At 72.2% G+C, this 51,478-nt stretch carries 45 protein-coding genes and 1 pseudogene; 19 read left to right on the forward strand and 27 right to left on the reverse strand.

The genetic code is table 11. The features are described 5' to 3' along the window. The coding region (locus DV20_RS34760) for a DUF222 domain-containing protein (protein ID WP_043787541.1) at positions 1–491 on the reverse strand (491 nt) is incomplete at its 3' end. 161 nt (positions 492–652) lie between these two features. On the opposite strand from DV20_RS34760, the gene DV20_RS34765 reads away from it, so the two are divergent. Genes DV20_RS34765 through DV20_RS34775 form a run of 3 tightly spaced genes read left to right on the forward strand, consistent with a single transcriptional unit; the run spans position 653 to position 3,151 of the window. After that, a complete protein-coding gene (locus DV20_RS34765; RefSeq protein WP_043787481.1) occupies positions 653–2,104 on the forward strand; it encodes a serine hydrolase domain-containing protein in 1,452 nt (483 codons plus the stop codon). Further along, positions 2,071–2,499, forward strand: coding sequence for a PGPGW domain-containing protein (locus tag DV20_RS34770; protein WP_043787482.1), 429 nt, complete (start codon positions 2,071–2,073; stop codon positions 2,497–2,499). Before DV20_RS34765 ends, DV20_RS34770 begins: the two co-directional genes overlap by 34 nt. Before the next feature lie 10 nt (positions 2,500–2,509). Continuing rightward, a complete protein-coding gene (locus DV20_RS34775; protein ID WP_043787483.1) occupies positions 2,510–3,151 on the forward strand; it encodes a TetR family transcriptional regulator in 642 nt (213 codons plus the stop codon). Positions 3,152–3,194: 43 nt separating this feature from the next. Here the strand turns inward: DV20_RS34775 and DV20_RS34780 are convergent, their stop codons facing one another. The 6 genes from DV20_RS34780 to DV20_RS34805 form a co-directional block, all read right to left on the reverse strand. Beyond that, a complete protein-coding gene (locus DV20_RS34780; protein WP_043787484.1) occupies positions 3,195–5,564 on the reverse strand; it encodes a DNRLRE domain-containing protein in 2,370 nt (789 codons plus the stop codon). A gap of 85 nt (positions 5,565–5,649) precedes the next feature. Further along, positions 5,650–8,124: a glycoside hydrolase family 2 gene (locus DV20_RS34785; RefSeq protein WP_043787486.1), complete on the reverse strand. Its 2,475-nt coding sequence runs from the start codon at positions 8,122–8,124 to the stop codon at positions 5,650–5,652. 29 nt (positions 8,125–8,153) lie between these two features. Continuing rightward, positions 8,154–9,128 carry an ABC transporter permease gene (locus DV20_RS34790; RefSeq protein ID WP_043787487.1) on the reverse strand — a complete coding sequence of 325 codons (975 nt, stop codon included), beginning with the start codon at positions 9,126–9,128 and terminating at the stop codon, positions 8,154–8,156. Further along, positions 9,125–10,075: an ABC transporter permease gene (locus DV20_RS34795; RefSeq protein ID WP_043787488.1), complete on the reverse strand. Its 951-nt coding sequence runs from the start codon at positions 10,073–10,075 to the stop codon at positions 9,125–9,127. The genes DV20_RS34790 and DV20_RS34795 overlap by 4 nt, the downstream gene beginning before the upstream one ends. Further along, the gene (locus DV20_RS34800; RefSeq protein ID WP_043787491.1) at positions 10,056–11,621 is read right to left on the reverse strand and encodes a sugar ABC transporter ATP-binding protein; all 1,566 of its coding nucleotides are present in this window, start codon (positions 11,619–11,621) and stop codon (positions 10,056–10,058) included. Before DV20_RS34800 ends, DV20_RS34795 begins: the two co-directional genes overlap by 20 nt. Further along, entirely contained in the window at positions 11,618–12,697 is a 1,080-nt protein-coding gene (locus DV20_RS34805) for an ABC transporter substrate-binding protein (protein WP_043787494.1), read from the reverse strand. The genes DV20_RS34800 and DV20_RS34805 overlap by 4 nt, the downstream gene beginning before the upstream one ends. A gap of 153 nt (positions 12,698–12,850) precedes the next feature. On the opposite strand from DV20_RS34805, the gene DV20_RS34810 reads away from it, so the two are divergent. Then, the gene (locus DV20_RS34810; protein WP_043787495.1) at positions 12,851–13,855 is read left to right on the forward strand and encodes a LacI family DNA-binding transcriptional regulator; all 1,005 of its coding nucleotides are present in this window, start codon (positions 12,851–12,853) and stop codon (positions 13,853–13,855) included. A 122-nt stretch (positions 13,856–13,977) separates the two neighbouring features. On the opposite strand, the gene DV20_RS34815 is transcribed toward DV20_RS34810, so the two are convergent. Together DV20_RS34815 and DV20_RS34820 are read right to left on the reverse strand one after the other, a co-directional pair. Continuing rightward, positions 13,978–15,132: an AAA family ATPase gene (locus DV20_RS34815; RefSeq protein WP_043787497.1), complete on the reverse strand. Its 1,155-nt coding sequence runs from the start codon at positions 15,130–15,132 to the stop codon at positions 13,978–13,980. A gap of 76 nt (positions 15,133–15,208) precedes the next feature. After that, positions 15,209–15,700: a winged helix-turn-helix transcriptional regulator gene (locus DV20_RS34820; RefSeq protein WP_043787499.1), complete on the reverse strand. Its 492-nt coding sequence runs from the start codon at positions 15,698–15,700 to the stop codon at positions 15,209–15,211. 101 nt (positions 15,701–15,801) lie between these two features. Here DV20_RS34820 and DV20_RS34825 point away from each other — a divergent pair, with 101 nt between their 5' ends. Together DV20_RS34825 and DV20_RS34830 are read left to right on the forward strand one after the other, a co-directional pair. Then, positions 15,802–16,506, forward strand: coding sequence for an SDR family oxidoreductase (locus DV20_RS34825; RefSeq protein WP_043787501.1), 705 nt, complete (start codon positions 15,802–15,804; stop codon positions 16,504–16,506). A 120-nt stretch (positions 16,507–16,626) separates the two neighbouring features. Continuing rightward, entirely contained in the window at positions 16,627–17,190 is a 564-nt protein-coding gene (locus DV20_RS34830) for a TetR/AcrR family transcriptional regulator (protein ID WP_043787503.1), read from the forward strand. Here the strand turns inward: DV20_RS34830 and DV20_RS34835 are convergent. Genes DV20_RS34835 through DV20_RS34850 form a run of 4 tightly spaced genes read right to left on the reverse strand, consistent with a single transcriptional unit; the run spans position 17,123 to position 21,676 of the window. Further along, positions 17,123–17,668 (reverse strand): GNAT family N-acetyltransferase, encoded by a 546-nt coding sequence (locus tag DV20_RS34835; RefSeq protein WP_063607840.1) that lies wholly within the window; start codon positions 17,666–17,668, stop codon positions 17,123–17,125. The two genes, DV20_RS34830 and DV20_RS34835, sit on opposite strands and share 68 nt — an antisense overlap. 51 nt (positions 17,669–17,719) lie before the next feature. Beyond that, positions 17,720–18,592, reverse strand: a complete 873-nt coding sequence (locus tag DV20_RS34840; protein ID WP_043787504.1) for an aminoglycoside phosphotransferase family protein — start codon at positions 18,590–18,592, stop codon at positions 17,720–17,722. Between the two features lie 16 nt (positions 18,593–18,608). After that, on the reverse strand, positions 18,609–19,406 hold the full coding sequence (locus tag DV20_RS34845; protein ID WP_043787505.1) for a siderophore-interacting protein: 798 nt from the start codon (positions 19,404–19,406) through the stop codon (positions 18,609–18,611). Further along, positions 19,403–21,676, reverse strand: coding sequence for an ATP-binding cassette domain-containing protein (locus DV20_RS34850; protein WP_043787506.1), 2,274 nt, complete (start codon positions 21,674–21,676; stop codon positions 19,403–19,405). The genes DV20_RS34845 and DV20_RS34850 overlap by 4 nt, the downstream gene beginning before the upstream one ends. Positions 21,677–21,752: 76 nt before the next feature. Here DV20_RS34850 and DV20_RS34855 point away from each other — a divergent pair, with 76 nt between their 5' ends. Then, positions 21,753–22,553 (forward strand): TetR/AcrR family transcriptional regulator, encoded by an 801-nt coding sequence (locus DV20_RS34855; RefSeq protein ID WP_043787507.1) that lies wholly within the window; start codon positions 21,753–21,755, stop codon positions 22,551–22,553. Between the two features lie 366 nt (positions 22,554–22,919). On the opposite strand, the gene DV20_RS34865 is transcribed toward DV20_RS34855, so the two are convergent. The 6 genes from DV20_RS34865 to DV20_RS34890 are packed head-to-tail and all read right to left on the reverse strand — an operon-like array spanning position 22,920 to position 29,119. Then, complete coding sequence (locus tag DV20_RS34865; RefSeq protein ID WP_043787509.1) at positions 22,920–23,150, reverse strand: putative acetyltransferase; 231 nt, start codon at positions 23,148–23,150, stop codon at positions 22,920–22,922. After that, positions 23,147–23,377: a glutaredoxin family protein gene (locus tag DV20_RS34870; RefSeq protein ID WP_043787510.1), complete on the reverse strand. Its 231-nt coding sequence runs from the start codon at positions 23,375–23,377 to the stop codon at positions 23,147–23,149. Before DV20_RS34870 ends, DV20_RS34865 begins: the two co-directional genes overlap by 4 nt. Then, complete coding sequence (locus DV20_RS34875) at positions 23,374–25,488, reverse strand: phage holin family protein (RefSeq protein WP_043787511.1); 2,115 nt, start codon at positions 25,486–25,488, stop codon at positions 23,374–23,376. The genes DV20_RS34870 and DV20_RS34875 overlap by 4 nt, the downstream gene beginning before the upstream one ends. Continuing rightward, positions 25,485–26,066, reverse strand: coding sequence for a DedA family protein (locus DV20_RS34880; RefSeq protein ID WP_043787512.1), 582 nt, complete (start codon positions 26,064–26,066; stop codon positions 25,485–25,487). Before DV20_RS34880 ends, DV20_RS34875 begins: the two co-directional genes overlap by 4 nt. Further along, on the reverse strand, positions 26,063–26,854 hold the full coding sequence (locus DV20_RS34885; protein WP_043787513.1) for an MBL fold metallo-hydrolase: 792 nt from the start codon (positions 26,852–26,854) through the stop codon (positions 26,063–26,065). The genes DV20_RS34880 and DV20_RS34885 overlap by 4 nt, the downstream gene beginning before the upstream one ends. Before the next feature lie 60 nt (positions 26,855–26,914). After that, positions 26,915–29,119, reverse strand: a complete 2,205-nt coding sequence (locus DV20_RS34890) for a terpene synthase family protein (RefSeq protein WP_235191065.1) — start codon at positions 29,117–29,119, stop codon at positions 26,915–26,917. A gap of 164 nt (positions 29,120–29,283) precedes the next feature. Here DV20_RS34890 and DV20_RS34895 point away from each other — a divergent pair, with 164 nt between their 5' ends. Further along, positions 29,284–29,580: a GNAT family N-acetyltransferase gene (locus DV20_RS34895; protein WP_043787514.1), complete on the forward strand. Its 297-nt coding sequence runs from the start codon at positions 29,284–29,286 to the stop codon at positions 29,578–29,580. A gap of 151 nt (positions 29,581–29,731) precedes the next feature. After that, a complete protein-coding gene (locus DV20_RS34900) occupies positions 29,732–30,748 on the forward strand; it encodes a S1 family peptidase (protein ID WP_043787515.1) in 1,017 nt (338 codons plus the stop codon). Positions 30,749–30,798: 50 nt separating this feature from the next. Here the strand turns inward: DV20_RS34900 and DV20_RS34905 are convergent, their stop codons facing one another. Next, the gene (locus DV20_RS34905) at positions 30,799–31,422 is read right to left on the reverse strand and encodes an SAM-dependent methyltransferase (protein ID WP_043787516.1); all 624 of its coding nucleotides are present in this window, start codon (positions 31,420–31,422) and stop codon (positions 30,799–30,801) included. A 156-nt stretch (positions 31,423–31,578) separates the two neighbouring features. Between DV20_RS34905 and DV20_RS34910 the strand changes: the two genes are divergently transcribed. The 5 genes from DV20_RS34910 (at position 31,579) to DV20_RS34930 (ending at position 36,800) form a co-directional block, all read left to right on the forward strand. Further along, positions 31,579–32,307, forward strand: a complete 729-nt coding sequence (locus tag DV20_RS34910) for an SDR family oxidoreductase (protein ID WP_043787517.1) — start codon at positions 31,579–31,581, stop codon at positions 32,305–32,307. A gap of 96 nt (positions 32,308–32,403) precedes the next feature. Beyond that, positions 32,404–33,606, forward strand: coding sequence for a cytochrome P450 (locus tag DV20_RS34915; RefSeq protein ID WP_043787518.1), 1,203 nt, complete (start codon positions 32,404–32,406; stop codon positions 33,604–33,606). A gap of 295 nt (positions 33,607–33,901) precedes the next feature. Next, a complete protein-coding gene (aspS, locus tag DV20_RS34920) occupies positions 33,902–35,119 on the forward strand; it encodes an aspartate--tRNA(Asn) ligase (protein ID WP_043787520.1) in 1,218 nt (405 codons plus the stop codon). 41 nt (positions 35,120–35,160) lie between these two features. Then, positions 35,161–35,988, forward strand: a complete 828-nt coding sequence (locus tag DV20_RS34925; protein WP_043787521.1) for an SCO6745 family protein — start codon at positions 35,161–35,163, stop codon at positions 35,986–35,988. 62 nt (positions 35,989–36,050) lie between these two features. Then, complete coding sequence (locus tag DV20_RS34930) at positions 36,051–36,800, forward strand: SDR family NAD(P)-dependent oxidoreductase (protein ID WP_043787522.1); 750 nt, start codon at positions 36,051–36,053, stop codon at positions 36,798–36,800. 15 nt (positions 36,801–36,815) lie between these two features. On the opposite strand, the pseudogene DV20_RS44415 reads toward DV20_RS34930, so the two are convergent. Then, positions 36,816–37,685: pseudogene (locus DV20_RS44415) on the reverse strand (IS5 family transposase). A gap of 333 nt (positions 37,686–38,018) precedes the next feature. Continuing rightward, positions 38,019–38,573: a CGNR zinc finger domain-containing protein gene (locus tag DV20_RS34945; RefSeq protein ID WP_043787527.1), complete on the reverse strand. Its 555-nt coding sequence runs from the start codon at positions 38,571–38,573 to the stop codon at positions 38,019–38,021. A gap of 80 nt (positions 38,574–38,653) precedes the next feature. Between DV20_RS34945 and DV20_RS34950 the strand changes: the two genes are divergently transcribed. Next, a complete protein-coding gene (locus tag DV20_RS34950; protein ID WP_043787528.1) occupies positions 38,654–39,517 on the forward strand; it encodes an alpha/beta fold hydrolase in 864 nt (287 codons plus the stop codon). A gap of 155 nt (positions 39,518–39,672) precedes the next feature. After that, positions 39,673–41,712 carry a PQQ-dependent sugar dehydrogenase gene (locus DV20_RS34955; RefSeq protein WP_043787529.1) on the forward strand — a complete coding sequence of 680 codons (2,040 nt, stop codon included), beginning with the start codon at positions 39,673–39,675 and terminating at the stop codon, positions 41,710–41,712. A gap of 32 nt (positions 41,713–41,744) precedes the next feature. On the opposite strand, the gene DV20_RS34960 is transcribed toward DV20_RS34955, so the two are convergent. Further along, entirely contained in the window at positions 41,745–42,770 is a 1,026-nt protein-coding gene (locus tag DV20_RS34960; RefSeq protein ID WP_043787547.1) for a carbohydrate kinase family protein, read from the reverse strand. A 159-nt stretch (positions 42,771–42,929) separates the two neighbouring features. Here DV20_RS34960 and DV20_RS34965 point away from each other — a divergent pair, with 159 nt between their 5' ends. After that, entirely contained in the window at positions 42,930–44,210 is a 1,281-nt protein-coding gene (locus DV20_RS34965; RefSeq protein WP_043787530.1) for a 6-phospho-beta-glucosidase, read from the forward strand. Here DV20_RS34965 and DV20_RS34970 read toward each other — a convergent pair. Next, positions 44,207–44,908, reverse strand: a complete 702-nt coding sequence (locus DV20_RS34970; RefSeq protein WP_235191067.1) for an SDR family NAD(P)-dependent oxidoreductase — start codon at positions 44,906–44,908, stop codon at positions 44,207–44,209. The two genes, DV20_RS34965 and DV20_RS34970, sit on opposite strands and share 4 nt — an antisense overlap. A 202-nt stretch (positions 44,909–45,110) precedes the next feature. Between DV20_RS34970 and DV20_RS34975 the strand changes: the two genes are divergently transcribed. Further along, positions 45,111–46,301 carry a cytochrome P450 gene (locus DV20_RS34975; RefSeq protein ID WP_043787533.1) on the forward strand — a complete coding sequence of 397 codons (1,191 nt, stop codon included), beginning with the start codon at positions 45,111–45,113 and terminating at the stop codon, positions 46,299–46,301. 164 nt (positions 46,302–46,465) lie between these two features. Next, positions 46,466–48,211, forward strand: a complete 1,746-nt coding sequence (gene kstD, locus DV20_RS34980) for a 3-oxosteroid 1-dehydrogenase (RefSeq protein WP_043787535.1) — start codon at positions 46,466–46,468, stop codon at positions 48,209–48,211. Here kstD and DV20_RS34985 read toward each other — a convergent pair. The 3 genes from DV20_RS34985 to DV20_RS34995 are packed head-to-tail and all read right to left on the reverse strand — an operon-like array spanning position 48,208 to position 51,039. Beyond that, a complete protein-coding gene (locus DV20_RS34985; RefSeq protein WP_043787537.1) occupies positions 48,208–49,236 on the reverse strand; it encodes an LLM class flavin-dependent oxidoreductase in 1,029 nt (342 codons plus the stop codon). The two genes, kstD and DV20_RS34985, sit on opposite strands and share 4 nt — an antisense overlap. A 49-nt stretch (positions 49,237–49,285) precedes the next feature. Beyond that, positions 49,286–50,458: a Glu/Leu/Phe/Val dehydrogenase dimerization domain-containing protein gene (locus DV20_RS34990; RefSeq protein ID WP_043787538.1), complete on the reverse strand. Its 1,173-nt coding sequence runs from the start codon at positions 50,456–50,458 to the stop codon at positions 49,286–49,288. Then, complete coding sequence (locus tag DV20_RS34995; protein WP_235191066.1) at positions 50,455–51,039, reverse strand: TetR/AcrR family transcriptional regulator; 585 nt, start codon at positions 51,037–51,039, stop codon at positions 50,455–50,457. Before DV20_RS34995 ends, DV20_RS34990 begins: the two co-directional genes overlap by 4 nt. Positions 51,040–51,478: the final 439 nt, after the last annotated feature.

The following is a 51,478-nucleotide window of genomic DNA, read 5'->3' on the forward strand; positions in this document are numbered from 1 at the left end:
GGTTCTGCGCCGTCGGGTGCGAGGTGGGCGAGGATGCGGGCGCCGAGGGCGGCGACCTGCTTGTGTCCGGCTTTGGCGGCGAAGGTGAGCAGGTGGGTTTCGGCGCTGTCGCGGTGTTCGCAGGGCACCTCGGCCAGGACTCCGGTGATCACGTCGATCATCGGAGTGCTCAGGCGACCGGTGCGGGCGGCGGCGCCGGTGGCGGGAGCCAGGGCGGGAATCGGGGTGCCGTCGAGGTTGCGTCCGGGGTTGAGCAAGCGGGCACGTCGCACGAGCCGTTCGGCAGCGGGCTTGGGGACATCGCCGAGGTGTTCCAGCAACCGGGCGGCAGAGCGGTACCCGAACAGCTCCATCACTCCGCGCTGTTCGATTTCCACCAGCAGGGCACCAAGTTCCGCTTCAGCAGACCGCATGCAGGCAAGCAACTCCCCGATGCGGTCGGCGAAAGCGACCGCATCCGAAGAGGAGGCGTGGGCTGCGTTGCTGGTCATACCTCCAAGCTACCGACGACCGAACACCAGTTCACCACTCGATCAGGTGGTGTCCAAAGAGAAGGCGCTGTGGTGCATCGAAGCCAGGTGCCGAAAGTAGGGGGTCGGACCCACCGTCCGACAGCAGCCCCAGCTACCCCGCGCTGCCTACGTTCACAGCCATGACAAGGCTTCTCCTCGTCCTGGCCGCCGTCCTGCTGGCCACGGCAACCCCGACGGCAACCCCGACGGCAACCCCGGCCGAAGCAGCTCCGCCGGACGACATCGACAGCTACGTCCGCGCCTACCTCGACCACACCGATCTGCCCGGCGCGACGATCGCCGTCACCCATGACGACGACGTCGTCCGCGTTGCCGGGTACGGGCACGATGCCGCCGGGGAGCCGCTGACCGCCGCGAGCCGGATGCCGATCGCGTCGGTGAGCAAGTCCATGACCGCCTTCGCGGTCCTGCAACTGGCCGAAGCGGGGCGGCTCGGGCTGGACCAGCCCGTCACGCGGTACCTGCCCGCCTTCCGGCTCGCCGACCCCCGTGGCGCCAGGATCACCGTGCGGATGCTGCTCGACCAGACCTCCGGGATGGCCGACCAGGTCTTCCCCGACCTCAAACGGGCGCAGCCGCACACCCTCGCCGAAGCCGTCAGCCGATTGTCGGAGGCCGGACTCGCCGGCGAGCCGGGCACGACGTTCCACTACCACAACCCGAACTACCAGGTCGCCGCCCGGATCGTGGAGGTCGTGGCCGGGCAGCCGTTCGCGGACTACCTGGCCGGGCACCTCTTCCGGCCGCTGGGCATGACCGCCAGCTCCGCCGTGGACGGGCCGCCGGCCGGGACCGAGGGGTACGTCCGGGCCTTCGGGGCCGAGGTCCCGGTGTCCGAACCGGACTGGTTCACCGGCGGCAGCCACGGCGTGCTCAGCACCGCGGAGGACCTGGCGAAGTGGCTGCGAGCGCAGCGGGACGGTGACGGCGTGCTGTCGCCGGCGTCGGTCCGGCTGGCGCACACGCCCGCGCCCGGACGCGGCTACGCGCTGGGCTGGCGCGTCCAGGACGGACGGACGACCCACACCGGCGACTGGTTCTCCCACACCGCGGCGCAGGTGCTACTGCCCGGCGGGTACGGCATCGCCGTCGTGGCGAACACCGGGATGGCGCTGGACAACGAGGCCGAGCTGCTGGCCCAGGGCCTCGCGAGCCTGCTGGAGGGCGGCGCGCCGGAGCCCGCGTCGCCCGCGGGAGTGATCGCCGATCGGGTGCTCGGCGCGCTGGCCCTGGTCGCGGTGGGCCTCGCGGCCCTGGGTGTCCGGCGAGCCGGGCGGAGGCCCCGGTGGTGGCGGCTCGGGCCGCCGTTGCTGCCGCTGGTGCCCCTCGCGTTCCTGCCGCAGCTGCTCGGGTGGGTATTCGCCGGGCGGCAGGGTACCTACGTCCAGGTGCTCTACGTCTGGCCGGGACTGGTGGTTTCGCTCGGCGTGGTCGCGCTGGCGGGCCTGACCGTGGCCGTGGCCAGGGCGCGAGCCCTCGTGAGTGGCACGCGGAGCCGGGACCGGGAACAATCGGACGGGACGAGGGGAGACGCCCAGTGGGCATCGGCAAACAGACGAAGCGGATCCTGATCACGGTGGCGGGAGGCATCCTGCTGGTGGTCGGGGTGCTGCTGCTCGTGCTGCCCGGCCCCGGGCTGCTGCTGGTGCTCGCCGGCCTGCTGCTGCTGGCGTCGGAGTTCCCGGCGCTCGAGCGGTACGTCGACCCGGTGCGCGACCGCGCCATGAAGGCGGCCGAGGACAGCGTGGCGTCGCCGCTGCGGATCGCCGGTTCGGTGCTGGCCGGGCTGGCGCTGCTGGCCGCGGGGATCGTGTGGGGCACGGTGAAGTCGCTGCCGTTCAGCGGCTGGAGCACCGGGTCGAGCCTGATCCTGTCGTCGGTGATCCTGTTCGCGCTGCTCATCTGGAGCTACCGCCGGGTCAAGTCCCGCCACGAGGCCGGGACGAGGGCTTCGTCCGACCGGTAGCCTCGGCGCCATGAGCGCCGGATTCCAGCGCGCCCGCCGTCCCGAGCAGGTCGAGGTGCGCCGGCGGGCCATCCTCGCCGCGGCGAGGGAGCTGCTCGCCGAGCGCCCGGTCGCCGACATCAGCCTGCGGGAGCTCAGCTGCCGGGTCGGGCTGGCGAAGTCGAACGTGATCCGGTACTTCGACAGCCGCGAGGCGATCTTCCTCGAGGTCCTCGACAGCACCTGGACGGCGTGGCTCGACGACCTGGACGAGGCGCTCGGCGAGCCCGGTCCGGCGGAGCCCGGCTTCGCGCGCGAGGCGCGGGTCGCCGGCACGATCGCGGCGACGCTGACCGGCCGCCGGGTGCTGTGCGAGCTGCTGAGTTCGATGGCGCCGGTGCTGGAGCGCAACATCCCGGCGGAGTTCGCCCGCAGCTTCAGACGCCGGGCCGGCGCGAACACCGAGCGGCTGGGCGAGCTGGTGCGCGTCCGGGTGCCGGAGCTGCCGCCCGAAGCGGCCCGGCACTTCGCCGGCGGGGTCGTCGTCCTGCTGTCCGGCTCGTGGCCCGCCGCCCACCCGACGGCGGCCGTGGCGGCCGTCGAGCAGAGGCAGGCGTTCACGCTGGCGGAGGGGCTGACGAACCTGCTGGCGGGCCTGGTCGCACGGCAGTGACGGCGGTGACGGCCACCGTGGCCGTCACCGCCGTCACGAGCCGTCAGACCGCGCGCACCCCCGGTCGCGCCGCGCGGGCGTCCGGGTCGACGGAGAAGCTGGTGTACGACGTGTCCGTGCGTTGCCCGGCCGCGTTGGCGCTCCACGCGTACAGGGACAACCGCATCCTGGTCTCCGTCGCCGGTGCCGTGAACTCGAACGTCCCCGTGCCGTCCGTGCCCGGCCGGACCGCCACATCCGGCCCGGTTTCGCCGTTCGCGGTGAGCCGGTAGCCGTACGAAGCCAGACCCGGCTGGACCGGCGTGAGCGTGCAGTGGACCACCTGGCCGGGCCGGGCGCCGCCGGTCAGGTCACAGGCGAGCGGCGGGGCGGCCGACTTCGGGGAGAAGGAGTAGTACCCCGGCCGCGACACCGAGCCGTCGGCGAACGTGCTCGTCACGGTGAGGTACTGGGTGCTGGTGGTGAGCGGCGTCAAGGCGACGCTCGCCGTGCCGTCCGGCCCGGCGGGCACCGTGCCCGACTCGCCCCCGTAGAGCGAGTACGCGTAGCTGACGACACCCGGCAGCGGGGACGAGAACGTGAACGTCCCCGGTGTGGTGACGTAGCCGCCCTGGCAACACGAGGGGAAGTCGGTGCTCGTCACCACCGGGCCGTTCGTGGCCACCGACACGTAGGTTTCCTCCGTCGCCGAGACCAGCCCGGCCGCGGTTGTGGTGTGCGCGTTGAGCCAGTGGCTGTACGGCGTTTCCGGCACGATCGTGACCTGCGCGGTGCCGTCCGGTCCCACCGGGATCGTCACCGGTTCGCCGCCGTCCCAGTCGTAGGTGAACGACACCGAGCCCGGCAGCGTGGCGTGCAGCGTGAAGACGGCGGGCTTGCCGACCATCGTGCCGGCGGGCACGTCGATCACCGGCAGTCCCCGGTCGACGTCGAGCCGGCCGCCACCGGGACCGGACAGGTTCCCGTTGGTCATCCGTGCGCGCACGCTGACGTCGTAGGACTTCGTGACGTCGGTCGGCGTGACGGTGATCGTGGCGGTGCCCTCCGGGCCCGCGGGCAGCGTGGTTTCGGCCCCGTCGTCGATCTTGTAGACGTACTCGGTGGCGCCGTCGGTGCCGTGCGGGCCGAACGTGCACTGCCGGGTTTCGCCCAGGAAGGCCCGGGCCGGGGTGCAGGTCATCGAGGGGCCGTTGCGGGCCACGAAGAACCGGTAGTCACCGGACGGCCCGCTGTTCCCGGCCGCGTCCACGCCGCGTGCGGACATGCTCATCGGCCCGTCGCTGCGCGGGGTGTACCGGACCGTCGCCGTGCCGCCGGGCCGGTCGGCCGCGACGTAGCCGCTGTCGGTGTAGCCGGCCTGCCACTGGAAGCCGACGATCTGGGTGTCCCCGCCCGCGTCGAGGGTGAAGTCGCCCGGGATGCCGATGCCGCCCTTGCCGGGAACTTCGTACACGTAGTCGGTCGAGGTGACCGCCGGTGCCGTGGCCGGTGCCGAGAAGTCGGTGGTGAACCGGCAGGTCTCGCTCCACGCGCTGGTGGCGAGCGAGTCCTTCGCGCGGACCTGCCAGGCGTAGGTGACGCCGTCGGCGAGCTGCGCGTCGGGGTCGTAGTACGCCTCGGTGCCGTTGACGTAGCTGTCGATGCCGGTCGCGCGCCGGTCCGGGTGGTCGACCGGCCACCAGGCGAACTCGGCGGAGAAGCTGTAGTCGTCCGGATCGCTGGTCCGCGCCGTCATCGCCGCGCCCCCGCGCTGGACCAGCGGGGCGTCCGCGCAGGCGTGCTGACCCGTCTTGAGGTTCGCCGGCGTCGTCGGCGGCTGGTTCTTCTGCATGCTCACCGACAGCACCGGACGGTACGTGCGGCCGAACCGCGGGTCGTACTGCTGTTCGTCGGGCAGGCGCAGCACCAGCGTCAGGGCCGTGCGGCCGGCGTCGATCGCCTGCTGCAGCTGCGGTTCCGCGTCCCAGCCGACGTACTCGGCCGGGCACCCGGCGGGGTCGCTCCGGCCGGACAGCGCGCCCAGCTCGCGCGGCTGGTCGGCCCACGTCGGCGCCTTCTTCGCCGGCGCGGTCACGCGCAGCTCGGTGCCGCGCGGTGCCGTGCAGTCGGCTACCGCGGTCTCCCCGGTGGTCAGCCGCGCGTCGAGCACCGTGGCGCCGCGCAGGTTGGACAGGTCGAAGGTGAAGTAGGACTTCGTGACGTGCTTCTTGTGGTCGGCCGTGACTTTCGCGCCGATCGGCGCGTCACCGGCCGGGTTGACGAACGCCGTCTTCGGCGCGGCCGAGTCGACATAGGACCAGGACGACGAGCGGAGCGTCAGGTACTCCGAGGCCGACGCCGGGATCGCCGTGCCGGCCAAGAGCAGTGCCGCCGTGGCGGCGATGGTGGTCGCTTTCGATCTTCCGGAGCCCAAAAGGCTCACCCCCTGAGACGCGATGACCCGGGGACCGCGATCGCGGTCCCCGGGCCGAACACGCACCGGAAGTGCCGGAGGTTGCCTACTTCCCGCTGGAGTACAGCGCGCTCACGTCCGCGTCGGACAGCGCCCGGTCGTAGACGTGGACCTGGTCGACGGCCCCGTTGAGGTAGTCGACCGGGCCGCCGCCGTACTTGCCGCGGCCGATCACCGTGTGGCCCGTGGACGCTTCGCCGAGGCAGACGCTCTTCGTGGCGGCCAGCTGACCGTCGACGTACAGCTTGAGCGTGCCCGACGCCGCGTCGCGGACGCCGACGACGTGGTACCAGCGGTTCGCTTCCGGAGCCGTGGGTGCCAGGGCCCGCGTGCCCACGAAGCTCATCGCCAGCCGGTGGTCCGCGCCCGAGTACTGCAGGAAGAACGCGCTGTTGCTGTCGCCGTCCTGGCTCACCACGGTCTGGAAGCCGTCACCCACGGCGTTGAACTTCACCCACGCCGCCGCGCTGTAGCTGCCTTCGGTGTTCACCAGCGCCGCGCCGGTGTCGGCGTACTGGCCGGAACCGTTGGTGGCCAACGCCGAACCGCTCTTCCCGGCCGTCCAGGACGCGCCGCCGGCGAGCGTCGCGTCGTGGCTGCCGACTACGTCTTCCGCGACCGTGCCCGCGTTCTCGTCGAACGGGTACGCGGCGATGCCGTCGATCCCGGGTGTGCCGGCGGGCACCGACGGCCCGGAAACGGGAGCGCCGGTGGCGCCCTTGATCACCGCGAGGTTCGCCGCGCGGACCGCCGCGAAGTCCATCTTCTTCACCTGCCGGTCGTAGGTGAAGAAGCCGTTGACCTCCTTCTCGACGTCGGTGGTCTGCGTGTAGACGCCCGCGGACACCCCGCACCGCTGGGCGACCAGCAGCAGGCGCTGCTGGAGCTCGCCGTAGCGCCGGGTGAGCGTCGCGCTGTCGGGCTCCATCTCGTAGGCGAAGCTGCCCGCCGCGTCGAACTCGTGCCCGGCGACCTTGAGGCCGAGGCCGCCGTACTCGCCGTCGACCGCCGCGCGCGTGCCGGTCTGCATCGGCGTGCCCGGGCCGGTGTAGCTGTGGTCGTCGTAGATGTCACCGCGTCCGCTGTCCGGTTCGGACCGGCAGCAGTTGACGCCGGACTCCGCGTTCACCAGGCGCGAGGGGTCCCAGGACTTGACCAGGTCGGCGATGCGGCCGACCTCGTAGTCGCCCCAGCCTTCGTTGAACGGCACCCACGTGACGATCGACGGGAAGCTGCGGTGCTGGTCGATCATCCGCTTCATCTCGGACTCGTAGTTGACGCGCGCGGCCGCGGACGGCTCGACGTCGTCCTTCATCGCCGGCATGTCCTGCCACACCAGCAACCCGAGCTTGTCGGCGTAGTAGTACCAGCGGTCCGGCTCGACCTTGATGTGCTTGCGCACCATGTTGAAGCCGAGCGCCTTCTCCTGCTCCAGGTCGAACTTGAGCGCCGCGTCGGTCGGCGCGGTGTAGATGCCGTCCGGCCAGAAGCCCTGGTCGAGCGGGCCGACCTGCATGACGAACTTGCCGTTGAGCAGCATCCGCTGCTTGCCGTCGGCGGTCTTGCCGAGGCCGATCGACCGGATGCCGAAGTACGAGCCGACCTCGTCGCCCGACGGGACGAGCTTCACCCGCAGGTCGTAGAGGAACGGGTCGTCCGGCGACCACAGGTGCGGCCGGTCCACCTTGAGCTTCAGCGGCTTGTTCGCGTCCCCGGACACGCGCCCCACGGGACGGCCGTGGTCGTAGGCGACGGCTTCGACGCGCTGCTTGACCGGCCCGCCGACCACGGCGTTCACCGTGACCGAACCGGACGCGACGTCCGGCGTGAGGTCGAGGCGGTCGATGCGCGCGGGCGCCACCGGCTCCATCCAGACGGTCTGCCAGATGCCCGACGACGGCGTGTAGAAGATGCCGTCCCCGGGGGTGCGCTGCTTGCCGATCGGCTGCCCGCCCTGGTCGTTCGGGTCGGCGACGCCGACCACGATCTCCTGCGCCTTCTTGGTGGTCAGCGCGTCGGTGACGTCCACCGACCAGGCGTCGTACCCGCCGGTGTGGCGGCCGACGGTCCGGCCGTTGACGATGACCGTGGCGTCGTAGTCGACGGCCTGGAAGTGCAGCAGCAGCCGCTGTCCCTTGCCGACCTGCCAGGTCTTCGGCACCTCGAAGGTGCGGCGGTACCACATGTTCGTCTCGTGGCGCATGATCCCGGACAGCGCGGACTCGACCGGGTACGGCACGAGGATGCGCTCGCCGAGCGTCCTGCCCACGGGCGCGGCCTCACCCGGGGCCGCCTTGGCGAATTCCCAGACGCCGTTGAGGTTCTGCCACCTGTCGCGGGTCAGCTGCGGTCTCGGGTAGTCGGGCAGGGCGTTGGCGGGGGAGACGTCGTTCGTCCACGGCGTGGACAGCGGCGGGGTGAGCCGTTGCCACTGGGGTGGGGACTCGGCGTGCGCGGCGGGGACCGCGAGCCCCGTGAGGGCCAGTGCCAGCACGGCGGCCAGTCGGGCAGGGCGGAACATCGGTGAACCTCCTGGTGGGGGACGAGGGTTCAGCGGGTGCGGGAGCGCGCGAGCAGGCGCTGGATCACCACGACGACGAGCAGGAAGGCCCCGCTCACCACCGTCTGGTAGTTGGAGTCGAGGGTGCCGATCTGGTTGATGACGTTCTGGATGAGCGTGCGCAGCAGCACGCCGACGAGCGTGCCGATGATGGTTCCGGCGCCGCCGGTGAGCAGCGTGCCGCCGATGACGACGACGGAGATCGCGTCGAGTTCGGTGCCGACGCCGATCACCGTGACGCCGGACTGCAGGTACGCGGCGGTGAGGATGCCCGCCACGCCGGCGAGCGCGCCGCTGAGCGTGTAGAGGCTGATCTTGGTGCGGGCCACCGGGAGGCCCATCAGCACCGCCGACTGCTCGGCGCCGCCGATGGCGAACACGGACTGGCCGAACCGGGTGCGGCGCAACAGCAAACCGCCGAGCGCGAACAGGACCAGCGTCAGGTACACCGGGACGCCGATGCCGAAGATCGTGCCCTGCCCGAGCCAGAGGAACGCCGAGCCGGGGTCCACTTTGTACGTCGTCGCGCCCTCGGCGGTCAGGGCCAGCAGGAGTCCCCTGGCGAACAGCAGGGACGCCAGCGTGACGATGAACGGCGCCATCCCGGTGCGGGCGATGAGCAGGCCGTTGACGAACCCGATCAGCGAACACACCGCCAGGGGCAGCAGGATCGCCACGACGAGCCCGTACTGGGCGCCGTAGGCGGCGAGGACGCCGCCGAGCGCGTAGTTCGAGCCGACCGAGAGGTCGATGCCGCCGGAGATGATCACGAACGTCATGCCGAGCGCGATCACCGCGAGGAACGACCCCTGCAGCACCAGGTTGCGCAGGTTGTCCGCGCTGCCGAAGTGCGGGAACGCGAACCACGCCGCGGCGATGCCGAGGACGAGCACGACGGCCGCGCCCTGGCGTTGCAGGACTCCGGCGAACGCCGCGCCCGAGGCAGTGGTGGTCTGGGCGGTCATCGGCTGCTCCGCTCGCGGGCGACGTAGACCGCGACGACGATGATGGCCGCCTGGACCATCTGCGCGGTCGAGTCCGGCAGGTTGTGCTTGATCAGGGTGGCCTGGACGAGCTGCATGAGCAGCGCGCCGAACACGGTGCCGAGCACGCGGACCCGGCCGCCGGTCAGCGGGGTGCCGCCGACGACGACCGCGGTGATCGCGGACAGCTCCATGAGCAGGCCGACGTCGCTCGGGTCGCTCGCGCCCAGCCGCGACGTCGCCAGCACACCGGCGATCGCCGCCAGTGCCCCGGAGATCACGTAGACGCTGACGAGCACGCGCTTCACCGGCAGCCCGGCCAGCGTGCTGGCCGGGCGGTTGCCGCCGATCGCGACCAGGTGCCGTCCGAACGTCGTGCGCTGCACGACCAGCCCGGCCAGGACGGCGAGCACGCCCGCGACGATCACCATGATCGGGACGCCGAGCACGTCGCCCGTGCCGAGCTGCAGGAAGTCGTGGTTGTGCAGCTGGACGAGCTGGCCGTGGGCGATGACCAGGGCGAGCCCGCGGCCGCCGACCAGCAGCGCCAGTGTCGCGATGATCGGCTGGATGCCCAGGTAGGCCACCAGGTAGCCGCTGAACAGGCCCGACACGACCCCGGCGATGACGGCCACGACGATCGCCGTCAGCGGCCCCGCGCCCAGGTAGAGCGGGATGAGCGCGGCGGCGATCGCCATCACCGAGCCGACCGAGAGGTCGATGCCCTCGGTGCCGATCACCAGCGCCATGCCGAGCGCGACGATGCAGACCGGCGCCGCCTGCACCAGCTGGGTGCGGAAGTTGGCCGCGGACAGGAAGTTCTCGGTGAAGGCCACGTTGAACAGCAGCAGCACGACGACGGCCAGGTAGACGCCGTAGTTCTGCAGCCACGCGGTGACCTTCGCGCGCTCAAGGGTGGCGGTGGACATCGTTGTCACCCCCGGTGCTCTCCGCCGCGATGGCCGTCAGGACGTTCTCCTCGGTGATGCGGTCGCCGGTCAGCTCGCCGGCGACCGAGCCGTCGCGCAGGACGACCACGCGGTCGGAGCCGTCGATCAGTTCCTCCAGTTCGGACGAGATGAGCAGCACGCCGAGGCCTTCCTGCGCGAGCTCGTCGATCAGCGCCTGGACCTCGGCCTTCGCGCCGACGTCGATGCCGCGGGTGGGCTCGTCGAGCAGCAGGATCTTCGGGCCGGTGGCGAGCCAGCGGGCCAGCAGCACCTTCTGCTGGTTGCCGCCGGACAGCTCCGACACCTTCTGCTCGGGACTCGCGGCCTTGATCCGCAGGCGCTCCATGAAGATCTTGACGATCCGGTCCTGTTTGGCCTTGCTGACCAGGCCGAACGGCGAGAGCGAAGGCAGCGCGGCGAGCACGATGTTCTCCCGGACCGAAAGGTTCGGGATGATGCCGTCGGTCTTGCGGTCCTCGGCCAGCAGCGCGATCCCGGCCCGCATGGCGGCCTTGATCCGGCCCCGCTTGAGCGGTTTGCCCGCGAGCAGCACGCTGCCGCCGTCCAGGGGGAACGCGCCGACGATGGCCCGGGCCGTCTCGCTGCGGCCGGAGCCGAGCAGCCCGGCCAGGCCGACGACCTCGCCGGGCCGGATGCTCACCGAGACGTCGTGCAGCTTCCGCATGCCGGCCAGGTTCTCGGCCTTGAGCAGCGGCTCGCGTTCGACGTCGTGCTCCTCGCCGAACGCCGTGACGCCCTCTTCGCGGATCTGGCGGATCTCGCGGCCGAGCATCAGCGACACGAGCTCGATGCGCGGCAGCGGCTTCAGCGGTCCACTGTGGACGACCCGGCCGTCGCGCAGCACGGTGACGCTGTCGCACACCCGGTACAGCTCGTCCATCCGGTGGCTGACGTAGACGATCGCGATGCCTTCGGAGTGCAGCCTGTTCAACACTTCGAAGAGCGTCTCGACCTCACGCGGCTCGAGCGAGGACGTCGGCTCGTCCATGATGACGACCTTGGCGTCGGTCGACACCGCGCGGGCGAGGGCGACCATCTGCTGCGCGCCGACACCGAGGGTGTGCAGCGGGCGTTTGACGTCGTCGTCGATGCCGTAGCCCTTGAGCAGCTCGCGGGCGTCGGCGTACATCCGTCCCCAGTCGACCAGGCCGGCCTTCGTGCGCGGCTCGCGGCCGAGGAAGACGTTGCCGGCGATGCTCATCAGCGGGACGAGGTTGACCTCCTGGTAGATGGTGGAGATCCCGGCGCGCTGGGCGTCGATCGGGCGCTTGAACGTCACCGGCTCGCCGAGGTGGCGCAGCTCGCCCTCGTCGGGCTGGTAGACGCCGGTGAGCACCTTGATCAGCGTGGACTTGCCGGCGCCGTTCTCGCCGACCAGCGCGTGCACCTCACCCGGCGCCAGTGTGAAGCTGACGTCGTCGAGCGCGAGGGTGCCGGGGAACCGCTTGGTCACCCCGGCCACCTCGAGCACCGGTGCGGTCAGCACTTCGGTGGTCGCCGTCATTTGTAGGAGTTCCCGACCTTCTGCGCGGCGTTGCTCTCGTCGTACTGGTCGTCGGAGATGACGATGCTCGCCGGGATCGGCTCGCCGTTCTCGAACTTCTGCAGCGTCTGGAAGGCCAGCGGGCCGAAACGCGGGTTCGACTCGATCACGGCGTTGTAGCTGCCGTCGACGATGAGCTGCACGGCGTTGCGGGTGCCGTCGATGGAGACGATCTTGACGTCCTTGCCGGGCGACTTGCCCGCCGTCTTGAGCGCGTTGACCGCGCCGACGCCCATTTCGTCGTTCTCGGCGTAGACCGCGGTGATGTCGGGGTGGCTCTGGATGAGCTGCTCCATCACGGACTGGCCCTTGGAGCGGTCGAACTCGCCGGTCTGCTCGGCGACCACGGTCAGGCCCGGCGTCTTCGCGAGCTCGTCCTTGAAGCCCTTGGTGCGGTCGGTGGTGACGTTGTTGCCGGACGAGCCGAGCAGGATGGCGACCTTGCCGGTGCCGCCGGTGGCCTTCGCCATCGCCTGGGCGGCGCGCTGGCCCTGCTCGACGAAGTTCGAGCCGATGAAGGTCAGGTAGTCGGTGCAGGGCTGGGACGTCACCTTGCGGTCGATGGTGACGACCGGGACCTTCTTGGCCTTCGCCGCGTCGAGGGCGGGCTGGAGGCCGTCGGAGTTCAGCGGCGCGACGACGAGCAGCTGGGCGCCGCGGTCGAGCATCGACTTGATGTCGCTGATCTGCCGGTTCAGGTCGCTCTGGGCGTTGGTGACGAGCAGCTTGTCGCTGGCGATGCCGAGCTTCGCGGCTTCGTCGCGGATGGACTGCGTCTCGGTGATCCGGAAGGGGTTGGCCTCCTTTTCGGACTGGGAGAAACCGACCACCGCCGTCTTCAGGTCGACCTTGGGGTAACCGGTTTTCTCGAGGGTGCAGCCGTCGGCGGACGGCGCGGCGGACTGGGCGCTCGCGGCCGGCCCACCGCCGTTCGACGGGGCCGCGGGCGTTTCTTCGCGGGCGGTGCAGGAGGTGAGGGTCAGCGCGGCGGCGGCCGCGGTGACCAAAACCAGTCGGGGACGGGAGGACAAGAGCACGGCGACTCCTCGGGCAGCGTCGTTGGTGGCCCGCTCGCCGGGGTGATCGGGGTCACCGCGGGAGCCTTGAGGTACTTTTTACATCGTTGGAACAACGTTGTAAACCGGCAGCGGCTCGCTACACTTCGTGCTCACTCACTGAAGGGACCGCCCGTGACCGTGACGCTCAAGGACGTCGCCACGCTTGCCGGAGTGTCGGTGAAGACGGTGTCGAACGTCGTGAACGGCTACGCCTTCGTCAAGCCGGAGAACCGGCGGCGCGTCGAGGAAGCCCTGGCGGCGACCGGGTACCGGCCGAACGTCGGGGCCCGCAACCTCCGCCGCGGCCGCACCGGGTTCCTGGCGCTGATGGTGCCGGAGCTGTCGATCCCGTACTTCGGCGAGCTGGCCGGCCTGGTGATCACGGCGGCGCAGAAGCGCGGCTGGAGCGTCCTGATCGAACAGACGCAGGGCACGCGCTCGCGGGAGCGCGAGACGCTTTCGTCGCTGGGACCGCACCTGGTCGACGGGGCGCTGGTGCACCCGGAAGCACTGGAAGCGGCGGACTTCCCGGCCGATCCGGGCGGCATCCCGCTGGTCATGCTGGGCGAGCACGCGGTGGACGTGCCGATCGACCACGTGGCGATCGACAACGTCCTGGCCGCGCGCACGGCGGTGTCGCACCTGGCCTCGCTCGGCCGCCGGCGCATCGCGGCGATCGGGCGCAACCCGGCGCGTGGGACGTCTTCGCAGCGGCTGGCCGGCTACCGCTCGGCGCTGGCGGAGGCCGGTTTGTCCTATTCGGACGCCTTGGTGGCCCCGGCGGAGAAATGGCACCGCTCGGTGGGCGCGGCGGCGATGAAGGCGCTGCTGGCCCTGCCTTCGCCGCCGGACGCGGTGTTCTGCTTCAACGACCTGCTGGCCATCGGCGCGTTGCGCGCGGTGGCCGAACTGGGCCTGCGGGTGCCGGAGGACGTGGCGATCGTGGGGTTCGACAACAACGAAGAGAGCGCATTCTCGCTGCCCTCGCTCACGACGATCGCCCCGGACAAAACGGCCCTCGCCGAGGCGGCGGTGGACCTCGTGCACCGGCGCATCACCGGCGACCAGACGTCTCCGCCGCAGGACATCCAGACCCCGTTCGCCCTGGAGGTCCGCGAAAGCACCGGCGGCCGCTGACCACACCGGACGACACGCGTACCTGGCCGGACGACACGGCCCGCGGGCCCGCGTTCGCCGTGTCGTCCGGCTGAGTACGCGTGTCGTCCGTGCCGGTACGCGTGTCGTCCGGCGGGGGACGGTCAGCGGGAGGGCCAGCCCCAGGGCGGGCGGTCCAGGCGGCCCTGGCCGGCCACCTTCGTCTCGCCGTACTCCTTCTCCAGCTCCACCGTGCCCACGTCGGTGATCGCCGCGAGGGCCGCGATCAGGGGACGGGCGTGGGAGACCACCACCAGCTGGGTCTCCTTGGCCGCCGTCGCGATCAGGGTCGCCAGGGCCGGGAGGAGGTCCGGGTGGAGGCTCGTCTCCGGCTCGTTCAGCACCAGCAGCTCCGGCGGGCGCGGGGTCAGCAGGGCCGCCACCCACAGCAGGAAGCGCAGCGTCCCGTCCGACAGCTCCGCCGCCGACAGCGGCCGCAGCAGGCCGTGCTGGCGCAGCTCGACCGACAGCAGGCCGTCCTGCTCGCGCACCTCCACGGCGGAGCCCGGGAAGGCCGCGTCGACCACTTCCGCGAGATCCGCGGCCCGGCCCACCTCGATGATCGTCTGCAGGGCCGCCGCCAGGTCGGCGCCGTCGTGGGCCAGCACCGGTGTGCGGGTGCCGATGCGGGACTGGCGGGCCGGGGCGTCGGCGTCCGTGCGGAAGTGGTCGTAGAACCGCCACGACCGGATGCGCTCGCGCAGCACCAGCAGCTCCGGGCAGGCCCGCGGGTCCGCGAACTCGCTCAGCATGCTGTCCGTCATCCGGATCTTGAACCGGTCGTCACCCCACGCCCCCGAAGACACGCGTGTGCGCACCACCGGGCCCGCCCGGTCCGCCAGCAACGCCGACGGCCGCAGGGCCGGCCCCGACCACACCACTTCGCGCTTGAACTCCGGGTCGAGGTTGAACGCCGTCCGGCCCGGCACCGGGAATCCCAGGTCGAGCGCGTAGCCGAACTCGTCGCCCGCGAAGCCCAGCCGCAACCCGACGGCCTTCGAGTGCACCTTGCCCTCGACCCGCGAAGTGCCCCGCCGCACGCCGTTCTCCGGGCCGGCCCACAGTGTCGACGGCAGGCCGCCCTCCCGGGCCAGCGCCGCCACGGCGCCGTTGCGGGACGCGTCCGCCAGCAGCCGCAGGGCCCGGTACAGGCTCGACTTGCCGCTGCCGTTCGGCCCGGTGACGACGGTCAGGCCGGACAGCGGCAGCACCAGGTCACGCAGCGAGCGGTAGTTCTCGACGGCCAGCGTGGTGAGCATGCCCCGAACCTAGCGGCCGCATGATTCGTCCGATCTTTGTCCGGTCGACTCGGGAACTCCGCTGCCGCCGTTCGGCTCAAGCGACGGGATCCGCCAACGGGATCTCGCCCTCGCCGAGCCACGATCCGCGCCAGGCCAGGTCGCCCCTGACCAGGTTCTTCCCGCAGAAGTCGCACTTCGCGCCCGGCCGGGTGAGCTGTCCGCAGCGGGTGTGGACCAGCGTCATCGGGCCGGGCCCGGTTTCCGACGGGGTGTGGGCGTCGCCCCACGCGCCGAGGGCGTGCAGCACCGGCAGGGCGTCCGAGCCGGCCCGCGTGAGGCGGTACTCGTGGCGGGTGCGGCCGCCGTCGCGGTAGGGGAGCTTGGTCAGCAGGCCGCGGTCCACGAGCTTGGCCAGGCGGGTGGTCAGCACGTTGTCGGCGATGCCGAGCTGGGCGCGGAAGTCCTCGAACCGGGTGGTGCCCGCGGTGGCGTTGCGCAGGATCAGCAGCGTCCACGGCTCGCCGAGGACGTCGGCGGCGCGGGCGATCGGGCAGGCGGCGTCCGCCCAGGTGATGCGACGGCTCATGGTGTGATCCCTTCGACCTGACTTGCTGGGAGCAAGTTTACGCCGTAGGGTCGTCCGCAGCTGGCTTGCAATGAGCAAGTCAGACGCGAGAGGAGTTCGTCATGCAGATCACGGGTGCGGTCGCGCTGGTCACCGGGGCGAACCGGGGACTGGGCCGCCGGTTCGCCGCGGCACTGGTGGAGCGGGGCGCGGCCAAGGTGTACGCGGCCGCGCGGAACCCCGAGACGATCGACCTGCCGGGGGTCGTCCCGCTGCGGCTGGACGTCACCGACCCGGCGTCGATCAAGGACGCCGCGGCCGTCGCGGGCGACGTCACGCTGCTGGTCAACAACGCCGGTTCGTCCACCGGGGCGTCGCTGCTGGGCGGGTCCCTCGAGGACATCCGGCTGGAGATGGACACGCACTACTTCGGCACGCTGGCCGTGACGCGCGAATTCGCGCCGATCCTCGAGCGCAACGGCGGCGGCGCGGTGCTCAACGTGCTCTCGGTGCTGTCCTGGTTCACCGCACCGCAGGTGGCGGCGTACTCCGCGGCGAAGTCGGCGGCCTGGTCGCTGACCAACGCCCTGCGCCTGGAGCTGGCGCCGCAGAAGACGCAGGTGACGGCGCTGCACGTCGGGTACATGGACACCGACATGGCCAAGCACGTCGACGGCCCGAAGATCGATCCCGCGGTCGTGGCGGGCCTGGCGCTGGACGGCGTCGAGGAAGGCCGCTTCGAAGTGCTCGCCGACGACATCAGCCGGAACGTGCGGGCCGGGCTCGCCGGTGAACTCCCCGGGCTGTACCCCGCGCTGGTTTCCTGAAGGCGCTTTCCGGACCCCGAATTCGGCGGCGGCCGCCGCGGGCGTATGAATACGGGGGTGGCGGAACGCGTCGAAGCCGGAATAGGCCGAACGAGAAACCGCTGGGGCGAAGGCGAACGGTTGCGCGGTGAGATCCTCGCCGCGGCCGGACGGCTGCTCGCCGAGCTCGGCGGCGAGGACGGGCTGACGATCCGCGGCGTCGCCCGCGCCGTCGGCATCGCCCCGGCGAGCATCTACCAGCATTTTTCCGACCGGGCGGAATTGGTCCGCGGGTTGCTCGACCACGAATACGCGCGACTGCGCGATTCGATGCGCGCGGCGGAGGAGTCAATCGGCGAAACCGACGTCGTCGGCCGGGTGCGGGCGCAGATTCACGCGTACTGCGCGTTCGCCATGGAGAATCCGGGGCATTACCGCCTGATGCTCGCGAACGGAGCCTCGCGGCCGGCCCCGGACGCCCGCGCGGAAGGCCCGCTGCTGGACGTGATCGACCGACTGGCCGCGGGCTTCGAGCGGTGCGTCGAGGCCGGTCACCCCCTGCGGGTGACCCCGGGCCGGGCGGCGGCGGTCGTGTTCGTGGGCGCCCACGGGCGGGTGGCGCTGTTCCACAGCGTGCTCAACCGGACGGGGGCGGAGCTGGTGGAGCCGTTCGTGGACGAGCTGGTGTCGCTGGTGTTCGCGTGATCGGCTTCCGCATGAGCACGCAGGTGGTTTCGTAGCGGCGGATCGAGCCGTCGGGAGCTTCTTCGTCCCAGCCGTCGGGCTCACTGCCGTAGGCGACGTACCCCAGCCGTTCGTACAACGCCCGCGCACGCGGGTTGCCCACTTCGACGCTCAGTTCGGCGTGGGGCAGGCCGCGCGCCCGGATCCGCTCCTCGGCCGCGAGCACCACCGCGGTGCCGATCCCGCACGACTGCAGGGCCGGGTGCACGGCGAGCTGCCCGAGAGTGCCCGCTCCGGCCGTCTTCCGGTAGTCGATCAGTCCTTTGCCGACGGGCAGCCCGGACCGCGCCGCGCACGCCACGAGGTATTCGGCGTCGTCCCGGCGCAGCTCCCGCGCGACGTGGTCCAGGTGCAGCCGGGAGCCCGACCAGCCGCAGCGGAGCAGGTCGGCCTCGGTGAGGTCGCGGATGAGCAGGGGAACGACGATCTCGGAACGCACGGCGGCACGGTACCGAGTTCCTCCGCGAGGCGGCTCCGATTTTCCGCCCGCTCACACCGCCCGCTGGGCCGCGTCCAGGTTCTCGGCCAGCCAGGCCGTGACGTACCGCTCCCGGTCCGGGTTCGCGTCCCGCCTCGGCACCATCTCCACCAGCATGATCAAGCCCAGGTACACCCGGTACAACGTCAGCCGCCGCCGGGCCGGTGCGTCGAGGCTGGCCGCGCCGTAGCCCGTCAGCAGGGGCTCGTCGAGGTCGCGAAACAGCGTCAGCGAAACGAACTCCGCCACCGGGTCGCCCCAGAACGCGCGCTCGGCGTCGATGATGCCCGACACGTGGCCGCCGTCGAGGAGGATGTTGCCCCGCCACAGGTCGAAGTGGACCAGCACCGGGGTCGTGACCTGCGCCAGCAGCGGCTCGTGGCGGCGGACCAGGTGCGCGATCTCGGCCCCCGGGCGCGGCAGGCGCACGCGGTAGCGGACCGCGTCGGACAGGATCGCGTCCACCATCGCCGTGAACGCCGCGGGCCATGTCGGGTGCGGCGGGTCCTGGAGGTAGCCGAACCCGTCGCCGGTCGTCTCGTGCAGGCGCGCCACGATCGCGCCCAGTTCGGTGCGCAGGTGCGGGCCGGTGCCGGAGACTTCGGACCAGGGAACGCCCGGCACCTCCGTCATCAGCAGGAATCCCGGCCCCGCGCCCACCACCGACGGCAGCGGCCCGGACGCCAGCCGGTAGTACTCCGCCTCGGTCTCCAGCAGGTCGTGCTCGTACGTCAGGCCGGGTGCCGACGGCGCGATCTTGAGTACCAGCCGCCGTCCGTCCGCCAGCACCAGCCGGACGGCCCGGTTGTACGTCCCGCCGCCGATCTCCTCGGCCGTCACCACCGAGGCCGGGTCGATGCCCGATGCCGTCAGTTCCCCGCGCACCCCGCCGAGTCTGCCATCAGCCGCCGAGCTTTTCCGCCGCGTCGGCCAGGTCCTCCGGCGTCGGGGCGTCGTCCTGGGTCAGGCGGCGCCGCCAGTAACCGGTGAACTCGATGACGCTCTTGTCCCAGCCGCGGTCGCCGACGAGGTGACGGCGCACCGCGCGGACCGTCGAGGCCTCGCCCGCCAGCCACGCGGCCACCGGACCGCCGGGCAGCTTCGCGTCGCGGACGGCGGCCAGCAGCCGCCGGCCGTGCCCGGCGCCGTCCCGGTGCAGCCAGTGGACCTCGCCGGGCAGCGGCTGCTCCTCCGCCGCGTCCGCGACCTCGACGAACGCCACCGCGTTGTCCACTTCGGACAGAATGGACGCGATGGCGGGAAGCGCCGTCTCGTCGCCCGCGCACAACAGCGTGCCCGCCGTGGGCAGTGGACGGCGGTAGGCCGGGTCCGGGCCGTACCGGCCGAGGACGTCGCCCGGTGCCGCCCGCCGGGCCCACGCCGTGGCCGGGCCCGCCGGACCGGGGTGCAGCACGAAGTCGACGTCGATCGTGCCGCCGTCCCGCGAGCGCACCGTGTAGCTGCGCATCGCCGGGCGTTCGTCCTCCGGGATGGCCAGGTAAGCCTGGTACCAGCGCATGACGTCGCCGTCGTCCGGCGGCAGCCGCACCGGGCGGCCCGGTGGCGGGAACAGGAGCTTGAGCTGCTGGTCGGGCCACGGCTCGAGGCCGGCCAGGCCCGGGCCGGTGAAGGTGACCCGCACGGTGCGCGGCGTCACCCGCCGCACCGCCGTCACTTCGAGCAGACCGGTCGGCTTCACGGCTTCCCCAGGTACTCGCGCAGGTGACGGGCGGTCAACGTCGAGGCGTCCGCGACGAGCGCGGCGGGTGTGCCCTCGAAGACGACCCGGCCGCCGTCGTGACCGGCGCCGGGACCGAGGTCGATCAGCCAGTCGGCGTGGGCCATCACGGCCTGGTGGTGCTCGATGACGATCACCGTGTTGCCCGCGTCGACGATCCGGTCGAGGAGCGCGAGCAGCTGGTCGACGTCGGCCAGGTGCAGCCCGGTCGTCGGCTCGTCGAGGATGTACGTCGAGCCCTTCTCGGCCATCCGGATCGCCAGCTTGAGCCGCTGCCGCTCACCGCCGGACAGGGTGGTCAGCGGCTGCCCGAGCGTCAGGTAGCCGAGGCCGACGTCGGCGAGGCGGTCGAGGACCGTCCGGGCGTTGCCTCCTGTGAAGAACTCGCGCGCTTCGGCGACGGACATGGCGAGGACCTCGCTGATGTTCTTGCCGCGCAGCAGGTGCGTGAGCACCTTGGGGGTGAACCGCCTGCCCTCGCACTCTTCGCAGACCGACGCCACCCCGGCCATCATCGCCAGGTCCGTGTAGATCACGCCGAGGCCCTTGCACTTCGGGCAGGCGCCTTCGGAGTTGGCGCTGAACAGGCTCGCCTTGACGCCGTTGGCCTTGGCGAACGCCGCCCGGATCGGGTCGAGCAGGCCGGTGTAGGTCGCCGGGTTGGAGCGGCGGGACCCCCGGATCGCCGACTGGTCGACCACGACGACGTCGTCGCGCCTGCCCAGGGAGCCGTGGATCAGCGACGACTTCCCCGACCCGGCCACGCCGGTGACCACGGTCAGCACGCCGAGCGGGACGTCGACGCTGACGTCGCGGAGGTTGTGCAGCTTGGCCCCGGTGATGCGGACGTGCCCGGTCGGCTCGCGCACCTCCGCCCGGAGCGTGACCCGGTGGTCGAGGTGGCGGCCGGTGAGCGTGCCGGACGCGCGCAGGCCGTCGACGCTGCCGGCGTAGCAGAGCCGCCCGCCCGCGGCCCCCGCGCCGGGGCCGAGGTCGACGACGTGGTCGGCGATCCGGATCGTCTCCGGCTTGTGCTCGACGACCAGGATGGTGTTCCCCTTGTCCCGCAGGCAGAGCAGCAGGTTGTTCATCCGCTCGATGTCGTGCGGGTGCAGCCCGACGGTCGGCTCGTCGAAGACGTAGGTGACGTCGGTGAGACTCGACCCGAGGTGGCGCACCATCTTCACGCGCTGCGCCTCGCCGCCGGAGAGGGTCGCCGATTCGCGGTCGAGGGAGAGGTAGCCGAGGCCGATCTCGACCAGCGAGTCGAGGGTGTCGCGCAGGTTGCCCAGCAGCGGCCGGATCGAGGGCGCGTCGAGGTTCCGGACGAACTCGGCGAGGTCGCTGATCTGCATCGCGGCGCAGTCGGCGATGTTCCGGCCGTCGATCTTCGCCGACAGCGCGGCCTGGTTGAGCCGGGCGCCACCGCACTCGCCGCAGGTGGCGAAGGTGGCGGCCTTCTCGATGAACGCACGCAGGTGCGACTGCAGCGAATCGGTGTCCTTCTGCAGGTAAAGCCGCTTGACCTTCACCGCCAAGCCCTCATAGGTGAGGTTCTGCTTGCCGACCTTCACCTTGCACGGGCCCTTGTACAGCAGGTCGTCGAGCTGCCCGGGCGTGAAGTCGCGGATCTTCGCGTCCGGGTCGAAGAACCCGGAGGCGGCGTAGATCTGCACGTACCAGTTGTCGGGCGCCCAGCCGGGGACGAGGACCGCGCCTTCGTTGAGCGAGCGGTCGAAGTCGAGGAGGGCGTGGACGTCCAGGTCGGAGACCCGGCCGAGGCCCTCACAGGCCGGGCACATGCCCTCGGGCAGGTTGAAGCTGAACGCGCCGGACGTGCCGACGTACGGCTCGCCGAGCCGCGAGAAGGCGATCCGCAGCATCGCGTAGGCGTCGGTCGCGGTGCCGACGGTGGAGCGCGAGTTGGCGCCCATCCGCTCCTGGTCGACGACGATGGCCGCGCTGAGGTTCTCCAGCAGGTCGACGTCCGGGCGCGAGAGGCTCGGCATGAACGACTGGAGGAAGGCGCTGTAGGTCTCGTTGATCAGCCGCTGGGACTCCGCCGCGATGGTGCCGAAGACCAGGGATGACTTGCCGGAGCCGGAGACGCCCGTGAACACCGTGAGCCGTCGCTTCGGGATGTCGAGGTCGAGGCCGGCGAGGTTGTTCTCCCGGGCGCCCCGGACCTGGATCACGTCGTGGGTGTCGGCGGCCCGCCTGGGTGAGGTCATACCGTCCTTCTTGATACTTTAGGCTGTAAAGTGATTCTCGACCGTACATTACTTTAGGGTGTAAGGAGTCGGCAAGGTGGTCGTCTTCGCGGGTCAGGGCGACGCCCGGCGGTCCATGGAGCTGCTGTGGGGGCCCCGGGTGGTGGCGCCCCGCACGGGCCCGGGCCCGAAACCGGGCCTGTCCGTCGAGGCGATCGTCGCCGCGGCGATCGAGATCGCCGACGCCGACGGCATGACGGCGCTGTCCATGCGGTCGGTGGGGGAGCGGCTCGGCCGCACCGCGATGGCGTTGTACACGTACGTGCCGGGCAAGACCGAGCTGGTCGACCTCATGTACGACCGCACGCTGGGCGAACTGCCGTCGTCCTTTCAGGCTTCCGATGGCTGGCGTTCTGCCGCTCTGTCCTTGGCCGGGGCGCTGTGGGATCTGCACCTGCGCCACCCGTGGCTGCTGCAGGTGTCGCCGGCGCGGCCGGTGCTGGGGCCGGGGGAGTTCCACGTCCAGGAGACGCTGCTGTCCGTCCTGGCGTCGACCGGGCTGCCGTTGTCCCGGGTCCGGTGGGTGGTGTCGGCGCTGTTCAACATCGTCCGCGGCTCGGTCCAGGCGGCCGCGGAGTCCCGCCAGGCGGCGCGCGAGACCGGACAGTCCGAAGAGGACTGGTGGTACGCGCGGTCGGCGTTGCTGGCGGAGCTGGCCCCGGACCTGCCTGCCCGGTTCCCGACGGTGGCCCGGCTGGGGGAGGAGGGCGAGTACGAGGCGCCGGCTTCGGAGGAGCCCTACCTGGAGCGGGAGGCGCGGCTGTCGTTCGAGGCGGGCCTGGAGCTGCTGCTGGACGGCGTCGAAGCGGCGATCGTCAAGGCTTCCGGGCCTCGATGAGGAACCGGGTCGTGTGGGCCACGAACGAGCCGTCGCGCTCGATCAGCTCGTGCAGCCGCCGGAGCTTGTCCCGGTACTGCCCGGCCGTGAACCGGCAGCCGGGCCGACGCCTTCGCGATGTTCGGCGGCCACGACTCGGTCGCGGCCGTCAGCGGTGGCAGGGACGGGCAGCCGCCGAGGACTTCGCCGCCGCCGGTTTCGAGGTCGAGGGCCGCCCGCGCGCGACCGAGGCGCTCGGCCAGCAGCCCTTGGTAGCCCCAGGACGGGCGGGCCTCGGTGGCGCGGCCGTCGAGCCAGGAGAAGTCCCAGCCGTCGACGGACACCGCTTCGGCTTCGGCCACCAGGGCTTCGAACATGCCTCGATCGTCACAAAGCGGACGCCGGCCCGCCACCGGATTTCCGGACCGGCGGCGGAGGCACCGGCTTGGCCAGCGCGACCGCGTCGAACGCCACCACGACCGGGCCGCGCCGGGTCTCCACCGTGCACGTCGTTCCGTCGCGGGCCACCAGGTCGCCGAGCGCGTCGGTGAAGCCGCCCTCGATCCGGTAGCGCACCACGACCCGCGTGCCCAGGGGCAGTTCCCGCAGCAGTTTCACAGGCGCGCGCTCAGTTCGTCGTCCGACGGCTCGACCAGGAACGAGCCGTCCTCCCAGACGATGGTCGGGATGCGGCGGGCGCCGTCCTGCAGTTCGCGGACCCGGCGCTCGGCCGCCGCGTCCGCATCGACGTCCACATAGGAGTATTCGACGCCTTCGCGGTCGAGCAGCGCGCGGCTGCGCTTCACGTCCGGGCACCAGCTCGCGCCGTAAACCGTCAGCTTCACGAAACTACCTCCGTCACAGGGGTCTCCACCGGGGCGTGCCCCAGCTCGGCCAGCCAGCCGCGGAACACGCGGTGCAGGGCCTCCGCCCCGACGACTTCGCCGGGGAACTCCAGCTCACGCGGGTGCACGACGAAACCGCGCTGCTGCGGCCCGCCCAGCCCGCCGTGCGAGCCCACGTGCGTCTCGAACGGCGACGCCTGGTCCGATTCCGGGTCGTAGCGGCTGTTGATCATCACGTCCGCGCAGTGCGGGAACGTGTCCACCCGGCGGATCAGGTCCGCCGCGTGCGGGCCGTACGGCAGCAGCGGGTCCTCGCCGATGACGACGCCGGTGGCCAGCCGGTGCAGCCCGTCGCGGCCGAGGACCACCGGGCCGAACTCGCGGCTGCGGACCAGCAGGAAGCCGACGCCGGGGTGGTCGACCAGGGACGGCAGCAGGTCCGGGAACTCTCGCTCGATCGTCTCCAGTTCGACGCGGCCTTCGTGCTCGGTGAACGAAACCATCGCCAGGTGCCCGGAGACGACCACCACCACGCCGGGCGCCACCCGGGTGACCGCGCCCGGCGAGCCGGACGTCGTGCGCGGGCGGTCTTCGGCGCACTCGGCGTCCTCGACCCGGGCGCGCAGCCGGCGGGCGATCGGGCCGCCGCTCTTCGTCGCCTCGGCCAGGGCCGCGTTGATCTGCCAGCTCTCGGCCTGGCGCCGCTTCCCCGAAGACGCCGTCGCCGGCGACGGCGCACCACCGCACAGCCGGCCGACGTACGCCTCGATCGTCTCGCCGAACCGCTGCGAGAACGCCTGGCCCTGGGTCTGGCCGTGGTCCGACAGCGCCACGACGTGGTAGCGGCGCGGCGCCAGCCGGCTCGCCCGGTGCAGCCGCGCGATCTGCTGGTCGATCGAGCGCAGCACGGAGAGCGTGTCGAACCGCTCGATGCCGGAGTGGTGCGCGACCTCGTCGTAGCCGAGGAAGTCCGCGTACACGACGGGCCGTCCGGCGAGCATGTCGCCCAGGATCGCGGACACGACCACGTCCCGCGCGATCACCGTCGTGCCCGGCCGGGCCAGCGGGTACCAGCCGCCGCGCGGGACCCGCGGCACGACGCCGGCGCGGCGCTGGCGGACCGAAGCGCTGATTTCCCGGAAAACGTCGGCGAGGGCGACGGCGAACGTGCGCAGCGCGTTGACCGGGTTCGCGAAGTAGGCGTAGTAGCCCGCGCCGAGGCGATCGCGGTGCCGGCGCAGCAGCTTCCTCGGCACCAGCACCGGGATCGAGCTCATCGTGAGGCTGACGTGCGCGGCGTCGCCGGAAAACAGGTTGCCGCGGCTCGCGCCGTCGCCGGCCAGGAGGCCGTGGCCATCGGAGTGCCGCCGCTCGATCTCGGCCGCGTCGGCCGGGTGCGCGCACGCCATCACGCGGTCGCGGTCCTTTTCGTACCAGCGGAAACCGAGGATGTCGTGGTTGGAGCCGTGCAGGATGCCGCAGACGCTCGCCCCGGTCTGCGAGCTCCAGTCGGTGTGCCAGCGGTCCAGCGCGTGGCTGTCCTCGGCGAGCCAGGCGGCGAACGTCGGCATGTCGCCGTCGCGGACGGCGCGGCGGACGGTGTCGTACCCGAGGCCGTCGATCTGCAGGAACAGCACGCCGGGTGGCTGGTCCCCGGCGTCGGCGGCGGGGGTGTGCCGGCGGCGGCGCCGGGCGGCGCGGCGGAAGAAGATTTCGTCTTCGTCGACGGCGAGGAGGCTGGAGACGAGCGCGCCGACGGCGGCCATCCCGAGCGTGACGATCACCGCGGTGCGGAAGCCCGCGACCTCGACACCGGGCACGGTGCGGAAGACGGCGAGGGTGCCGGCGCCGAGCAGCAGGAAGCCGAAGCCGCCGAAGGTGACGAACGCCAGCGGGTAGGCGATCCGCATGACCAGCGGCCAGACCACGGCGGTGAGCAGGCCGAGCAGCAGCGCGCAGATGGCCGGCTGCCACCAGTGCGTCATCCGGAAGCCGGGGAGGAGCACGTCGAGCAGGCGCAGCGCGCCGGTCACCGCGATCCACACGCCGACCGCGCGGGCGACGGCCCGGCCGCCGCGCAGCAGCCTGCCCTTCGGGGCGGTCGTCGTCACACCGGCTCCTTGCTCTTGCGCCGCCACCGGGCGATCAGGTTGGCCAGCACGGTGACCAGCAGGACGAGCACGGTGGCGAGCAGCGTCGCGACGAGGGGCGAGTCGAAGAGACCGCCGCTGAGGATGCCGAGCAGGGCGTACGCGGTCGCCCAGAGAACGCACGCCACGAGCGCGGCGGGCAGCAGGCGCCGCCACGGGTAGCCCAGCGCGGCCGCGGCGAGCAGCACGGGGATGCGGCCGGCCGGGACCAGCCTGCCGATCACCACGAGCTGCCAGCCGCGGCGGGCGAACTGCTCGCGGGCCTTCTCCAGCCGTTCGGCGGGCTGGCGGCGGCTGATCCAGCGGAACGCGGCTTCGCTGCCCAGGCGCGGGATCCCGAACGTCACGACGTCGCCGGCGTAGGCGCCGAGCGTGGCGAGGACGAGCACGAGCGGCAGGGACAGGTGGCCGGTCGTCGTCGCGACGGCGGCCCCGGCGCCGACGACGGCGCCGGTCGGCACGACGGGGACGATCGAGCCGAGCAGCACGCCGCCGAACACGGCGGGGTAGCCGATGGTGGCCGGGTCGGTCCAGTTCACGTGCGGTCCTTCGGCGCGGGCAGGGCGACGTCGGCGCCGGGCTCGGTGAACAGGACGTCGGTGGTTCCGCCGCCGGCCTTGACTTCGGCGGCGAACACGCGCGGCGGGTCGGCCAGCAGCCGCCGCATCCGGGCGGTGCGCCGGACGCCGGGGAGGGCGAGCGTGCCCCAGTGCACCGGGACGGCCGCCCGGGCCTGCACCAGCCCGGCGGCGACCGCGGCGCGGGCCGGGTCGAGGTGCCCGGGGCCGAGGTTCGGTCCCCAGCCCCAGACGGGCAGCAGGGCGATGTCGACCGGGCCGAATTCGCGCATGCCGTCGAAGAGGTCGGTGTCGCCGGCGTGGTAGATCTTCTTGCCGTCGCCCTCGATCAGGTGTCCGAGCGCGGGGCTCTGCGGCCCGTGGGTCAGCCGCGGCCCCCACCGGTGTCCGGAATGGACGGCTTCGGTGGCCGTGACGGTGAGGCCGCCGTCGGTGAGCGTCTCCCCGGGCGCGATCTCCTCGACGCGCTCGAAGCCCTTCCGGCGCAGCCACGTCCCGGCGCCGCGGGGGACGACGATCCGGGTGTCCGGGCCGAGCAGTCTCAGTGACGGCGGGTGCACGTGGTCACCGTGCAGGTGGGAGAGCAGGACGAGGTCGACGCCGGCGTAGCTTCCGGGCGACGGCACGGGAACGACCCGGACGAGCCCGCCGACGCGCGCGGTGAGCACGGGATCGGTCAGCACGACCCGGCCACCGAGTTCCAGGCGGACGGTCGAATGGCCGAGGAAGCGCAGGCTGAAGCCGCTCACGCCCCGAGTATCACCTCCGCCGCCGCCGAACGCCCGGCGGAGTGGCCAGGGCAACGCCGTTCAGCGACCCGCGGGAAGCAGGGACGAGATGCGCAGCGACGACGTCCCGATGCCGGTGGGGCCGCCGAAGACCGGCACCGGCGTCGGGTGGCGGCCCAGCTCCGGCTCGGTGTAGCGGCCCACGTGCTCGTGCCAGTTCAGGATCCCGGCCATCCAGTCGCGGAACTCCTGGACGTAGCCGAGCAGCATCTCCTGCACGTCCGGCTCGATCGCGTAGTCGCGGAACAGGCCGGGCAGCTCGATCGCCGCCGCGTGCTCGAACTCCGCCAGGCGAGCGTGCACCAGGTCGGTGACCACCTCGAACGCGCGTTCCTCGGGGCAGTCCAGGAAGTTCTGCACCACCAGCACCGCGTTGTGCAGCTCGCCTTCGTACTGGATCTCCTTGCGGTAGGAGTACAGGTCGTTGATCAGGCAGGCCACGTCCGTCGCCGCGTGCTCGATCGCCTGCACCGGCCGCGTCCGGTACAGCGACGGCGGCACCGAACGCCCGTGCGAGAACCGCGAGAGGCTCATCGTGAGGTCCGAGCCGAACGTCCGGCGCCGCATCTCGACGTAGTCGATCGGGTCCGGGATGCGGTTCTGCGCCTGGTTGGCCAGCTCCCAGAGCCAGCTCGACGTCATCGTCTCGACGGCCCGGCGCACCGCCCGCCGCTGCTCCGGGGCCATCTCCCCCGTGGTCCGCGGCCAGAGGTCGGCCAGGCCCGCTTCCAACGCCGAAGCCGGCACCGGCATCGGCGAGCCGTCCACCGGCATGAACGCCGACAGCCGCGCGTTGGCCGCCTTCGCCGCCGCGAGGTCGCGGGTCGGGCCGAACACCGCCGGGTAGTAGTCGTCGGCGTAGGTGCCCCAGGTGAGCCAGTCGCTCGTGACGTCGAGGGCGCCGGCCGTCGCGTCCGGGTGGATGCCCGCCGCGCACAGCGGCAGGTCGGCGGCCCGCAGCTTCCGCTCGTCCCAGACCACGCCGTCGAGAAAACCCGTGCGCCGCGCCCAGTCGACGTTGCGGCGGCGGCAGGACTCCAGGTGCGGGCTGAGCCGCAGGGGGAACGGCACTTCGACGGACGGCCGGGGCACGTCGACCGCGCGGAACGGCGTCGAGCTGTACGCGCGCAGCCGTTGCGGCGCGGTGGCGAGCGCCGACGAGAAGATGCGGGCCGCGGAGGTGCCGAGGCCGGTCGTGCCGCCCGGCTCGCGGCCGTCCAGGGCGCCTTCGTTCATGTACCGGCTGGACCGCAGGTGCCACTCGTGGCCGCCGGCCTGCCAGTCCTGCAGGCCCTTGACGTAGGCGAACGTCGCCGCGCGCGCGGCCGGGTCGACGCAGTGCTCGTCGAACAGCGCGGGCACCTCGGTGAGCGCGGTGTGCTCGAACTGGTGCAGCCGGGAGGTGATCAGGTCGTTGACCGCGTCGGCCGCCTGCTGGGTGCTCAGCCCGAGGAACTGCTCGAACACGAGCACGCCGTTGGACAGCTCGCCCTCGTCCTGCACCTCGCGCTGGTAGGAGAACAGGTCGTTGCGGAGGTGGACGCTGTCGGCGAAGCAGTCGCGCAGGACCTCCATCGGCCGGGACGCGGCGATCGCGCCGGGCACCTCGGCGTGCACCGAGTGCTCGACCAGGTTCGCCGACCACGGCGCGCCGCCGACCTTCCGCCGCATCTCGACGTACTCGATCGGGTTCGCGAGCCGGCCTTCGTTGATGTTGGCCAGCTCCCACAGCGACTCGTCCAGCAGCGCCTTCGTGCTCTCGGCGAACCGGCGCCGCCAGCCGGCCGACCGGTGCGGGACCGTCCGGTTCCACAGGTCGGTGAGGCCGCGCTCGACCGGGTTCTCCGGTGTCGCGGTGATCTCGCCTTCGGCGGGCATGAACAGCTCGAGCCGGTCGAGGTAGCCGCGCGCGCTGTCGATGTCGCCGGTGCGCTTGTACAGCTCGAGGAAGTGGTCGTCGAAGTAGAAGACCCAGACGTACCAGTCGGTGATCAGGTCGAGCTCGTCGGCGCCGGCGTCGGGGTGGGTGTACGCGCAGAGCAGCGCGTAGTCGTGGGAGTCGAGGTCGTGCTCGGTCCAGATCACCGTGCCGTGCTGCGGCACGTCGATCATGTCGAGCTCGCGGGCCCACGCCTTGCTGTGCTCGCGCGCCCGCTCGAGGTGCGGGTTCAGGCGCGCCGGATAGGGCAGGTAGAACTCGGGGAGGACGAACGGCTGATCGGGCACTCCGCGAGGCAACCAGCCGGCCGCGGTGTCCGCCAAGGGGAACAGCCGCGAAGCACACGAACGGGACGGTCCCTTCCCCCGGCCGGCGCAGCGGCGGGCCGGCCCGATCGGCACGCCGTGGCCGGCCGTCGCACGATGGGGACGTCCCCGAACGAGGAGAACCGATGACCGACGAAAACCGGGTGGCCGACAACCCGGACGAGAACCGCTACGAGCTGTGGGCGGGCGAGAAGCTGGCCGGGATCGCGCAGTACGACCGGCGCGGCGACCTCACGGTGTTCACCCACACCGAGGTCGACGACGCGTTCGCCGGGCAGGGCCTCGGCAAGGTGCTGGCGGCGGGCGCGCTCGACGACGTGGTCGCCCGCGGCGGGACGATCGTGCCGGTCTGCCCGTTCATCGCCGGGTACCTGAAGAAGCACTCCGGCTACGAAGACCACGTCCGCTGGCCGCGCGAATAGGCCGGACGGGGCGACGCGTTACGCCGTTCGGGGTGATCTGCGCGGTATGTCCGGTTCCATTGGTTATTAACCAACCTTCGTCGGTAGTGCGTTGGTTGCTCGGCAACAAAAGTGTCGGCACCGGCTTCGAACGTCACCCTGGAGGAAGTTGATGACTCCCCGGAAGACCGCCCTCAGGACCATCGCCGTCCTGTCGGCCGCCGCGCTGACCAGCGGTGTTTGTGCTTCGGCGGCCACCGCGTCCCCGTTGGCCTTCGCCGAGCTGCAGGCCCGCGCGATCACCGCCGCCACCCAGGTGGCCGACGCGCTCGGCGCCGCGTCCGGCGGCGTCTACCTCGAGAACGGCAAGGCCGTCGTGAACGTGGTCGACGACGCCGCGATGCGGCAGGTGCAGGCCGCCGGCCTCACGGCGAAGAAGGTCAAGCACACCTTCGCCGCGCTGACGAGTGTCAAGAACCAGCTGGACTCGGTGAAGAACGTGCCGCAGACCGCGTGGGGCATCGACACGAAGACCAACCAGGTCGTGGTGAAGGTCTACGACGCGGCCAGCAAGGAGACCGCCGGCCGGGTCACCGCGGCCGCCGCGCGGTACGGCGACAGCGTCCGCGTCGAGCACCGCACCGGCAAGCTGGAGCTGTACCTCGCCGACGGCGACGCGATCCAGAACAGCCAGGGCCGCTGCTCGCTCGGCTTCAACGTGACGCGCGGCGGTTCGCCGTTCCTGCTCACCGCGGGCCACTGCACCAACCTCGGCGGCACCTGGTCCGGCGGCGACGTCTCCGGCGCGCAGGTCGTCGAAAGCGACTGCCCCGGCGCCGACTCCGGGCTGCTGACCCGCCCGAACGGCACCGGCCCCGGCGAGATCAACACCGGCCAGCCGATCACCGGCGCGGCGGCGCCGACCGTCGGCGAGCAGATGCAGAAGCAGGGCTCGACCACCGGCGGCGGCAGCGGCGAGGTGACCTCGGTCGACGAGTCGGTCAACTTCGACGTCGGCGTGCTCAACCACGAGTTCGGCACCACCGCGCACACCGACCACGGCGACTCCGGCGGCCCGGCCTACGACGGCTCCACGGGCCTCGGCACCCTGTCCGGCGGCGACACCGTGACCAGCTACTTCTACCCGCTCACCCTCGAGCTGCAGGCCTACGGCCTCGAGCTCGCCTGATCCACTCCCAAGGGCGGCACTTTCACGTGAAAGTGCCGCCCCTTCGCGGGTCAGGACTCCAGGCGGCGGGCGCGGTAGACGGCGTCGGTGTGGTGGCCCTCGCCGCGCGTCTCGCACGTCTCGACCACCCAGCCCCAGGGATCGCCGAGGTAGCCGGTGATCTCCTCGGGCTCGAAGTACAGCTCTTCCGGCGGCTTCTGGCCGTCGAACTGCCGCATGGCCTTCGGCGAGTGCCCGACGACCAGCAGCGAGCCGCCCGGCCTGATCGCCGCCGCGGCCGCCGTGAAGACGTCGCGGCGCAGGTCCGGCGGCAGGTGCATGTACTGCGCGGAGACCAGGTCGTACCGCGCTTCCGGCTGCCACTCGAGGATGTTGCGGTGCAGCCAGGTCACCGTCACGCCCGCCTCGGCGCCGGCTTCCTCCGCGCGGGCGAGCGCGGTGGTCGAGATGTCGACGCCGTCGACCGTCCAGCCCTGCCGGGCCAGCCAGATCGCGTCGCCGCCCTCGCCGCACCCGAGGTCGAGCGCGTGCCCGGGTTTCAGCCCCTCGACCTCGCCGCGCAGGTTGACGTTGGCGTTCCCGCTCCAGATCCGGTGCTCGTCACGCTGGTACATCGCCTCCCAGAACTCCTGCTTGAGCATGGCGTCGACGGTCATCGGGTGGTCGTGGGGCATGGTTCCTCCTCAAGGACGTCCTCCGAGCATGCGGAAGACGTCCCCGATGAGGCAAACTCCGTTGCCGATCCGGCAACTCGGGCCGTGCCGCGGGTTCGTGTCCCGCTCGGCGGGAAAAGCCGGTGGCCGCCCGGTCGTCTCGGCGAAGATGGCGGCATGAGCGAACAGCGGGAAATCGTGGTCACCGGGGGCGGCACCGGCATCGGGCTGGCGATCGCCGCCCGGTTCGCGGCGGCGGGCGAGCGGGTGACCGTCACCGGGCGGCGCAAGGACGTCCTCGAAGCGGCGGCGGAGAAGATCGGCGCGCGGGCGGTGGCGTTCGACGCGAGCGACCCGGCGGCGGTGCGGACCGCGCTGGCGGAACTGCCCGAGCGGGTCGGCGTCCTGGTCAACAACGCCGGCGGCAACACCGACCGGGTGCGGGAGGCGCCCGCGCCGGGCGACCTGCGGGGCCTCGCCGACGCGTGGCAGGCGAACTTCGAAGCCAACGTGCTCTCCGCCGTGCTCGTCACCGCGGCGCTCAAGCCACGCTTCGCGGACAACGTGCGCGTGGTGACTCTCGGCTCCATCGCGGCGAAGCAGGGCTCCGGCTCGTACGGCGCCGCCAAGGCGGCCATCGAGGCGTGGAACACCGACCTCGCGCGGCAGCTGGGCACCGCGGGCACGGCCAACGTCGTCGCGCCCGGTGTCGTCCTCGACACGGAGTTCTTCCACGGCACGCTCACCGAAGAATGGCTGACCGCCCGGATCTCCGCGGCGTTCAACGAGCGCGCCGGCCGTCCGGAGGAAATCGCCGCCACCGTGGGGTTCCTGGCCGCGCCGGAAGCCGCGCACATCACCGGCCAGGTCGTGCACGTGAACGGCGGCGCGTACGGCGCTCGCTAGGCCATCCGGGTCGCAAGTCGGGCGGGCGGCCCACGGCGGCCGCGGTTCTCTCCATGGTGGAAGGGTCAGACCACCGGAAGAGAGAGGTGATCCGCCGTGACGGCCGCACCCGCAACCCCGGCCCTCCCGACGACCCGGCCGGACGGCTGCCCGTTCGAACCGCCCGAAAAGTACGCCACCCTCCGGGAAACCGCGCCCACGTCGAAGGTGCGGTGCCCGGCGGGCATGGACGCCTGGCTGGTGACGCGGTACGCCGACGTCCGCGCGGTGCTCGCCGACCGCACGATGAGCTCGCGCGGCGCGTCCTCGGTGCACGTCAACCCGAACGCCGACCTCGACATCGACGTCAGCCCGGGCTCGATCATCCAGCTCGACGGCGCGGCGCACGCGCGGCTGCGCAAGAAGGTGATCGCGGAGTTCACGGTGCGGCGCGTGGAGGCCCTGCGCGGATACGTCCAGGGCCTCGTGAAGAGCCACCTCGACGCGATGCTCGCGAAGCCGGGCCGGACCGCGGATCTGGTGCAGGACTTCGCGTTGCCGATCCCGTCGCTGGTGATCTGCGAGCTGCTCGGCGTCCCGTACGCGGACCGCTCGCGCTTCCAGCGGCAGAGCGCGACGCTGGTGAGCACGGACGCGACGCGCGAGGAAGGCGAGCAAGCGTACGACGCGCTTTCGGGATACCTGGCCGGATTGTTCACCGCGAAGGAGCGGAATCCGCAGGACGACCTGTTCAGCAAGCTGATCTCCACCGGCGGCGACGACCCGCTGACCATGGAGGAGCTGGTCGTGCTGGGGCTGAGCCTGCTGGTGGCTGGCCACGAGACGACGGCCAACATGATCGCGTTGAGCACGCTGGTGCTGCTGGACCACCCGGATCAGCGTGACGTCGCGCTCGCCGAGCCGGAGCGGGCGGTGGAGGAACTGCTGCGGTACCTGTCGGTCGTGCAGTGGGGCGTGCTGCGCTACGCGACCGAGGACGTCCGCGTCGGGTCGCGAGAGGTCCGGGCGGGCGAGTGGCTGGTGGCGGCGCTGAACTCGGCCAACCGCGACGAATCGGTGTTCCCGGCCGCGGACAAGCTCGACTTCCACCGCGAGCAGCCGCGGACGCACGTGGCGTTCGGGTTCGGCGCGCACCAGTGCGTCGGTCAGCAGCTGGCCCGGGTGGAACTGCAGGAGGCGTTGACGGGGTTGTTCCGGCGGGTGCCGGATCTGCGGCTCGCCGTCCCGCGGGAGGAGCTGGAGTACAAGCACAACACGCTGGTGTACGGGGTCCGGGAGCTGCCGGTCGCCTGGGGCTGAAAATCGGGGGCGGCTTCGCGGCCCGGCGGCTACGGTGGTCGGCAACGCGCTGATGGAGACGAGTAACCCCCGGAGCGCACGGGTCCAGAGAGCCGCCGGCAGCTGGGAAGGCGGTCCCGTGTCCGGGCGGCGAAGACCCTCCGGAGTGCGGGGAGGAACGGCGTCCGCGCCCCATGCCCCGCCGGCCGGCCCCCGTCACCGGGCCGCGAAGAGGCCGCCTCCGGGCGGTGAAAGTGCGGTGGCACCGCGGTTGTCCCGATCGCCCGCACTCCCAGGGATCCGCGTTGGGAGGGTGATGAGTACTCGGGTATTGGCCGCCGAGCTGTCCGGGCACGTCGGCGACCGCGTCCGCGTCGCCGGCTGGGTGCACCGCCGGCGTCGCCTCAAATCCGTCACGTTCGTCGTGGTCCGGGACCGCTCCGGGCTCGCGCAGGTCGTGCTGGGTTCAGCCGCGCCACCGGAGGAAACCGTGGTCGAGGTGCTCGCCACCGTGTCGGCGAACCCGCGCGCGCCCGGCGGTGTCGAGCTGGTCGAGCCCGTCGTGCGAACGCTGGCGGAAGCGGCGGCGAAACCGCCGTTCGACCTCTACCGGCCGGCCGTCACCGCGTCGCTGCCGACGATCCTCGACCACGCGCCGGTCGCCCTGCGGCACCCCGCGCTGAAGGAGCGCTTCGCCGTGGCCGCGGCCGCCGTGCGCGGCTTCCGGTCCACTTTGGACGCACTGGGGTTCACCGAGGTGCACACGCCGAAGATCGTGGCGTCGGCGACCGAATCCGGCGCGAACGTCTTCGGCATCGACTACTTCGGCCGCCGGGCCTACCTCGCGCAGTCGCCGCAGCTGTTCAAGCAGGCGCTCGTCGGCGTCTTCGAACGCGTCTACGAGGTCGGCCCGGTCTTCCGCGCCGAGCCGCACGACACCGCCCGGCACCTCGCGCAGTACACCAGCCTCGACGTCGAGCTCGGGTTCATCCGGGACCACCACGACGTGATGGCCGTGCTGCGCGACGTGCTCGCGGGGATGGCGGACCCGGCGCTGGTCACCGTCCCGGCGGAGATCCCGGAGATCGCCTTCCCGGCGGCGCTGGACCTGGTGGGCGCCCCGGCGGACGAGCCGGACCTCGCCCCGGCGCACGAGCGCGCGCTGTCGGCGTGGGCGCGGCGCGAACACGGGTCGGACTTCCTGTTCGTCACCGGCTACCCGATGGCGAAACGGCCGTTCTACACGCACCCGGACCCGGCGCGGCCCGGCTACTCGAACAGCTTCGACCTGCTCTTCCGCGGGGTCGAGCTGGTGACCGGCGGCCAGCGGCTCCACCGGCACGCGGACTACCTCGCGGTGCTGGGCGAAGCCGCGCCCGGGTACGCCGGCTACCTGCAGGCGTTCGCGCACGGCATGCCACCCCACGGCGGGTTCGCGATCGGTCTGGAACGCTGGACGGCGCGGCTGCTCGGCGTCGCGAACGTCCGGGAGGTCACGCTCTTCCCGCGCGACCTGCACCGCCTGACCCCGTGAGTTCGTGACCCCGTGAGTTCGTGAGTTCGTGAGGAGTGGCCATGACAGCTCGTCGCCTCTGGGCGGCCGTGGAACCGCTGCACGCCGTCGTCTACTTCGCGCCCGAGACGGCCGAAGCGGCGAAGCGGGTCGGCTTGCGCGGCTACTGGATGGGCTACTTCGCCGGGCGGCTGGCGCCGCTGGGCCCGATCGGTCCCGAACCGGCGGCGGCCGTGCTGTTCGGCTTCGCGCCGGCGATGGTGGCCCGGGCGCTGCCGGACGCGTGGTCGTTCGCCTCGCCCGAGGCCGTCGCCGGCTCCCGGATCGAGGCAGTGGCCTCGGCGTTGCGCCCGGTCGCCGCCGACGTCGGCGAGCTGAACGAGCTGCTGTGGCGGGCGGTGGACGCGTGCGAGTTCGGCGGGCGCCCGCTCGCCGCGGCGTGGGCGGCGGTGCCGAAGCCGGCGGACCCGCTGTCCCGGCTGTGGCTGGCGACGACGATCCTGCGTGAGCACCGCGGCGACGGCCACGTCCTCGCCGCGGTCCACGCCGGCTTGGGCGGCCTGGAGACGACGCTCACCCACATCGGCGACGGCGTGATCGCCCGCGCGGACATCCAGCCCCACCGCGGCTGGCCGGACGCGGAGTGGGACGCGGCGGTGGCCCGGTTGCGGGCCCGCGGGCTCCTCGGCGCGGACGGCCGCCTGACCGGCGCGGGCCGCGAGCTGCGCCGCCGGATCGAGGCCGACACGGACCGCCTGGCGGCGGCGCCGGTGACCGCGCTCGGCCCCGACGTCGAGCGGCTGCTGGAGCTGGCGGTGCCGCTGAGCCGGGCGCTGATCGACCGCGGTGTCGTCCCGGTGCCGAACCCGATGGGTGTCGCGCGTCCTTGAGCGTCGAATCCGGGTGCGGTCGTTCGACGCACCGGTGAGCGCACCCGGACATCGGAGGACCCATGACGTTGCTCGACGGCAAGAACGCGATCGTCTACGGCGCGGCGGGACGGATCGGCACGGCCGTCGCCACCGCCTTCGCCGGGGAAGGCGCGCGGGTGTTCCTCACCGGCCGCAGCCGCGCCCGCCTGGACGAGGTGGCCGGCCGCATCCGCGCGGCGGGCGGCCTCGCCGAGACGGCGGAGGTCGACGCGCTCGACGAGCGGGCGGTGGACGAGCACGCCGCGGCCGTGGGCGCCGTCGACGTGTCGGTCAACCTCATCGGCCACGGCGACGTCCAGGGCACGCCGCTGGTGGACATGGCGGTGGCGGACTACGAACGCCCGGTGCTGACGGCCGTCCGCACCCAGTTCCTGACCGCCCGCGCGGCGGCCCGGCAGATGATTTCGCGGCAGCGGCCCGGGGCGATCCTGTTCTTCGGGGGCGCGGCCGACCCGGTGCGCGAGTTCGCGGTGGGCGGGCTGCAGGTGGCGTTCCACGCGCTGGAGGCAATGCGCCGCCAGCTCGCGGCCGAGCTGGGCCAGTACGGGATCCGCACGGTGACGTTGCGGACGGGCGGCATCACGGAAACCCTCCCGGCGGAAATGCCGGGCCGGGCGGAGCTGGCGGAGAACATCGCGGGCAAGACGATGCTGGGCCGCGCGGCGACGCTGGCGGACGTGGGCGCGGTGGCGGCGTTCGTCGCCTCGGACCAGGCGGCCTCGATGACGGCGGCCACGGTCAACATCAGCTGCGGCGCCTTGGTCGACTAGGAGCTGTCCTGTAAGTCATCGGAGCCAGAGGACGATTGCGGCGATGGTGAGCTCGGCTTGGTAGTAGGCGGCGCGTTTGGCGTAGCGGGTGGCCAGGTCACGGAACTGTTTGAGGCGGTTGAAGCGGCGTTCGACCACGTTGCGGTGCTTGTAGACCTCGGCATCGAAGGCTGGTGGTCGCCCGCCGCGGGAGCCTTTGGCGACGCGGCGGGCGACCTGATCTTCCCGTTCCGGGCTGACGAAGGCGATCCGCCGGTCCCGCATCGCTTGCCGGGTCGAGGGATGCGAGTACGCCTTGTCTGCGATCACCGTCTCCGGCCTGCAGCGGGGCCGGCCTGGTCCGAGCCGGGCGACGCTGATGCCATCCAGCAGCGGCAGCAACTGCGGGTTGTCTCCCGCTTGGCCTGGTGTGAGCAGTATTCGTACCAACAGGCCTCGGCCTTCGACGGCGAGGTGGATCTTGGTGCTCAGTCCGCCTCGGGACCGCCCGAGTCCTTCCCCGTCAAGAGCGATGGCTTCGGTTCCGTCGCTGCATCCCCCTTTTTCCGGGCACCCGCAGCATGCTGATGGGCCCGGACCACGCTCGAGTCCACCGAGATGATCCACTCCAGGTCGTCGACGGCGTCGTCTTTGACGATCACCCGGTCGAGGATCTTGTCCCAGGTGCCGTCCTTGGTCCACAACCGCAGACGTTCGTGCGCGGTCTTCCAGGGCCCGTACCGCTCAGGCAGGTCACGCCACGGAGCACCGGTACGCAGCTTCCACAGAATCGCGTTGATGACCTGGCGGTGATCCCGCCACCGCCGCCCACCCGCCCTGCTGCGGCGGCAGCAACGGCTCGATCACCGCCCACGCCTTATCCGTCAACTCACCGCGACCAACCACCGCGCATAGCTACCAGAAACCCAGCTCAACCACTTACAGGACACGCCCTAGCGGCGATGGCCGGGGTGGGCGGGCGGGGCTGTGGTGTCGTGGTCGGTTGCGGCGTTGATCGGGGTCGGCCGAGCCTGGCTGCGGGCTGGCGGCGATCACCGGCGTTCACGGGGTCCGGCCGCGGTGTCGTGGTGGGTTGGCGGCGATGGCCTGGGTCGGCGGGGCGGGGCTGCGGCGCCTTGGTCGGCCGAGCCTGGCTGCGGGGGGCTGGCGGCGATCACCAGCGTCCACGGAGCCCGGCCGCGGCATCCTGGTCCGCGCCCGGCTTGGCGTCGGCGCGCTTCACCGGGTCCCGTCCCGTTGCTCGACCACCAGCCGCTGGTGGCGGGCCGCGCGCACGCGGTCGCCGCAGGTTGTCGAGCACCAGCGGCGGCGGGCGTGCTCGCGGAAGTAGTACCTGACGCACCCGTGGGCCTCGCACGGGCGGACCAGGCGGCCGAGCTCTCCGCTCGCCACCTCGATCGCGTCCCGGGCCAGTGCCGCCACCGCCGCGTCGATGCTGCCCGGCCGGGTGCTGTGCCACTCGCGCGCCGGCCCGGTCCGCCAGACCAGCGCCGGGGCCGCCGCGTCCGCGCGCGCCGCCGCGTTGATCGTCTCCACCGCCGCCGCGGACGGCTCGCGGTCTTCCGCCAGTGCCCCGAGCAGCTCGCGGACGGCCGCGCGCAAGTCCGTCAGGCGACCCAACGCGGCCGGGTCGGCGACCGCCGCCCCCACGCCCCGCGAGCGCAGCCACGCGGCCGCGTCGCCGGGTGAGCCCAAGTCGTCCGCCGACTGGCGCCGGGTGTTGACCAGCGCCAGTGCGAGCGAGCGGTCCTCGCCCGGTGCCGCCGTGACCATGTTCGCCTCCCGAAGCTCGCCCCCAGTGTCCCCGACCGTTGACAGCCTATCGTCTCTCATGGATAAATGAAAAAATAACCATGAGAGACGAGGAGAAGACCGTGTACCACCGCTACGCCACCGTCGCCGGGCACCGGCTGTTCTACCGGGAGGCCGGTCCCGCCGACGCCCCCACGATCGTGCTGCTGCACGGCTTTCCGACGAGCTCGCACATGTTCCGGCACCTCATCCCCGCGCTGGCGGATCGCTACCACGTCGTCGCGCCGGACTACCTCGGCTCCGGCGCGTCCGACGCGCCGTCCACCGGCGAGTTCACCTACACCTTCGACGCGCTCGCCGAACTCACGCTCGGCCTGCTCGACGAGATCGGCCTCGGCCGCTTCGCCCTCTACATCCAGGACTTCGGCGCGCCGGTGGGGCTGCGGATCGCCGCCGCGCACCCCGAGCGGGTGACCGCGATCGTCACGCAGAACGGCAACGCCTACGTCGAGGGCCTGGGTGCCGGGCTGCCGCAGAAGCTGGCCGCCGGCACGCTGACCGAGGACGACCTGCGCGGCATGGTCACCCTCGAGGCCACCAAGGCGCAGTACCTCGACGGCGTGCGCGACCCGTCGCTGGTCAGCCCGGACGTCTGGATCCACGACCAGGCGCTGCTGGACCGGCCCGGCGCCGCGGCGATCCAGCAGGCGCTGCTCGCCGGCTACCACCACAACATCGGCCTCTACCCGAAGTTCCACGAATACTTCCGGACCAGCCGGGTGCCGCTGCTCGCCGTCTGGGGCGGGAACGATGAAATTTTCATCGCCGACGGCGCCCGCGCCTACGCCCGGGATCTGCCCGACGCCGAAATCCACCTGCTCGATTCCGGCCATTTCGCACTGGAAACGCACTTGGACGCCATCGCCGGCTACATCCGCGGTTTCCTCGGGCGGGTGCTGCCGTGAAGGCGCTTTCCGTCGTTCCGGCCCGGTGATCGGGATGCCGGTTGCCACCCGGACCGTCCACTCGTAGGGTTTCTCCCCGAGGTCGCTTGGCGCGATCCAGGAGCGCTCCGCCGTCATCATCAAGCATGGAGGACGGAATGAGCAGACGGATTCGGATGGGGGCGATCGCGCTCGCGCTCGCCGCCCCGACGATGATCGCGGGACCGGCGGAAGCCGCCGATCCCCTGCTGTCGCAGGGAAGGCCGGTGACGGTGTCCTCGTCGGGCTGGTGCTGCCCGGCGGCGAACGCGGTCGACGGGAATTCCGCGACCCGCTGGGCCAGCGCGGCCGGCGTCGATCCACAGTGGATCGACGTCGACCTCGGCGCGGTGGTGCGCGTCAGCCGCGTGCGGCTGCAGTGGGACGCTTCCTGCGCCACGGCCTACGAAATCGGCACCTCCGCCGACCGTGTCACGTGGACGAAGATCTACGCGACGACCGCGGGCAAGGGCGGCGTCGAGGACCTGACCTCCCTCGACGGCACCGGCCGCTACGTCCGGGTGTACGGCACGAAACGCTGCCGCACCGACCGCTCGAGGGGCTATTCGCTGCAGGAGTTCGCCGTCTACGGCTCGGCGGGGGACGTCCAGCCGCCGTCACCGCCCGGCACGCCGACGCTGGTCGGTGTCACGTCCACCAGCGCCACGATCGCGTGGACCGCGGCCACCGACGACGTCGGCGTCGCGGGCTACGACGTCTACCGCGACGGCCAGCTCTGCGCGAGCACGACCGGCGCCCTCACCGCGACCTGCGGCAACCTCGGCCCGAACGGCAGCTACGGCTTCTACGTCAACGCGCGGGACGCGGCCGGGAACGTGTCGCAGGCCAGCGGCACACTGCCGGTGCGGACGCCGCCGTCCGACGACAGCACGCCGCCGTCCGCGCCCTCGGACGTGCACGTCACCGCGGTGAACAGCACGTCGATCGGTCTCGCGTGGACGGCGTCCACCGACGACGTGGGCGTCACCGGGTACCGGATCTACGACGGCGGCACGCAGATCGGGACGTCGGACACGGCGAGCACCACGCTCGGCGGCCTGACCCCGAGCACGGCGTACCACCTGCAGGTGCGGGCCGTGGACCGCAACGGCAACCTCAGCGCGCCGAGCACCCCGGTCCTGGACGTCACCACCACCGGCGGGTCGGGCTGCTCGCCGTCGCAGGGCGTCTGCGGTGCCACGCAGATCACCACGGACGACGACGTCGTGTGGGGCCTGACGACCCTGCCGGACGGGACCGTCCTCTACACCCAGCGCGACGTGCACGACATCATCCACCTGAACCCCGCGACCAGGGCGAAGACGACGATCGGCACCCTGCCGGGGGTGGAGAACACCGACGGCGAAGGCGGCCTGCTGGGCCTGGAGATCAACCCGGTGTCGTTCGCCACCGACCACTGGCTCTACCTCTTCCACACCACGGCGAGCGACAACCGGATCGTGCGGGTCAAGTACGACCCGGCCGCGGACTCACTCGACACGAGCACCGAGCAGGTGCTGCTGACCGGCATCGCGCGCAACAAGTACCACAACGGCGGCCGCCTGCGGTTCAGCCCGGACGGCCGGTACCTGTTCGCCGCCACGGGCGACGCGCAGAACAGCGCCACCGCGCCGAACACGAGCAGCCTCAACGGGAAGGTGCTGCGGATCAACCCGGACGGCTCGATCCCGGCGGACAACCCGTTCGGCAACGCGGTGTGGAGCTACGGGCACCGCAACATCCAGGGCCTGGCGTTCGACGCCCAGGGCAGGTTGTGGGAACAGGAGTTCGGCAACAACGTCATGGACGAGACGAACCTGATCGTGAAGGGTGGCAACTACGGCTGGCCTTCGTGCGAAGGGACGTCGGGTTCGTGCGACGGCTTCGTCGCCCCGAAGCGGACGTACCCGGTGGCACAGGGTTCGTGCAGCGGAATCGCGATCGTCAACGGCGCGCTGTACGTGGCGTGCGAGCGCGGCGCGCGGCTCTACCGGGCGGTGATCGAGGGCGACACGCTGACGAACGTTCAGTCGTTCTTCACCGGGACGTACGGCAGGCTGCGCACCGTCGAGCCGGCGCCGGACAGCGGGCTGTGGCTGGCGACCAGTGTGGACGGTGACAAGGACGGCGTGCCGCACAACAGCCACAACCAGATCCTGCGCGTGTCGGTGGGGTGAGGCGGTGCTGACCGGGACCGGCCCGGTCCCGGTCAGCGCCAGCTGTCGTCGCCGAAGCCGAGGGTCACCGGGCCGCGGTGGATCCCGGCCACCGTCTCCGACGGCAGCACGTCGTCCAGGAACGTGTAGTCCGGGCTGCGGGTCCGCGCGTGCCACTGGGCGATCTCGTGCCAGCCGGGGGCGGCCAGCGCGCCGCCGAAGTGCTGGACCGACAGGCTCGCCGTCAGGCACGCGAACCGCAGCCGCTCCACCAGCGGCCAGCCGGTCAGCGTCGCGGCCACGAAACCGGCGCCGAAGACGTCACCCGCGCCCGTGGCGTCCAGCACGTCGACCGGGAGGGCCGGGACCGCCGCCGTCTCGCCGGTCGTCCCGTCCACCGCCAGCACGCCCTCGCCGCCGCGGGTGATCACCGCGATCGGGACCAGCTCCGCCAGCCTGGCCAGGGCCGCTTCGGGCGTGTCCGTGCGGGTGTAGCGCATTGCCTCGATCTCGTTCGGCAGGAACGCGTGGCAGCACGCCAGCTGCTCGAGCAGCGCGGGCGACCAGGCCTCGGACGGGTCCCAGCCGACGTCGGCGAACACCAGGCTGCCCGCCTGGTGCGCGGTGTGCACCCACTCGGCCGTGTCGAGGCCGATGTGCGCCACCGTCGCGCGGCTCCGCGGCGGCGAACCGGCGAGTTCCGCGACCGGGACGGGCGGCGGGTGGCCGTGGGTGACCATCGCGCGGTCGCCGGCGTAGGCCAGCGAGACCGTCACCGGGGAGTGCCATTCCGGGAACCGCCGCGACCGCGACAGGTCGATGTGCTCCTGCCGGGCCAGCACGTCCCAGCAGTAGCGCCCGTAGACGTCGGTGCCGAACGCCGCCGCCAGCGACGTCCGCAGGCCGAGACGGCTGAGCGCGACGGCGAAGTTCGCGATGCCGCCCGGTCCCGAGCCCATGCCGCCCGTCCACACCTCCGTGCCCGGGGCCGGCGGGTGTTCGAGCCCGGTGAAGACCAGGTCGAAGAACAGCAGGCCGGACAGGAAGACATCGGTTTCGGGTGCGGGCTCAGCCGGCACGGGCGCCTCCACGTCGGTCACGCAACGGTGGCCCGAGCGTGCGTCAGCGGCGCGAGATCCGCAAGAGCTGGGCCGTTCGTGCCACGGATCGCGTGAATCCGGCTGCTAGGGTCACCGGATGCGGCAAGACGGTCGGGCGACCGGGGGACGTGCCCCGCGATGAAGCTGGCGATCCTCGGCGGCGGCGGCTTCCGCGTGCCGCTGGTGCACGGGGCGCTGCTCGACGGCGGCGGGGTCACCGAGCTCGTCCTGCACGACGTCGACGCCGGGCGCCTCGCCGCGATCGAACGGGTGCTGGCCGAGCAGGCCGGCGGCGCGGCGGACGCGCCGCGGGTGCGCACGACCACCGACCTCGCCACCGCGGTGTCCGATGTGGACTTCGTGTTCTCGGCCATCCGCGTGGGCGGCCTGCGCGGACGGCGGCTGGACGAGCAGATCGCGCACGCCGAGGGCGTGCTGGGCCAGGAAACGGTGGGTGCGGGCGGGCTCGCCTACGGGTTGCGGACGGTCCCGGTCGCCGTCGCCCTCGCCCGGCTGGTCGGCGAGCTGGCGCCGCGCGCGTGGGTCATCAACTTCACCAACCCCGCCGGGATGGTCACCGAAGCGATGGCCGCGCACCTCGGCGGCCGGGTGATCGGCATCTGCGACTCCCCGGCCGGGCTGTGCCGCCGCGTCGCCCGGGCGCTCGGGATCGACGCGGCGGCGGCGCGGTTCGACTACGCGGGGCTCAACCACCTCGGCTGGCTCCGCTCGGTGCGCGTCGGCGGTGAGGACGTCCTGCCGCGGCTGCTCGCCGACAGTGCCGCGTGCGAGTCGTTCGAAGAAGGCAAGCTCTTCGGCGCGGAGTGGCTGCGCACGCTCGGCGCGGTTCCCAACGAGTACCTGCACTACTACTACTTCGCCCGCGAGGCCGCCGGTTCGGCGTCTCGCGGGGCGTTCCTGCTGGAGCAGCAACGCGGGTTCTACGCGGCACCTTCACTGGCTTCGTGGGAACGCACGCGCCTGGAGCGCGAAGCGACGTACATGGCCGAGACGCGCGAGGGAGAGCGTGAGGACCTCGAAGGCGGTGGCTACGAGAAGGTCGCGCTGGCCTTGATGCGCGCCCTGGCGCACGGCGAGCGCACGACGCTGATCCTCAACGTCCGCAACGGTTCCACGCTGGCGGGCGTGCCGGGTGACGCGGTCGTCGAGGTGCCGTGTGCCGTCGGCGCCGAGGGCGCCCGGCCGCTCGCCACCGCGCCGCTGGCGGACCACGCGCTGGGCCTGGTGACGACGGTCAAGGCCGTCGAGCGGGCGGCGATCGAGGCGGCGACGACGGGTTCGCGGGCGGCGGCGCTGCGGGCGTTCGCGCTGCACCCGCTGGTCGACTCGGTGTCGGTCGCCCGGCGGCTGCTCGACGCCTACGCCGCCGCGCACCCGGAACTCGCCTACCTCGCCTAGACCGCCGCCATCGCGTTGAACTCCGCTTCGGCTTCCCGCTCGGTGTAGAGCCGCCACGCCCGCTCGGCGATGTCGTCCGGATCGAGCGTGCCCACCGTGAAGCCGTGGTCCTGCGACGTGAACACGCGGTGGATGTCGCCGCGCTCGACGAGGCCGCCGATGGTCAGGATCCCGGCGTGGACGCCGGTTTCCCGCAGGGCCGCGTGCAGCGTGAGCACGTACATCCGCAGTGCCGCCGACGCCGGGGCGAGGCTGCCGAGCATCGGCATCGGGTACTTGCCGCTGAGGCCGCCGGCGAACAGCAGCGAACCCGAGCCGCGCGCCAGCAGGCCCGGTAGCACGGCTTCGACGAGTCTCGCCGCCGGGGCGACGACGGCGTCGAACGACGCGCGCAGGGTGCCGGCCCCGGCTTCGGTGAGCGGCGTGATGCCCGGCCCGGCCGTGGCGTCGGCCGGCCCGAAGTACACCGCGTCGATCTCGCCGGCGTCGGCCGTGATGCGGACGAGCACGTCGCGGAGCTGGGCTTCGTCGGTGACGTCGGCCGTGTAGGTGGGGGCGTTGACGCCGGCGAGCGACGCGCGGTAGCCCGCGTGGCGCGTGTCGGTGCGGGAGACCAGCGCCGTCGTGAAGCCTTCGCGGCCGAAGCGGCGGGCGATCGACAGGCCGAGGCCGGGACCGACGCCCAGGACGGCGAGCACTTTCGGCAAGGAAACCTCCTGAAGTTGAGTATGACCTCAACTTAGCCACAACTTGAGGATGCCGTCAACTTGCGTTGTGCGTCCACAAAGGACATTTGGTGGGCCGGGCGTGCGGCCGTCCGGGCGGTTTCCGGCGTCCGGACGGGTTTCCCGGGCTCGCGCGCCTTCCGCGACGCCGGGAACGGCGCCCATCATCGGCGGCATGACCGCTGTCTATCCCGCCGAGAAGGACCATCCCGCCGTCCCGATGGGGGAGATCTACGCCGGGTACCCGCCGGTGTCCCGGATCGTGTTCCCCAGCGGGCACGAAGGCTGGCTGGTGACGCGCTACGACGACGTCCGCACGGTCTTCTCCGACCCGCGGTTCAGCCGCGACCTGCTGTACCCGGGTGCGCCGTGCCTCATCGAGCCGGGCGACTTCTCGACCGGCGAGCACAGCATCCTCAACATGGACCCGCCCGACCACACCCGCCTGCGGCGGCTGTCGGCGCAGGCGTTCACCGTCCGCCGGATCGCCGCGTTCCGGCCCCGGATCCAGGAGATCGCCGACGAGCTGCTCGAGGCGGTGGTCGCGCACGGGCCGCCGGCGGACCTGGTCGAGGAGTTCGCGTTCCCGCTGCCGACCGCGGTCATGTGCGAGCTGCTCGGCGTCCCGTTCGCCGGCCGCGAGCGCTTCCGGCGGTGGTCGCGGGTGATCGTGACGCCGATGCAGCACGCACCCGCCGACGTCGAGCAGGCCCGGCGCGACGGCGCCGAGGACATGGCCGCGCTGGTGGCGGAGAAACGGGCGCGCCCCGCGGACGACTTCCTGAGCGCCCTCGTGCACGCCCGCGACGAGGACGGCGACCGGCTCACCGAGCCGGAGCTGATCGACCTCGCCACGCAGCTGCTGCTCGCCGGCCACGAGACGACGGTCAGCCTGATCGGGTGCGGGGTCGTCCTGCTGTGCCGGCACCCGGAGCAGCTGGCGGCGTTGCGCGCCGATCCCGCGCTGACACCGGGTGCGGTCGAGGAGATCATGCGCTTCGACGGCCCGGTCGACTCGTCCCTGCTGCGGGTGGCGCTGGCGGACGTGACGCTGAGTGGCGTGCTCGTGCGCCGCGGCGAGGCGGTGCTGGCGCACGTGGGGGCCGCGAACCGCGACGAGAACGCGTTCCCGTCGGCGGCCGAGTTCGACATCCGCCGGAAGGACGCGCCGCAGCTCGGTTTCGGGCACGGGATCCACTTCTGCCTCGGCGCGGCGCTGGCCCGGCTGGAAGGCGAGATCGCCCTGCGCGCGCTGGTGGACCGGCTGCCCGGCCTGGACCTGGCGGTCCCGCCGGAGACGATCACCTGGCGGCCGCCGCTGTCGGTGCGCGGGCCCGAGGAGGTGCCGGTGACCTGGTCGGCCTGAGCCGGTGGGGCGGCCGGGGTGGGCCTGCGCCGAATGTCGGTTCCCGTTGGCGCCACCGGTGGAGCGGGGCGGGCCGCGACTGCTCCACTCGGGTAGAACCTGTTCCAGTTCCGCCGTGCGGCCGAAATCATGACCCTCGCCGTTCCCGCGAGCGAGGAGTCGCCATGGAAGCCGATCTCACCCGCCGTCAGCTCCTCCGCGGCACGGCCGCGGGCGCCGGGCTCGCCGTGACAGCCGGGCTCGCGACCCCGGCCGCCGCGACCGCGGCCCCGGCCGCCGCGGCGCCGTCGGCCGAGTACGACGTCGTCGTGGTCGGCTCCGGTGCGGCCGGCATGACCGCCGCGCTGACCGCGGCCAAGCGCGGACTGAGCGTCGTCGTGCTCGAGAAGGCGCCGACGTTCGGCGGGTCCGCGGCCCGGTCCGGGGCCGGCATCTGGATCCCGAACAACCAGGTGCTGCTCGCCGCCGGCGTGCCCGACACGCCCGCGAAGGCCGCGCAGTACCTCGCCGCCGTCGTCGGCCCGGACGTCCCGGCCGCGCGGCAGGAGGCGTTCCTGCGCCACGGCCCGGCGATGATCGCGTTCGTGCTGGCCAACAGCCCGCTGCGGTTCCGCTTCATGGAGGGCTACAGCGACTACTACCCGGAACTGCCCGGCGGCCTGCCAGGAGGCCGGTCGATCGAACCGGACGTGCTCGACGGCAACCTGCTGGGCGCCGAGCTGGCCAACCTCAACCTGCCGTACCTGGCCACGCCGCCCGGGCTGGTCGTCTTCAGCGCCGACTACAAGTGGCTGAACCTCGCCCTGGTCAACGCCAAGGGCGCCGCGGTCGCCGCCGAGTGCCTGGCCCGCGGCACGGCCGCCGCGCTGGCCGGGCAGAAGCCGCTCACCATGGGGCAGTCGCTGGCCGCCGGCCTGCGCGTGGGCCTGCAGCGGGCGAACGTGCCGGTGCTGCTGAACACCCCGCTGGTCGACCTGAACGTCGAAAACGGCGCGGTGACCGGGGTCGTCGTGCCGCAGGGGCTGGTGCGGGCGCGGCGTGGCGTGATCGTCGGCTCGGGCGGCTTCGAGCACAACGCGGCGATGCGTGCGCAGTACCAGCGGCAGCCGATCGGCACCGACTGGACGGTCGGGGCGAAGGAGAACACCGGCGACGGCCACCGCGCCGGGCAGCGGGCCGGCGCGGCTCTCGACCTGATGGACGACGCGTGGTGGGGCCCGGCCATCCCCACCCCGGGCGACCCGTACTTCTGCCTGGCCGAACGGACCCTGCCCGGCGGGCTGATCGTGAACCAGGCGGGGCAGCGGTTCGTCAACGAAGCCGCGCCCTACAGCGACGTCGTGCACACCATGTACGACAGGAACCCGTCGGCCCCGGACATCCCGGCGTGGCTGATCGTCGACCAGAACTACCGCAACCGGTACCTGTTCCGCGACATCGCGCCGCTGCTTCCGTTCCCGGACGCCTGGTACGCCGCCGGCGCGGTCTTCAAGGCCGCCACCGTCCAGGACCTCGCGACGCGGATCGGTGTCCCGCCGGCCGCGCTGAAGTCCACTGTGGATCGCTTCAACGGGTTCGCCAGGTCCGGTGTGGACAGCGAATTCCACCGCGGCGCCAGCGCGTACGACCACTACTACACGGACCCGGCGGTGACGCCGAACTCCTGCTTGGCGCCGCTGTGGGCGGCACCGTACTACGCGCTGCGGCTCGTCCCGGGCGACCTCGGCACGAAGGGCGGCATGCGCACGGACGCCCGGGCGCGGGTGCTCCGCCCGGACGGCTCGGTGATCCGCGGCCTGTACGCGGCGGGCAACGCGAGCGCGGCGGTGATGGGTCACAGCTACGCCGGCGCGGGGTCGACGATCGGCCCCGCGATGACGTTCGGCTACATCGCCGCGAACGACGTCTAAAACTCCTTTTCCACCAACGGGAGCACTTCGGTGCCGAGGAGCTCGATGGCGCGCATGACCTCGGCGTGCGGCACGCCGGACCAGTCCATCTGCATCGCGTACCGGTCCGCGCCGGTGAGCTTGCCGACCGCGATCAGCCGCTCGGCGATCTCCTGCGGGCTGCCGACGAACAACGCCTGCGCGTCACGGGTGTACTCGTCGTACTCCGCGCGGGTCGGGACCGTCCAGCCGCGGGCGCGGGCACCGTACTTCATGGTCTCGAGCCAGTACGGGAAGAAGGTTTCCTTGGCGTCCTGGGACTTCTCGGCGATGAAACCGATCGCGCCCATGGTGACGTGCAGGTCCGCGGGGTCCTGTTCGCCCGCCTCGCCGGCCCGGCGGTAGAGGTCGACCAGCGGGGCGAAGCGCTCGGGCTGTCCGCCGATCACGGCGTACACCACCGGCAGGCCGAGCAGGCCGGCGCGGATCGAGGACTCGGGGTTGCCGCCGGTGCCGACCGAGATGCGCAGGCGCCTGCCGTACGGCCGGGGCAGGATCCGCGCGTTCTCCAGCGGCGGGCGGAACTTGCCGGACCAGGTCAGCGGGTCCTCGCGGTCGATGCGCAGGAGCAGGGCGAGCTTCTCCTCGAACAGCTCGTCGTAGTCGCCGAGGTCGTTGCCGAACAACGGGAACGACTCGGTGAACGACCCGCGCCCGGCGAGCAGCTCGGCGCGGCCGTGGCTGAGCTGGTCGAGCGTGGTGAACTGCTGGTAGAGGCGGACCGGGTCCTCGGTGCTCAGCACGGTGACCGCGGAGCTGAGGGTGATCTGGCTCGTGACGCTCGCGGCGGCGGCCAGCACGGTGCCGGGGTTGGCGATCGCGTACTGGTCCAGGTGGTGCTCGCCGAGGCCGTAGAAGCCGAGGCCCAGCTCGTCGGCCAGCTTGATCCGCTCGAGGGTGTTGGCCAGCGTCTGCGCGACGGTGGGTTGTTCGCCGGTGCGCGGGTCCGGCGCGCGGTCGCCGAAGCTGTAGATGCCGAGTTTCATACAACGCTCAACTACTTTTGGGGCGGATTCGTTCCCCGGCCCCCGGCACTCAGCCGAAGCGGGCCTGGATGGCCTCGAGGTTCCTCTCCGACAGCTGCAGCGCGGCGGCGCGCAGGCTCAGCCCGTCCAGGGTGGCGACCTCGAACATGCCGGTCACCAGGGCGCGCATCCGGGAGCGGACCTTGCCGAAGGCTTCCTCGGCGTCCGCGCCGACGTCGCCGAACAGCGTCCACCACCACCAGGAGTTGGTCGCCGAGTTGGCGACGAAGTCCGGCACCACGCGGATGCCGCGGGCGTCGAGGAGCTCTTCGGCGTCCGGCGTGACCGGCAGGTTCGCGGCCTCGACGATGAGTTGCGCGCCGATCTTGGCCTGGTTGTCGGCGTCGACGCAGTAGGAGATCGCCGCCGGGACGAGCACCTCGGCCGGCACGTCGAGCCACGCTTCGGGCGGCAGCAGCCGGTCTCCGGGCTTGAGGTTGTCGCGGTCGATGCCGCCGAAGCGGTCGCGGTGCCGCAGCAGGTTTTCGACGTCGAGCCCGTCCGGGTTGGCGACGACCCCGCGCACGTCCGAGACGCCGACCACGCGCAGCCCGGCGTCGGCGAGGAAGCGGGCGGTGGCGCCGCCCATCGAGCCGAAGCCCTGCAGCACGACGCGGTTCGGCTGGTGGTCCATGCCGAGCAGTTCGAGCCCGGTGAGCGTGGCCTGCGCGACGCCGAGGCCGCCGACCAGCTCGTCGAGCCCGAGCCCGCCGACCTCGATCCGGAACGCCTCCGCCAGCCGCGCGGTCGCCGCCTCGCGGTCTTCGAGCAGCGGGTAGATGGCCTGGACCGGGCTGAGCAGCCCGATTTCGGCGATGACGCCGTCGATGACGTCCTGCCGCAGGCCGAGGTCCTCGCCCATGGTCCAGTACTGCTCGATGAGCGGCCGCATGGCGTGCAGGTACCGGGCGACGACGTCGCGGGCGCGCTCGTCGTAGGGGTCGAAGTCGATGCCGCCCTTGGCTCCGCCGAGGGGGATGTACCGGCCGTCGGGGTCGTAGTTGAGGCCTTCCTTGAGCGTCATGCCCCTGGCGAGGCCGCGGACCTCGAACAGCGAGCAGCCGCGGCGCATCCGCAGGCCCCCGCTGGCCACGCCGCGCACCAGCCGGTCGATCACCAGGTACCCGCGGCACCCGGTGACCGGGTCGGTCCACGCGACTTCGAGCAAGGCTGTTCCGGTCATCGCCCCTCCTGATCCCCCGGTCGACACCCGAGCTCGTAGGCCATCGCCTGCTCGACCCACCGAGCACAGTCCCCGGCGGTGACGGTCCCCCGCCGGCCGACGACCTGAACGGCGAGCCCGTCGAGCAACGCGGTCAACCGCCACGCGGCGCCGTGCGGATCGGGACACCGGAAGGTCCCGGCCCCGACACCCTCCGCGATGAGGGCCACCACGGCGTCCCGCCACCGAAGATCGAGCCGTTGCAGCACGGCCCGCAGATCGGCGTCCCGCATGGCCGCGGCCCCGGCCTCGATCCACAGCTGCCAGTTCTCGTGGTCGGTGGGCCCGTACAAGGCGAGCACGGCGCGCAAGCGATGGTCGGCGGGGCCGCCTTTGCCGAGCTCGTCGTCCAGCTTGGCCAGTTCCCGCTCGGCGGCCTGCCGGAAGGCTTCGATGACAAGCGTTTCGAGGGTCTTGAAGTGGTAGAAGATCAGCGCGGTGCTGACATCGAGCGAGTGAGCGACATCGGCGGCCCGCACACCGGCAATGCCCCGCAGGCGGATCTGCTGAAGCGCGGCCCGCACGATTTCGTCCCGCCGCACGGCCACAGCCTTCCGCATCATGCGGCCACCGTACCGAGGCGATGGGGGAGGCGGGAGGCGCCGAATGTGGGGCCTCGGCCTGTGCGGACGGTCAGGAGCGCTGGTCGGGGGCCAGATCGGCTGCGTGGTTGGGTGGTGTGGGCTTGCGGTGGTTTGGGGGCGCTTGGGGTTGGCCGGTGGCGGGGAGTGCGGGGCTGGTGCGGCTTTGCGGTGGCCGGGTGGTGAGCATGCCTGGCGGCGGTGGGGTGGAGTTGGGGTGGCAGGTCTGCTGCGGTCGGTCGAGGGGCGGAGCGGCCGCCGGGATTCGAGGCGGCGGACCCGGGGATGATCGCCCGCAGGTGAGGCCGGCGCCCGCCGCTGGGGTGGAAACTCCTACCGCCGGGAGCCGGGAGCCGGGAGCCGGGAGCCGGGAGCCGGGAGCCGGGAGCCGGGAGCCGGG

Origin of the sequence: Amycolatopsis rifamycinica (genome assembly GCF_000695625.1) — a bacterium.
Taxonomy (GTDB): Bacteria; Actinomycetota; Actinomycetes; order Mycobacteriales; family Pseudonocardiaceae; genus Amycolatopsis; species Amycolatopsis rifamycinica.

What these genes read in the sequence shown, in the direction of transcription:
- DV20_RS34765 (WP_043787481.1), top strand. Translation starts at nt 653, where the DNA reads ATGACAAGGCTTCTCCTCGTCCTGGCCGCCGTCCTGCTGGCCACGGCA.
- DV20_RS34775 (WP_043787483.1), top strand. Translation starts at nt 2,510, where the DNA reads ATGAGCGCCGGATTCCAGCGCGCCCGCCGTCCCGAGCAGGTCGAGGTG.
- DV20_RS34785 (WP_043787486.1), bottom strand. Translation starts at nt 8,124, where the DNA reads ATGTTCCGCCCTGCCCGACTGGCCGCCGTGCTGGCACTGGCCCTCACG.
- DV20_RS34790 (WP_043787487.1), bottom strand. Translation starts at nt 9,128, where the DNA reads ATGACCGCCCAGACCACCACTGCCTCGGGCGCGGCGTTCGCCGGAGTC.
- DV20_RS34795 (WP_043787488.1), bottom strand. Translation starts at nt 10,075, where the DNA reads ATGTCCACCGCCACCCTTGAGCGCGCGAAGGTCACCGCGTGGCTGCAG.
- DV20_RS34800 (WP_043787491.1), bottom strand. Translation starts at nt 11,621, where the DNA reads ATGACGGCGACCACCGAAGTGCTGACCGCACCGGTGCTCGAGGTGGCC.
- DV20_RS34815 (WP_043787497.1), bottom strand. Translation starts at nt 15,132, where the DNA reads ATGCTCACCACGCTGGCCGTCGAGAACTACCGCTCGCTGCGTGACCTG.
- DV20_RS34820 (WP_043787499.1), bottom strand. Translation starts at nt 15,700, where the DNA reads ATGAGCCGTCGCATCACCTGGGCGGACGCCGCCTGCCCGATCGCCCGC.
- DV20_RS34825 (WP_043787501.1), top strand. Translation starts at nt 15,802, where the DNA reads ATGCAGATCACGGGTGCGGTCGCGCTGGTCACCGGGGCGAACCGGGGA.
- DV20_RS34850 (WP_043787506.1), bottom strand. Translation starts at nt 21,676, where the DNA reads ATGACCTCACCCAGGCGGGCCGCCGACACCCACGACGTGATCCAGGTC.
- DV20_RS34895 (WP_043787514.1), top strand. Translation starts at nt 29,284, where the DNA reads ATGACCGACGAAAACCGGGTGGCCGACAACCCGGACGAGAACCGCTAC.
- DV20_RS34900 (WP_043787515.1), top strand. Translation starts at nt 29,732, where the DNA reads ATGACTCCCCGGAAGACCGCCCTCAGGACCATCGCCGTCCTGTCGGCC.
- DV20_RS34905 (WP_043787516.1), bottom strand. Translation starts at nt 31,422, where the DNA reads ATGCCCCACGACCACCCGATGACCGTCGACGCCATGCTCAAGCAGGAG.
- DV20_RS34910 (WP_043787517.1), top strand. Translation starts at nt 31,579, where the DNA reads ATGAGCGAACAGCGGGAAATCGTGGTCACCGGGGGCGGCACCGGCATC.
- aspS (WP_043787520.1), top strand. Translation starts at nt 33,902, where the DNA reads ATGAGTACTCGGGTATTGGCCGCCGAGCTGTCCGGGCACGTCGGCGAC.
- DV20_RS34925 (WP_043787521.1), top strand. Translation starts at nt 35,161, where the DNA reads ATGACAGCTCGTCGCCTCTGGGCGGCCGTGGAACCGCTGCACGCCGTC.
- DV20_RS34930 (WP_043787522.1), top strand. Translation starts at nt 36,051, where the DNA reads ATGACGTTGCTCGACGGCAAGAACGCGATCGTCTACGGCGCGGCGGGA.
- DV20_RS34945 (WP_043787527.1), bottom strand. Translation starts at nt 38,573, where the DNA reads ATGGTCACGGCGGCACCGGGCGAGGACCGCTCGCTCGCACTGGCGCTG.
- DV20_RS34950 (WP_043787528.1), top strand. Translation starts at nt 38,654, where the DNA reads ATGAGAGACGAGGAGAAGACCGTGTACCACCGCTACGCCACCGTCGCC.
- DV20_RS34955 (WP_043787529.1), top strand. Translation starts at nt 39,673, where the DNA reads ATGGGGGCGATCGCGCTCGCGCTCGCCGCCCCGACGATGATCGCGGGA.
- DV20_RS34965 (WP_043787530.1), top strand. Translation starts at nt 42,930, where the DNA reads ATGAAGCTGGCGATCCTCGGCGGCGGCGGCTTCCGCGTGCCGCTGGTG.
- DV20_RS34975 (WP_043787533.1), top strand. Translation starts at nt 45,111, where the DNA reads ATGACCGCTGTCTATCCCGCCGAGAAGGACCATCCCGCCGTCCCGATG.
- kstD (WP_043787535.1), top strand. Translation starts at nt 46,466, where the DNA reads ATGGAAGCCGATCTCACCCGCCGTCAGCTCCTCCGCGGCACGGCCGCG.
- DV20_RS34985 (WP_043787537.1), bottom strand. Translation starts at nt 49,236, where the DNA reads ATGAAACTCGGCATCTACAGCTTCGGCGACCGCGCGCCGGACCCGCGC.
- DV20_RS34990 (WP_043787538.1), bottom strand. Translation starts at nt 50,458, where the DNA reads ATGACCGGAACAGCCTTGCTCGAAGTCGCGTGGACCGACCCGGTCACC.